General features: G+C 58.0%; 43 protein-coding genes and 3 pseudogenes. 30 read left to right on the top strand and 16 right to left on the bottom strand.

Annotated features, from left to right (window positions below):
* Window positions 1–486 (top strand): DUF2950 family protein (locus tag AAAB35_RS12395; RefSeq protein WP_340668585.1); only part of this gene is annotated, 486 nt, incomplete at its 5' end.
* 462 nt (window positions 487–948) lie between these two features.
* On the opposite strand, the gene AAAB35_RS12400 is transcribed toward AAAB35_RS12395, so the two are convergent.
* The 5 genes from AAAB35_RS12400 to AAAB35_RS12420 all read right to left on the bottom strand — a co-directional run bounded on the left by AAAB35_RS12400 (window position 949) and on the right by AAAB35_RS12420 (window position 5,479).
* A complete protein-coding gene (locus AAAB35_RS12400) occupies window positions 949–1,338 on the bottom strand; it encodes a GSU2403 family nucleotidyltransferase fold protein (protein WP_340668634.1) in 390 nt (129 codons plus the stop codon).
* Window positions 1,335–1,532: a GSU2403 family nucleotidyltransferase fold protein gene (locus AAAB35_RS12405; protein ID WP_340668586.1), complete on the bottom strand. Its 198-nt coding sequence runs from the start codon at window positions 1,530–1,532 to the stop codon at window positions 1,335–1,337. Before AAAB35_RS12405 ends, AAAB35_RS12400 begins: the two co-directional genes overlap by 4 nt.
* 696 nt (window positions 1,533–2,228) lie before the next feature.
* Window positions 2,229–3,464 (bottom strand): adenylate/guanylate cyclase domain-containing protein, encoded by a 1,236-nt coding sequence (locus AAAB35_RS12410; protein ID WP_340668635.1) that lies wholly within the window; start codon window positions 3,462–3,464, stop codon window positions 2,229–2,231.
* A 153-nt stretch (window positions 3,465–3,617) separates the two neighbouring features.
* The gene (locus AAAB35_RS12415; RefSeq protein WP_340668587.1) at window positions 3,618–4,838 is read right to left on the bottom strand and encodes a glycosyltransferase family 4 protein; all 1,221 of its coding nucleotides are present in this window, start codon (window positions 4,836–4,838) and stop codon (window positions 3,618–3,620) included.
* 71 nt (window positions 4,839–4,909) lie between these two features.
* The gene (locus AAAB35_RS12420; protein WP_340668636.1) at window positions 4,910–5,479 is read right to left on the bottom strand and encodes a MarR family transcriptional regulator; all 570 of its coding nucleotides are present in this window, start codon (window positions 5,477–5,479) and stop codon (window positions 4,910–4,912) included.
* 198 nt (window positions 5,480–5,677) lie between these two features.
* Between AAAB35_RS12420 and AAAB35_RS12425 the strand changes: the two genes are divergently transcribed.
* The 13 genes from AAAB35_RS12425 to AAAB35_RS12485 all read left to right on the top strand — a co-directional run bounded on the left by AAAB35_RS12425 (window position 5,678) and on the right by AAAB35_RS12485 (window position 23,299).
* Window positions 5,678–7,447 carry a type I secretion system permease/ATPase gene (locus AAAB35_RS12425; protein ID WP_340668588.1) on the top strand — a complete coding sequence of 590 codons (1,770 nt, stop codon included), beginning with the start codon at window positions 5,678–5,680 and terminating at the stop codon, window positions 7,445–7,447.
* On the top strand, window positions 7,444–8,862 hold the full coding sequence (locus AAAB35_RS12430) for an HlyD family type I secretion periplasmic adaptor subunit (RefSeq protein ID WP_340668589.1): 1,419 nt from the start codon (window positions 7,444–7,446) through the stop codon (window positions 8,860–8,862). Before AAAB35_RS12425 ends, AAAB35_RS12430 begins: the two co-directional genes overlap by 4 nt.
* A gap of 302 nt (window positions 8,863–9,164) precedes the next feature.
* The gene (locus AAAB35_RS12435) at window positions 9,165–9,824 is read left to right on the top strand and encodes a calcium-binding protein (protein ID WP_340668590.1); all 660 of its coding nucleotides are present in this window, start codon (window positions 9,165–9,167) and stop codon (window positions 9,822–9,824) included.
* Between the two features lie 72 nt (window positions 9,825–9,896).
* Complete coding sequence (locus AAAB35_RS12440) at window positions 9,897–12,158, top strand: glycosyltransferase family 2 protein (protein ID WP_340668591.1); 2,262 nt, start codon at window positions 9,897–9,899, stop codon at window positions 12,156–12,158.
* A 71-nt stretch (window positions 12,159–12,229) separates the two neighbouring features.
* Window positions 12,230–13,000, top strand: coding sequence for a class I SAM-dependent methyltransferase (locus tag AAAB35_RS12445; protein ID WP_340668637.1), 771 nt, complete (start codon window positions 12,230–12,232; stop codon window positions 12,998–13,000).
* Complete coding sequence (locus AAAB35_RS12450; protein WP_340668592.1) at window positions 12,997–14,253, top strand: glycosyltransferase family 4 protein; 1,257 nt, start codon at window positions 12,997–12,999, stop codon at window positions 14,251–14,253. Before AAAB35_RS12445 ends, AAAB35_RS12450 begins: the two co-directional genes overlap by 4 nt.
* Before the next feature lie 10 nt (window positions 14,254–14,263).
* Complete coding sequence (locus AAAB35_RS12455) at window positions 14,264–15,040, top strand: hypothetical protein (protein WP_340668593.1); 777 nt, start codon at window positions 14,264–14,266, stop codon at window positions 15,038–15,040.
* Between the two features lie 19 nt (window positions 15,041–15,059).
* Complete coding sequence (locus AAAB35_RS12460; protein ID WP_340668594.1) at window positions 15,060–17,300, top strand: hypothetical protein; 2,241 nt, start codon at window positions 15,060–15,062, stop codon at window positions 17,298–17,300.
* Window positions 17,297–18,625: a glycosyltransferase family 4 protein gene (locus AAAB35_RS12465; RefSeq protein WP_340668595.1), complete on the top strand. Its 1,329-nt coding sequence runs from the start codon at window positions 17,297–17,299 to the stop codon at window positions 18,623–18,625. Before AAAB35_RS12460 ends, AAAB35_RS12465 begins: the two co-directional genes overlap by 4 nt.
* Before the next feature lie 45 nt (window positions 18,626–18,670).
* A complete protein-coding gene (locus AAAB35_RS12470; protein ID WP_340668596.1) occupies window positions 18,671–19,858 on the top strand; it encodes a polysaccharide pyruvyl transferase family protein in 1,188 nt (395 codons plus the stop codon).
* On the top strand, window positions 19,858–21,075 hold the full coding sequence (locus AAAB35_RS12475) for a hypothetical protein (RefSeq protein ID WP_340668597.1): 1,218 nt from the start codon (window positions 19,858–19,860) through the stop codon (window positions 21,073–21,075). The genes AAAB35_RS12470 and AAAB35_RS12475 overlap by 1 nt, the downstream gene beginning before the upstream one ends.
* A 56-nt stretch (window positions 21,076–21,131) precedes the next feature.
* Window positions 21,132–22,151 (top strand): UDP-glucose 4-epimerase GalE, encoded by a 1,020-nt coding sequence (gene galE, locus AAAB35_RS12480; RefSeq protein ID WP_340668598.1) that lies wholly within the window; start codon window positions 21,132–21,134, stop codon window positions 22,149–22,151.
* Between the two features lie 140 nt (window positions 22,152–22,291).
* Window positions 22,292–23,299 carry a LacI family DNA-binding transcriptional regulator gene (locus AAAB35_RS12485; RefSeq protein WP_340668599.1) on the top strand — a complete coding sequence of 336 codons (1,008 nt, stop codon included), beginning with the start codon at window positions 22,292–22,294 and terminating at the stop codon, window positions 23,297–23,299.
* 31 nt (window positions 23,300–23,330) lie between these two features.
* On the opposite strand, the gene AAAB35_RS12490 is transcribed toward AAAB35_RS12485, so the two are convergent.
* Genes AAAB35_RS12490 through AAAB35_RS12510 form a run of 5 tightly spaced genes read right to left on the bottom strand, consistent with a single transcriptional unit; the run spans window position 23,331 to window position 27,145 of the window.
* On the bottom strand, window positions 23,331–24,128 hold the full coding sequence (locus AAAB35_RS12490) for a transporter substrate-binding domain-containing protein (protein ID WP_340668600.1): 798 nt from the start codon (window positions 24,126–24,128) through the stop codon (window positions 23,331–23,333).
* Window positions 24,125–25,075: a N(4)-(beta-N-acetylglucosaminyl)-L-asparaginase gene (locus AAAB35_RS12495; RefSeq protein WP_340668601.1), complete on the bottom strand. Its 951-nt coding sequence runs from the start codon at window positions 25,073–25,075 to the stop codon at window positions 24,125–24,127. Before AAAB35_RS12495 ends, AAAB35_RS12490 begins: the two co-directional genes overlap by 4 nt.
* Window positions 25,076–25,078: 3 nt before the next feature.
* Window positions 25,079–25,813, bottom strand: coding sequence for an amino acid ABC transporter ATP-binding protein (locus AAAB35_RS12500; protein WP_340668602.1), 735 nt, complete (start codon window positions 25,811–25,813; stop codon window positions 25,079–25,081).
* 1 nt (window position 25,814) lies between these two features.
* Entirely contained in the window at window positions 25,815–26,486 is a 672-nt protein-coding gene (locus AAAB35_RS12505) for an amino acid ABC transporter permease (protein ID WP_340668603.1), read from the bottom strand.
* The gene (locus AAAB35_RS12510; protein ID WP_340668604.1) at window positions 26,486–27,145 is read right to left on the bottom strand and encodes an amino acid ABC transporter permease; all 660 of its coding nucleotides are present in this window, start codon (window positions 27,143–27,145) and stop codon (window positions 26,486–26,488) included. Before AAAB35_RS12510 ends, AAAB35_RS12505 begins: the two co-directional genes overlap by 1 nt.
* A gap of 326 nt (window positions 27,146–27,471) precedes the next feature.
* Here AAAB35_RS12510 and efeU point away from each other — a divergent pair, with 326 nt between their 5' ends.
* From efeU to AAAB35_RS12575, 13 genes and pseudogenes are all read left to right on the top strand, one after another.
* Entirely contained in the window at window positions 27,472–28,314 is an 843-nt protein-coding gene (efeU, locus tag AAAB35_RS12515; protein ID WP_340668605.1) for an iron uptake transporter permease EfeU, read from the top strand.
* A 14-nt stretch (window positions 28,315–28,328) separates the two neighbouring features.
* On the top strand, window positions 28,329–29,519 hold the full coding sequence (gene efeO, locus AAAB35_RS12520) for an iron uptake system protein EfeO (protein WP_340668606.1): 1,191 nt from the start codon (window positions 28,329–28,331) through the stop codon (window positions 29,517–29,519).
* A gap of 7 nt (window positions 29,520–29,526) precedes the next feature.
* Complete coding sequence (gene efeB / locus AAAB35_RS12525) at window positions 29,527–30,834, top strand: iron uptake transporter deferrochelatase/peroxidase subunit (protein WP_340668607.1); 1,308 nt, start codon at window positions 29,527–29,529, stop codon at window positions 30,832–30,834.
* Between the two features lie 11 nt (window positions 30,835–30,845).
* Complete coding sequence (gene efeO, locus AAAB35_RS12530) at window positions 30,846–31,673, top strand: iron uptake system protein EfeO (RefSeq protein ID WP_340668608.1); 828 nt, start codon at window positions 30,846–30,848, stop codon at window positions 31,671–31,673.
* A 179-nt stretch (window positions 31,674–31,852) separates the two neighbouring features.
* Entirely contained in the window at window positions 31,853–32,425 is a 573-nt protein-coding gene (locus tag AAAB35_RS12535; RefSeq protein WP_340668609.1) for a GbsR/MarR family transcriptional regulator, read from the top strand.
* 4 nt (window positions 32,426–32,429) lie between these two features.
* Complete coding sequence (gene cydD, locus AAAB35_RS12540) at window positions 32,430–34,202, top strand: thiol reductant ABC exporter subunit CydD (RefSeq protein WP_340668610.1); 1,773 nt, start codon at window positions 32,430–32,432, stop codon at window positions 34,200–34,202.
* Window positions 34,199–35,890, top strand: coding sequence for a thiol reductant ABC exporter subunit CydC (cydC, locus tag AAAB35_RS12545; protein ID WP_340668611.1), 1,692 nt, complete (start codon window positions 34,199–34,201; stop codon window positions 35,888–35,890). The genes cydD and cydC overlap by 4 nt, the downstream gene beginning before the upstream one ends.
* A gap of 79 nt (window positions 35,891–35,969) precedes the next feature.
* Window positions 35,970–37,547: a cytochrome ubiquinol oxidase subunit I gene (locus AAAB35_RS12550; protein ID WP_340668612.1), complete on the top strand. Its 1,578-nt coding sequence runs from the start codon at window positions 35,970–35,972 to the stop codon at window positions 37,545–37,547.
* Window positions 37,548–37,553: 6 nt separating this feature from the next.
* Complete coding sequence (cydB, locus tag AAAB35_RS12555) at window positions 37,554–38,708, top strand: cytochrome d ubiquinol oxidase subunit II (protein ID WP_340668613.1); 1,155 nt, start codon at window positions 37,554–37,556, stop codon at window positions 38,706–38,708.
* A gap of 16 nt (window positions 38,709–38,724) precedes the next feature.
* Window positions 38,725–38,847 (top strand): cytochrome bd-I oxidase subunit CydX, encoded by a 123-nt coding sequence (cydX, locus tag AAAB35_RS12560; protein ID WP_340668614.1) that lies wholly within the window; start codon window positions 38,725–38,727, stop codon window positions 38,845–38,847.
* Between the two features lie 272 nt (window positions 38,848–39,119).
* The gene (gene repA, locus AAAB35_RS12565; RefSeq protein ID WP_340668615.1) at window positions 39,120–40,319 is read left to right on the top strand and encodes a plasmid partitioning protein RepA; all 1,200 of its coding nucleotides are present in this window, start codon (window positions 39,120–39,122) and stop codon (window positions 40,317–40,319) included.
* 83 nt (window positions 40,320–40,402) lie between these two features.
* The gene (gene repB / locus AAAB35_RS12570; protein ID WP_340668616.1) at window positions 40,403–41,365 is read left to right on the top strand and encodes a plasmid partitioning protein RepB; all 963 of its coding nucleotides are present in this window, start codon (window positions 40,403–40,405) and stop codon (window positions 41,363–41,365) included.
* Between the two features lie 967 nt (window positions 41,366–42,332).
* A pseudogene (locus tag AAAB35_RS12575) lies at window positions 42,333–42,898 on the top strand (IS5/IS1182 family transposase); the annotation flags it as partial.
* A gap of 101 nt (window positions 42,899–42,999) precedes the next feature.
* On the opposite strand, the gene AAAB35_RS12580 reads toward AAAB35_RS12575, so the two are convergent.
* The 3 genes from AAAB35_RS12580 to AAAB35_RS12590 all read right to left on the bottom strand — a co-directional run bounded on the left by AAAB35_RS12580 (window position 43,000) and on the right by AAAB35_RS12590 (window position 48,143).
* The gene (locus AAAB35_RS12580) at window positions 43,000–43,185 is read right to left on the bottom strand and encodes a hypothetical protein (RefSeq protein WP_340668638.1); all 186 of its coding nucleotides are present in this window, start codon (window positions 43,183–43,185) and stop codon (window positions 43,000–43,002) included.
* Between the two features lie 488 nt (window positions 43,186–43,673).
* Complete coding sequence (locus AAAB35_RS12585; RefSeq protein ID WP_340668617.1) at window positions 43,674–46,268, bottom strand: glycosyltransferase family 39 protein; 2,595 nt, start codon at window positions 46,266–46,268, stop codon at window positions 43,674–43,676.
* 402 nt (window positions 46,269–46,670) lie between these two features.
* Window positions 46,671–48,143, bottom strand: a complete 1,473-nt coding sequence (locus AAAB35_RS12590; RefSeq protein ID WP_340668618.1) for a DDE-type integrase/transposase/recombinase — start codon at window positions 48,141–48,143, stop codon at window positions 46,671–46,673.
* Between the two features lie 471 nt (window positions 48,144–48,614).
* On the opposite strand from AAAB35_RS12590, the pseudogene AAAB35_RS12595 reads away from it, so the two are divergent.
* Window positions 48,615–48,974, top strand: a pseudogene (locus AAAB35_RS12595) (DDE-type integrase/transposase/recombinase); the annotation flags it as partial.
* A gap of 55 nt (window positions 48,975–49,029) precedes the next feature.
* On the opposite strand, the gene AAAB35_RS12600 reads toward AAAB35_RS12595, so the two are convergent.
* Together AAAB35_RS12600 and AAAB35_RS12605 are read right to left on the bottom strand one after the other, a co-directional pair.
* Window positions 49,030–51,582: an arylsulfatase gene (locus AAAB35_RS12600; protein WP_340668619.1), complete on the bottom strand. Its 2,553-nt coding sequence runs from the start codon at window positions 51,580–51,582 to the stop codon at window positions 49,030–49,032.
* 308 nt (window positions 51,583–51,890) lie between these two features.
* Window positions 51,891–52,103: pseudogene (locus AAAB35_RS12605) on the bottom strand (response regulator); the annotation flags it as partial.
* Window positions 52,104–52,470: 367 nt separating this feature from the next.
* Here AAAB35_RS12605 and AAAB35_RS12610 point away from each other — a divergent pair.
* A complete protein-coding gene (locus tag AAAB35_RS12610; protein ID WP_340668620.1) occupies window positions 52,471–53,262 on the top strand; it encodes a zincin-like metallopeptidase domain-containing protein in 792 nt (263 codons plus the stop codon).
* A 976-nt stretch (window positions 53,263–54,238) separates the two neighbouring features.
* On the opposite strand, the gene AAAB35_RS12615 is transcribed toward AAAB35_RS12610, so the two are convergent.
* A complete protein-coding gene (locus AAAB35_RS12615; protein WP_340668621.1) occupies window positions 54,239–55,996 on the bottom strand; it encodes an adenylate/guanylate cyclase domain-containing protein in 1,758 nt (585 codons plus the stop codon).
* A gap of 490 nt (window positions 55,997–56,486) precedes the next feature.
* Here AAAB35_RS12615 and AAAB35_RS12620 point away from each other — a divergent pair, with 490 nt between their 5' ends.
* Complete coding sequence (locus AAAB35_RS12620; RefSeq protein ID WP_340668623.1) at window positions 56,487–57,119, top strand: tyrosine-type recombinase/integrase; 633 nt, start codon at window positions 56,487–56,489, stop codon at window positions 57,117–57,119.
* Window positions 57,120–57,671: the final 552 nt, after the last annotated feature.

The following is a 57,671-nucleotide window of genomic DNA, read 5'->3' on the forward strand; positions in this document are numbered from 1 at the left end:
GCAACGATCCAGACCATGCATGACTACGCCAACGCCCAGCACGAATATGCGCAGGAGGACAGGGATGGTGATGGTGTCTATGAGTTTGCTCAGAAATTGATCAGCAGGGAAGGCGCAAGGGACGGCCTTTACTGGGCGCCGGGAGCAGACGGAGAGGAGAGCCCAGCTGCCGCATTGATCGAGAGCGCCGCTTTCGGAAAGGCCAAGAAAGGCAGCGGCTATTATGGATATCGCTATCGGATCCTTACCGGACAGGGGGCAAATGTCGTCGGCGGAAAGCAGAGCTATATCGTCAACGGCAACATGACCGGCGGCTTCGCTCTCATCGCCTGGCCGGTGGAATATGGGGTAACGGGTGTACAGACGTTTATCATCAATGACGTCAGTCCTGTTTACCAGCGGGATTTTGGGAGGAACACCGAAGAGCGCGTGTCCGCGATCAAGGAATTCAACCCGGACGACAACTGGACGGTGGTCGAAGAGTAGATTTGGCGCACTTTCGAGGCCTCCTGAGCCCATGATATGTGATGCTCAGCAGCAAATTTCATCACAGGCTGATCGTCGGCTTGTCGGTCTTCTCTCTCGCATCCGGCCCGCAAGCCAGCTTACTGCCGCTCGGTTTCCAACTGCGGACGTTAACCCGTGTCGCCGATTAACTGTTACATGCTTTACCCTTGTTGGTCCGACAACCCATACTCGCCATCAAATACGGCAACGTAGGAATGCCATATGCTTAAGATAGTCCTCGCGGTACCCTGCTCTCAACACAGTTACCAGCACTGTCGCGGGAGTTCACTCGTGAAACCTTGCCGGCAGAACCCTCGAGTGGCGCGCAATTGAGGCTGTCATCTGGGGTATGCCGACAGTGAATGCCGAACTCATGTTCCAAGCAATGAAGGAAGCTAGCGCAGACTTCAATCAGATCGTCTGCTTCCGGCCCGAGGTCGATCACCAATTTGGTGTGAGATTGGGCTCGCCGGTTTCGTTTGATGCATTGAGCTCTGCGGTAAGCTGCCGTAATGACAAGGGTAGGGCCCGCAGATCGTCGCAATCGTAGCGAAGATGCGGCAGGCGGGCGCCGATGAGTTCGGCCACGACCCGGGCTTGCTTTGCGTCACGCGACTGTATGACAGCGTCGCGATCGCAATGGCGAGACAGCCACAATTTGTGAAGTGCGAAGGCTCGCGGGTCCGGGCAGGAAAAGCTGAGCGGATAGCCGCGTTGCTCGATCATTACGGCCGAAACCTTCGGACTGTTGACAAGCCATGCGAGACCTTCGATTTCAACGGCGCGCAGGCCACCATCCTGAGCACTGTTCTTCGGCGTCGGCCTGATCAGATCGACAAGAAAGCCATCGCGGTTGGCGGCCGGTAACTGTTCTTGGCCAGCGGTTCGAAGGAATGAGCGACTTTTTTCAGGATACCGATCAACCCCTTTTGTGAGGCGTTCTTGCCGATCAGTCGCAGGCTGAATCGGGAATCCATCAGGAGGTCCACGTCTTGCGTCGAGAGAAGACCACTACTGATATGCACACCGGCAAGGCGCTCATAGACAAACAGGGCATTGGGTTCCCACGACTGTGATTGCGGTACCTAATCAATCCGCTCTTGTACAACGCCCGGATGATGCGTGCTGTCAGCTGTGGCACGCGGCCTATCGACAGTGCTCGGTTGACAGGGGCGAGTTCATCGAGACGCTGTGCAAGACGGGCCACGCGTTCCTTCGATTGTTGGCGACCAGCGTGGAACTGCCTGTACGCAGTTTCGGTTTCCACCGAACGCGGGCCGAGTGATTTCCAGATTCCACCCGTTTTCTTGTAGAGATATTCCTTGTCGTTCGTGCTTGTCTTCCACGACATGGAACCGGAAAAGCGCTGCTCATATTCCCTGAGCCTCGTTCCATAGGTTTCGTAATCCTGTTCAGTATCGACAAGCTGACGAATGATCTGAGTTTAATTCTCTGAAATCGTTCACATTATCCCGTGGTGTCGAATAAATCTTCGTAATGGGGATAATATATCAACTGTGGTGCAGAGTTAGAAAGAGGAATTCAAAGGGATTATCCCTATTCAAATACCGCAGTCGCGCCGCAGGGTTAATCGGGTGGCTGCAACTCCCCCATAAGGCGGTCTGAAGGGCGCGGACATATTCTAGGTCGTGGCGACTATGCGATGAATGTATTGACCGCCAGTGCGCTGTGGGTCAGTGGCAACAGTCGATGCCATCGACTCACACCGAAGCCATGGCCTTCTGGATGATGACCGGATCGATCGTGAACAGTTCCTGCGCCCGCCCGACTCCGCGCAAGGCAAACTTGCCGACGCAGACGAGTTTTGAGCGAAACGGGTCCGGCAGCGTCGCGGCGTAACGCTCTGAAATCAGGATTTCCTGGTCAACGGACCGGCACATCGAGGCGATGCGGCTGACTTCGTTCACCGCCGGCCCGACCACCGTAAAATCAAGACGGGTATCGCTGCCAATATTGCCAAAAAACACCTCGCCAATATGCAGGCCAAGGTAAACATTGGTCGCGGGTTGGCCGGCTTCAATGCGTTGCCGGTTGAGGACGACCAGTCTCTTGCGCAGCACGGCCTGGGCGCGCAAGGCCGCGGTTGCAGCGTCTGCCGAATCGCCGTCGGTGAAGATCGCGAGCGTTCCGTCGCCAATCAATTTGAGCACGTCACCGCCCATCTCCTGGATCGACGATATGACGGCCTCGGCATAGTCGTTCAGCATCGGGATGATGGCATCAGGGGCAGCAGCGTCGGATATGCGCGTATAGTCCCTCAGATCCGAATACCAAAGGACCGCCTCAATACGGTCGGCAGCGCCGCGATTGATCCGGCCTGCAAGGACACGCTTTGCGGCATCGTGCCCGAGATAGACCTCCGCCAGGGTCCTGACGATACGAGTCAGTGAGGCACACTTCATGGCGAGCGCAAGACCGTTCACCAATCGCCGAAGAGCGGCAATATCAGCCTCACTGAAGCCCTCGGGATGATCGCAGGTCCATGATGAAAAAAAACCGTCCATTTCGCCGATGCTGCCTTGCCTGGAAAAATGGATGACCATTGCAAGATAGTCAGTGCATCCTTCATCCTTCATGGTTGCGAGCTGGCGAAACGCCAGCGTTTCGTCAGTTGTCAGCCTTTGCCGCATCTCGACTTCGCCGACCTGCAGCAGATGATAGAATGTCGATGCCTGCCAATTCTCGGCGCTTTCACCAACTTGCGACGAGCCATATTCGATGATCGCGCGTTCGAGCTCGCCCTCGCGGCGCCACAGGAACACCCGTCCCTCATAGATTGGATGCAGTGTATCGACAAATGCGTTTCCACGCTCGAGCCTGATACCAGCCGCAACGCACCGTTCGCAGAAACCATTCATGAGATCGGTTTCCGATGCTCCGCAAATGCCCTGGGCGTTGAGCCAGGACTCGATTTCAACGATTTCGGCTTCGGTCACAGTTTTCACATCCATTTTTGCGATCAAGAAGAGGTAACATGCCCGGCGCGTTTGACAAAGGATTCCAAGCCACGGAGAGAATCGGCGCCAACAAAATACCAGCGGTCTGGGCGACATTTAAGATCACAGTGCCGCAATCACAAGCGTCAGGCGTCAGCCGGCCTTCAAGACGGCATTGATGAGGGCTTTTTGTCGCCCAATACAATCGATCAAACGGAAGTTGCGCTCGATCGTGCGGCGCGCGGCAACGCGCAAGGGGAGAAATCTTTGCGGTTCCTTGAGGACGTCGAGTATCGTTTCGGCAAGGGCGTCTGTATCGTAAAAAGGAACGAGAAGCCCGTTCTGTCCGGAGCGAATGACCTCCTGAACCGGCGCGGTATCGGAGCCGATGATCAGGGCGCCGCAAGACATCGCTTCGATGACCGACCAGGAGAGGACGAAGGGATATGTCAGGTAAATGTGTGCCGTCGACACCTGATAGAGCTTGCGCAACAGGTCATGTGAGATGGCGCCGGGAAACACGATCCGCTCTGCCGGAATATCGTGGTCCGCCAGCAACTTATCCTTCCAGGAACCGCCTCCGGGCGGGGGATTGCCGTAGCTGACGCCGTCTGCGCCGACAAAGACGAAAATAGCCTCGGGGTGGCTGCGAATAACCTTCGCCGCCGCAGCCAGCGCCTGCGGAAATCCTCTGTACGGCTCGAGGTCGCGGGCGACGAATGTGATGATGGGCGGATCGCCGGGTTTAAGCAGCCGTCCGTCCGGAAACTTGAGGCTCGCGCTGCGGTCGGGGCGGAAACGCTGGGTATCGACGCCTTCATGACAGACGGCGATTCGCCGTTGCGCCTGAGCCGGGTAGAGGCTTTTTTGCCAGCGCGTCGGGCTCATGCCGCCGTCGATCGCTTCAAGGGTGAGAAGCTGAGCTGTATTGCGCAGGCGCAACCGCTTTCGGGTGTCGATGTCGGGGATGTCATCGGGGGCAAATCCGACATCGGCTCCTTCAGCCCGGTAGAAGAATTCGCAATAGCCGATGGCGGGCACCTGCGGCAGGATGTCCTTGACGAACATCATGCTGCCCCATCCGATATGGCCAATGATAATGTCCGGTCTTTCGCCATGACGAACCATTGCATCGAACGTCTCCGCAACGCGGTGTCCGATGCGCACATGGTGGTCCGGGATCCCCAGGTGGCGCGCCATCTGGCCGTCGGCCCGGGGACCGGGCTCGACGCGATGGCGAATGACGCGCACCGATGGAATACGCCGATCGACCGTTTCGCTGATCAGGCTGACGTCGTGCCCCGTTTCGGCAAGGTGGGAGGCCAGTGCCGCAAACTGCCCGAAGCCACGCCTGTGAACAAATGCTACATGCATGACGTCAGCAACGGTCCGAAGAGGGAACGCGACGGTCGCCCGAAGCTTCGCGGGTGTTGCGCAAATGCAAATCAGATTCCGTAGCGCGCGGCATTGCCCCAAACCAGTTCGAGCCGATGCAAGGTCTGGAAGGCGATTTCCAGGTTGCGAAGGTCTTCTGCGTTCCGCGCGAGCATTCGGTTGTAGGCGCCACCTGCATTGCGCAGATCAGCACACAATTGCTCACCTTTTTCCGTCAGTCTGATACGCGCAGATCGTTTGTCACGCTGCGACGCGACCCTGTCGATATATCCTCCGTCAGCAAGCTGCTTCAGGTAATACGAGATGTTGGAACCGACATAATGACCGCGATCCAGCAGTTCTCCAACCGACAGCTCGACGTCCCCGATCGCCAAAAGAACCATAGCCTGGGCCGGGCCCACGTCCTCGATTCCAAGCCTCGTCATTTCATTGCGCAGAACGCCGGCAAAGCGACGATTGACGCGTTCTATCATGCGCGCCAGTTCGAAGTGCGTCACGACAACCGTATGATTCGCCGGAGTCGCCTTCTTGATATCTGCTGTTACTTCAGGGAAATCGGCGGTTTTGAAGCCGTCGATAGATGTTTCGACTTCCACTCCTTCGTGCAGAAGTTTTTGTATCATCCTTCTCTCCTAGTCTATTTTACTTCAAAATTTGAAGTAAGTTACAAGTATATTCTCGGTTCTCCTTCGTTGATTTCCCCACCAAAAGAACTTTTTTCTGTCACATTCTGTGCAGTAATACTCTATAAGTCTATTTCATTAGACCGAGGCCCCAGGGCTAACCAAGGGCTGTGTCATTTCCAAGGCAGATCACAGATGACAGATACTCGTCAAATCAATCCAAATGGCAAGAGCCATGCTGGTAAAAAAGCGCTGTCGGCGGCACTCGCAGAGCCAAAAGCGCTGGTTTTACGGGCACGTAGGATATTCATGGCGGGCTTGCTCTATGCCGCTCTGCTCAGTGCCTGCATCAGCATTTTGCAACTTACAGTACCCTTGTACATGTTGCAGGTGCATGACAGGGTTCTAAACAGTCAGAGTAAGGACACGCTTGTCATGCTCACCATTCTGGCGGTGGGCGGACTTATTGTGTTCGGCGTGCTTGAGTTCATTCGCGCCATGTCGTTTCAGGCAATGGGAAGTGCGCTGGTGCGCCGGCTGAACCTTCCGGTTCTGTCTGCTGCCGTCGAGGCGTCGATCGATCAGGGCCTGCCGAAGGCGACGCAGTCGCTGCGCGATCTTACCGAACTGCGCAGTTTTTTGACCTCTTCGGCCGTAAGTGCCCCGCTTGATGCGGCCTGGTCGCCAATTTTCCTCGCGGCACTTTTTCTAATGCACCCGATCTACGGCATTATCGGCGTTATCGCCGTGATCGTTCTGGTCTGCTGTGGCGTGATCACCGACCTGATGACACGCAACCTGGTGAAAGATGCAAATCAGGCCAATATCGAGGCGGTTTCGAAGATAGGCGCCACGCTTCGTCATGCCGAGGTCATTGAGGCGATGGGCATGTTGCCCGCGCTTGCGCGCCGCTGGCGTGCGCTGCAGATGAATGCGATCGGCCTTCTCGATCTCGGTGGCAGCCGCAGCCGCGCCATGGCGACGATTGCCCGCACATTGCGCTTCATGGTCCAGATCGCGGTCCTTGCCGCAGGCACGCTTTTGGCAATGGACCGCCAGATCACGCCGGGCGCCATGATTGCGGCGAGCATTCTCGTCGGCCGATTGCTGCTGCCCTTCGATCATGTCGTCGATAACTGGCGTCTGTGGGTACAGGCGATCGGCAACTGGCAGCGCATCCAGTCATTGCTTTCGCAGAATCTGGCGGTGCGGCAGACAATGCCGACACCCCGCCCCCATGGCGATCTTGTCGTCGACAAGCTTGTCTATGCGGCGCCGGGGGTTGACGTGCCGATCATCAAGGGCATTTCATTTTCCCTGTCGCCAGGCGAGGTGCTTGGCATCGTCGGGCCATCGGCGGCCGGCAAATCGACCCTGGCCCGCCTGCTCATCGGCATTGTTCGCCCGACGGCAGGCGGCGTGTTCCTCGACGGCAACAATGTTTATCTATGGGAGCGCGGGTCATTCGGCGAGATTGCCGGCTATCTGCCCCAATCGGTCGCTCTGCTAGAGGGCACGATTCGCGACAACATCGCGCGAATGACTGACAGCGAGCCGCAACGCGTGCTTGAAGCCGCACGCCTTGCCGATGTCCATGAAATGATCGGACGCCTGCCGCTTGGTTACGATACGCCGGTTGGCGATGGCCGCCTGACGCTTTCGGGCGGGCAGAGGCAGCGCATCGGCCTGGCCCGCTGCCTCTACAACAATCCGAGGCTGATCGTCCTCGACGAGCCGAACGCCAATCTCGATTCGGTTGGCGAACGAGCGTTGATGCGAGCCATCGAGCAGGCGCGCGACGACGGCGCCATCGTCATCATGATCGCCCATCGCCCAACGATCATGCAGGTGGCTGACAAGCTCCTTGTCCTGGAGAACGGCCGGATCACCCAGTTTGGGCCACGTACGGACGTGGTCGCCTCGATTACGCCGGTCAATTCGAAAATGGGGGCTGCCGGAGCATGAGTGACAAGACCACGAAAAACTTGCCGGTTCGCGCAAACGCGACCCTCCCCTCGCAATCGGCAGGCGGCCTGCCCGCATCACATCGGCCGATTGCCCGCCCAGTCTGGTATACCGAGCTTGAGCACGATTCCGACCATCCGCCGCTGCGCCGGCTGATCATTGCTGGCGTTTTGACCATTACCATCGCATTCGGCGGCTTTTTCGGCTGGGCCTATTCAGCCGAACTTGGCAGTGCGGCTGTGGCTATCGGCAGCGTGATCGTTGATTCGAAGCGAAAGACGGTTAGCCATCTCGAGGGCGGCATCCTCGATCGTGTTCTCGTTCAGGAGGGCGATGAGGTGACGGTGGGCCAGCCGCTAATCAAGCTCGACGACACCCGTGCCCGTTCGGACCTCCAATCCCTGCAGAGCCGCCGCGTCGGCCTCATTGCCAAACTTGCGCGTCTGCGCGCCGAGCAGGCAGGCCAAGGCGAAATCACGTTCCCGGCCAACTTCGGCGAGGTGGGCGATATCTCCGCCGACAGCGCCATGAAAGCCGAGCAGGTCTTCTTCGCCAAACGTCAGACCCAAAAAGAAAGCAAGATCGACATTCAGAAGAAGACGATCGAGCAGTATACGGAACAGGCAAAGGCGCTCGATGTGCAGACCAGGGCGACCGACCGTCAGATCGAACTCATCGATGAACAGCGCAAGGCGATTGCCAGCCTCGTCGCCAAGGGCTTTGCCCAGCGCTCAAAGCTTATCGAAATCGACACGCGTTTGAGCGAGCTTGCCGGTGACCGCGGCGAATATGCCGGCGACAAGGCCAAGGCGGAACAGGCCAAGGCCGGCGCCGAATTTGCCCTGACCGGCATCGAAAGTGACATGCAGGCGGAGATCGCCGGTGAAATCACCACAAGCCAGGTCGAACTTGCCGATGTCGAAGAGCGGATCGTGGCAGCAAAGGATGTGATGCGCCGGGTGGAGATCAAATCACCCCAGGCCGGTATCGTCGCCAACATCCGGCTGCGCACGCCCGGAGGCGTTGTCGCGGCCGGTGAACCGCTCCTTGATATTGTACCGGAAAACGAGCCGCTCGTTGTCGAGATGAAGATCGGACCGCGCGACATCGACAGTGTGTCAGTGGGCTCGCCCGCCCAGGTGCGCCTCACCGCCTATAATCAGCGTGCGCAAGCGCCCCTTGATGGCAAAATCACATATCTTGCCGCCGACCAGCTGGTCGATGAGAAGACCGACGCGGCCTATTTTGTCGCACGCGCCGAGATTACACCGCAATCGCTGGCGGCCAATCCGCAGGTCAAGCTTTACCCCGGCATGCCGGCCGAGGTGGTCATTGTGCACAAGTCGCGCAAGGCAATCGAATATATCACGTCACCGATCGCCGACAGCTTTAACAGGGCCTTCCGCGAGGATTAGAGGCAAAAAAGGGGCAGAAATGCCCCTGATCCATTATGTTTGCAGAATACTTCAAATTTAGAAATAAAATAGTTCCAAATAATATACATATCCAAAGTAGTATTGTGTCAAAGATAAATTACTTTCACGAATTATTACATGTCATAATACGTTCGTGTAATAATTTGTTACTATGTATTGCCACATTTATATTCCAAGACTAGGTTGCATTTCGATTTGGTGCAGTGCACAATCGTCAGAGCATAAACGTCGGAACAGTTCCGGCATTTAGTAAACTCAAAGCAGGACAGAAGGAGAAGCAGATGGCCACTTTAGAAGGCGGCGCCTACGACGACGTTTTGTTTGGCTCGCGTTTCGATGACTTCATCCGCGCCCATGGCGGTGATGATGTTGTCTTTGGCGGAAATGGTCATGACACGATTTTTGGTGATGAAGGGGACGATCTCCTGTTCGGCGAGAAGGGCGATGATGCTCTGTTTGGCGGCGAGGGAACCGACGTCCTCTTCGGTGGCAATGGTGATGACGTTCTGAGCGGCCAGGCCGGGGATGACGTTCTCTTCGGCGACAAGGGCGACGATGTCCTCCAGGGTGGAGAAGGCAACGATACGCTTTTCGGTGGTGCAGGAAGCGACGTCCTGCTGGGCGGTGCCGGCAATGACTTCATTGCAGGCGGTGCTGGCGATGACGTCCTTATCGGTGGTGCAGGCAATGACGTGTTCCAGTTCACCGGCGGCGGCGGCAACGATGTCGTGCTCGATTTTACCCCTGGGGAAGACATCCTCCAGATCTCCAGTGGTATCAACGGCCAGGACATCCATTCCGCAGAAGACCTCGCCTCGCGTGTTACCCAGGTTGGCAACAATGTGGTCGTCGACCTTGGCCACGGCGATTCCGTTACTCTGGTCAACACCAGCTCGGACGATGTCCAGGCTCATCCGGACAACTATTTCACCGTCCATTGATCGTGAAATCGAATTGCGCGCTCCGCTCCATGCGGGGCGCGTTCCTTCCGATATGAATGAAAGGGCCGCGTATTGAACCTCGATTATTCGACGGACATTGAAGGCGATACTGAGAGTATTTATGTCTCCCGGCTCTGCGCGGACATTGCTGTCCTGATCTGGGACCTGCCTGGCGCGATGCGGGCATCGACCAAATGCGTGCTAGAATCAAAAGAACAGCCCGTTCCTCTGGTCAGCCTCAACATTCCTCTTGAAACGGGAGGCCAACGCGTTCTTTGGGCGATGCGCACCAAGGACGAGCCGATTGGCCTGACGCTTTCTGCCGGCGCGCTTGGACCGACGGAACAAACGATGCTCTATCCGGCGGCGGAGCTTGCGCATATCGACGTGGATCGCGCCGTCAACAATCTGTCGGCAGCCGGACACATCAAGCTTCTTACCAATCTCCTGAGCACCTGGCGCAGCATGTTCCGTCTGTCGCAGAACCAGGTTTTCGCCGGCGTCGTGCGTGAGATCGCCCTTGCCCTGACGCCGGAGCCGCGCAAGATACGCGTCTGCGCGCAGCCGCTCGATGGCCAGCATCTGCTTGAAACTGCGATTGATCCGGAACTCGGCGAAGTAACGTCGATCTACGCGATAGGCTCAAATTCCGTCTCAGCCCTGCCCTCGAAGTTCGTGATTGGCAGCCGTGTGCGCAAAGGCTGGCAATCGTGCCACTTGCTCGTCGAGTCGACCAAGCCCCTGCCGCAATCCTTTCATATCATTCTCACCGGCAAGAATGGCCTCGCCATTCGCGAACTGACGGATCGAGCGGCGGCACCGGACGAGTTTCAGAAGTGGTGGAGCAAGCACCAGACCCATCCCGAGCTTCGGGAATTCCTCGTCCGCCAGCTCGCGCAGATTCCGACGACCGGTATTGCAACGGCGATCGACATGCAGATGCGCGCGCCATTGACAGCGCGGCAGATAGCAAAGTCGATGACGCATCCCGCTGCGGAGATCGATCTTGCGCTTGCCCTCAATGGCGGACTGCTTGTCGGCGGCTGGACACACGATCCGTCATCCATGCTCGCAGGCATCGAACATCTGACCGAGGAAGGGCGGATTTTGCCGCTCAAGCCGAATTTCTACAAGTTCCCCGGCAAGACTGAGCAACGAGAAGACGGCTTCGGTGCGGACGTTACCGGCTTTGTTGCATGGCTGCCGCAAACCTCATCTCAAGGACCCGTGCTTCAGCCACGCTTCCAGATGCGCCTGACCTCCGGCGCAACGGCGCCGCTTATTCCGCCGTTGCAGCCTTTCGAACCCGCAGCGCAGCGCAACCGGATACTGCGTGCCGTGCCGCCGCAGCATGCGCGCAGCGAGGTCTTCGAGAATATCCTCGCACCTGCCCTGACAGAGGTCGAACGCAAGCTCGGCAAAACGGTGCGCATCGCGGAGACAAAGGCATTTGGCGTCATGCCTGCCGCGCCGCTCGTTTCGATCGTCGTACCTCTTTATCGCAATCTCGATTTCCTGCGGTTCCAGCTTTCGGCCATGGCGACGGATCCGTGGCTCGTTGAAAATGCCGAGCTGATCTATGTGCTCGATTCGCCCGAGATTCAGGATGACACCGAACATCTCCTGGGCGGCTTGCATCTGCTGCATGGTCTGCCGATGAAGCTCGCCATGATGAATCGCAATGGTGGTTACGCACGTGCCTGCAACGCTGGCGTCAGCCTTGCAAGCGGTACCGTGCTGGTCATGCTCAATTCCGATGTCGTGCCAAGTCAGTCCGGCTGGCTCGAGCCACTGGTGCAGCCCCTGCTTGAGCAAAAGAAGCTCGGCGCGATCGGCCCGAAGCTGCTCTTTGAAGATGGCTCTCTCCAGCATGCCGGGCTCTATTTTGCCCGTGATCGACGCAATGTCTGGCTCAATCACCATTTCTACAAGGGCATGCCCGGCGATTATGCCCCGGCGCAAATCGCGCGAAACGTACCGGGTGTCACAGGCGCCTGTCTCGTCACCCGCAAGGATATCTACGACCTCGTCGGCGGGTTCACCGAGGACTACGTGATCGGCGATTACGAAGACAGTGATCTTTGCATGAAGATTCGCCAGATCGGCTTCCAGGTTGGCTATCAGCCGGCCGTCTCGCTCTACCATTTCGAGCGGCGTTCGATCCGTCGCAGCCCCGATTACATGCGCGGATTGGCAAGCCAATACAATTCCTGGCTGCACACCGAACGCTGGAACGATGATATCACCGAACTGATGACGACTTACGCTGGCGAGGAAACGGACGATACCGTGACCGATTTCGTCAGCGAGAAGTCGAAAAGGAGTGCAGCTTGAACGAGGTAATCGCACTGAAGCAGGCGCGGGCCGAGCGTCACCTCCCCTTCAATGAAGATCATGTTCGCTGGTTGACGGATGCGGTGCTGCGCAACCGGTTTTTGCCGCGGCCGGATCCCGACAGCATTTTTGTTGGCGATGGCGATTTTCAGGCCGTTGGCGCCGAATTCCTTGGCCACTTTATTCGCATGGGCGGATTGCAGCCCAACAGCCGCGTGCTTGACATCGGCTGCGGGATCGGCCGCATGGCGGTACCACTGACGCAATATCTCGACGACGAGCATGGCAGCTATTGCGGCATGGACCCCGTTGCCGGCGGCATCAACTGGTGCCAGCGCATGGTCAGCCCCGCCTACCCCAACTTCGCGTTCCGCCAGGTGGATATTGCCCATTCGCTCTATAATCCGAAGGGTGAGATCAATGGTCTTGAACTGAAGCTGCCCTATGACAGCCGCCTGTTCGATTTCATTATCATGACCTCGGTCGTCACGCACCTGCCGGACGAGGAGGTCACAGCCTACCTTCGCGAAGTCGAACGGGTACTGGCGCCAGGCGGGCGTGTCTTCATGACCGCCTTCGTGGTTGACCAGTCGGCACAGGACAACACCGCGAAAAAGCGCGATGCACGCCTCGGATTTCAGCGCTACGACGAAGGTCCCTGCTGGTTCGTACCAGAGATGCCGCCGCTTGCGGCAGTCGGATTCGACGACGGTTTCCTCGACCGCGCATTGACGCGCGCCGGACTTACCGTCGTTACGAAATCGCTCGGCCATTGGCGCGGCGCGCCCGCTGATCACTATCAGGACGTCTTTATTGCCGAATATGTGGAGGACAGCCGATGACGCGTGTTCTCGTTGCCGCGCATAACCATCCCGCCCTTCACCCGGGCGGGACAGAAATTTTTGCGCACGATCTTTTCCGCGCCTATCAGAAAGCGGGATGCGAGGCGCTGTTCCTTGGCGCGACCAATCAGATCCATCGTCAGGAGCGACCGGGAACGAGCTTTCAAAGCATCGGCTCGAATGGCGACGAGATTCTGCTGTGGTCCGGGCATTTCGATCGGTTCTTCATGAGCCAGATCGATCTTTACGGCGTCGTGCCGGACATTGTCGAACTCTTGCAGGATTTCCGGCCTGACGTCGTGCACCTGCATCACCTGCTTTTGCTTGGCGCCGAATTCCCCCATATCGTTCGCCGCACCTTGCCGGACTGCCGGATTATCATGACCCTGCACGACTATTATCCGATTTGCCATCATGACGGGCTGATGGTGCGCACGAAAGACAAGGAGCTGTGCTACGGCGCGAGCCCTGACCGTTGTCATGCCTGTTTCAAGGATATTTCGCTCGATAAATTCGTGCTGCGCGAGCGCCACTTGAAGTCCCTCCTGAGTGTCGTTGACGGTTACGTGGCCCCGAGCGCATTCCTGAAGCAGCGTTATGTCGAGTGGGGGCTGCCGGAAGAGGCGATCAGCCTCATTCCAAACGGCCAGCCGGAGCGCCCCGCCCCGGCGCAAAGTGAAAGCTCCGCACGCCGCAAGCCGGTGTTTGGCTATTTCGGCAACCTCAATCCGTGGAAGGGCGGCACCGTGCTGCTCGAAGCGGCCAAGCAGTTAATCGCGGAGGGACTCGATTTCGAGGTGCGCGTTCACGGCGCAGCGCCCTTCCAGAGCGAAAGCTTCGTTGAGTCGATCGACAAGCTGTTTGCTGAAACTGCGCCGGTCGTGCAGCGCCGCGGCGCCTACCGCCGTGAAGACATAGCCGGTCTGATCCGCTCCGTCGATTGCATGGTCATGCCATCGATCTGGTGGGAGAATGCGCCGCTCGTCATCCAGGAAGCCCAGGGCCAGAACTGCCCTGTCATTACCAGCAACATTGGCGGCATGGCTGAAATGGTTGAGGACGGCGTAAACGGTCTGACGGTAGCGCCGAATGATCCGACGGCGCTGGCCACTGCCATGCGAAGGATCGCGGAGGATAAAGATCTGCGCGAAATTCTCAGCCACGGGGCCCGTCACCCAGAACCCATAGACACGACTGCACTGCGCTATCTCGCATTGATCGAGACACTGCGTCCTGCGCGTGTCGCAGCCTAGAGGAACGCACATGTCGATTGTGACAAAAGTGGCGCCGCAGGCTCCAGCTCCGGCGCAAGCTGTGCCGAACGCCATACCCGAACAGGATAATAGCCAGCAGGGCATCAAGGGCCGCGTTGATGCAATCGACAACAGCCGCCTCTTCGGCTGGGCCTTCGATCCGGCAACGCCCGCCAACCGCCTAACCATCCGCGTGCTCCTCGAAGGCAAGCCGATTGCCGAGGCTGTTGCCGACCGCGACCGGCCCGACCTGAAGCGAAATGGCATTGGCGATGGTCTGCATGCTTTCGATGTGATGCTGCCGGAATTTGCCGTAAGGCGCGCAGCAGAACTTAGCGTCGTCGCCATTACGACGGCCGGCAAACAGCACCCGCTGCGCGTGCCGCGCCCGGACGAGCAGGCCGCCGAGGCCCTGATTGCAGCGCCCATGGCGCGCATCCTCGACAAACTCGACGTGCTGATGGCATCACAGCGCCAGCTCCAGGTCAATCAACGGTCGATCCAGCGCCATGCAACCACGGTGATCGACGGGACGGGCAACGGCCCGACCGTTGATCTCGTCGATATCAGCAGTTCCATCGAGGCGCTGCGCGGCGACATAAACCAACGCCTGACGGAACTCGATGTTCACCTCATGCGCCTCGACGGCGTGGTGGCGGGCCTCGAAACACGCATCGGCGCGTTGCACAAGCGTTCGGGCGGCGAGGCCAAACCATTGCTTCTGCTGCTGTTCGTGCTTGTGGGCATCGCCGCTGGCGCCGGCATTTCGATGTTCGCCTTTTCTTGAGATCATGGAGTAGCAACACGTGCTTCCCGACGAAAAAGAACTTACGCCGGCGTCCCGATCCGGCAAGGCACCTGAACGTCACCCGATGGTGATGGAAGGTGAGATGGTGGTCGGATGCCCAATTGACGACACGCTTATTCTCGTTCTCGGCATCGGTGGCCTGACTTCCGAACAGGTCACAGTATTCCTGAACGGCGATCCGGCGATGAGCCTGAAGGTGCCGCTTGTCAGCTGGCACCTGAAAGACCCCTCGCCTGCCGGCACGCACGGCTTCGTTGCCATCGTGCCAACCAATATCCTGCGCCGCCGATCGCTGAAAACCGTGCTCTTCCAGCACAAGGCACAGGCAACGCGCTATGCCTTTGCGGGCCGCGCCGCCGCCATTGGCGATCTTGTTGCCATGGTGACCGATCTAGCCGGCGCGGATCTGCCCGTTGTCATCGACGGGCTGGTGGAAGGCCTCATTTCCGGCCCGATCGGACGCAAGAAGCTGTCGGCAATCACGGCCCTTCTTCAAGCGGGGGCGCGCTCGGACGGCTGCGTCGAACTCATCGGCGGCAGCGACGAGGGCGAAATCTTCGTCCAGGGCTGGGCGCAGGACCTCACTCCATCGGTGACGCGCCTCCTGATCAGCGGCAAGACGCCTTCGATCGCCGAGTGCGCGATCAGCGTCTTTGCCCGTCCCGATCTTCAGGACCAGGCATCCGGTTTCGCCGGCCTCCTGCTCGCCAGTGAAGTGGTCGAGCCCAACGACATCGAGCGGCTGCTGTTTCGTGGACGCCGCGGCTGGCGGTTCACCGAAGTCTATGACCGGCGGGTGATCGCCGGATCCCGCGAAACGCCGGGCCACGTGCGGGCAATCCTGCCGCGCGTCCGCAGCTCGACGGAAATCCTCCTTCGGATGCGATCGGCCGCCAACCGGTTTGATGGCGCCGAGACGGTTTCGACCTTGCCGTTCCCGGTACGCATGGGCATCGACAATGTCTACCGCGTCGAAGGCAGCGGCCTGTTGGTTGCCGGCTGGCTGCTTGATCCCGATAGTCACGTCGAAGCGGTCAAATTGCGGCGCCATCGCGGTGAGGCGCAGCTCGACGGCAACTGGACGCGCGTCGACCGGCCCGACGTTACCCGCGGCTTCGACAACCAGCCGCCGTTCAATGCCGGGCTCAACCCCAACCGGCACGCCCACGGATTTGTCGCCTTCGCCCCGGAACTCGAGGGAGACAGCACCGCGCCGTTCTACCTCGAGCTCACGCTGAGCGATACGCGAAGGGCCTTCATGCCGCTGACGCCGACCCGCATCACTTCGCGCGATGCTGTGGTCAGGCAGATCCGGGCAATCGATCCCAATGCCTGGGCTCTGCGCCATATTGTCGATCAGCAGCTCGTGCCGCTCTTGCGCGTCGTCAGCCGCCCGGCGCCTGAAATATTCGGGGTCGTGGATGTCGGCGCCTTCGATACGGCCGAAGGTCCCGCGATCGTGATCGGCGTCGATGAGCGGGTGGAGGAAATCGCCCCGCTCCTGACGCTGCTCGCGCTCGATCCGGAAACGCGCCGGGCGCCCATCGTCATTGCCGCGGCGGCAGAGTTGATCGACCGGATCGGCGTACACGTTCGAAGGCTGGCCAACTTCTATGGCCTGCGCCTCAGGCTTGTGTCAGCCAGCGGTTCAGAAGACCTTTATGATGCGCTTGAAGTCGGTGCACGCGCGGTATCGACCGAGACGGTCGTGTTTCTCGCCGCCTCCCTCTTGCCGCGCAACAATGGTTGGTTCCAAAAACTGCTTGGCGCCTATCAGGACCGCGAGGCCTGCGTGCTTTCGCCAACTCTGGCCTATGAGGATGACTCGATCCGCTGGGCCGGCACCTGGGTGGCGGGCTCGCAGTCCGATCGGGCCCTGATCAGCCGCTATGCCGGCTACCCTATTGACGCTGTCACGGGCATGGGCACGACGGAAGTCGCTACCGCCACCTTCGAATGCTGCGTCCTACCAAGGGACGCCCTCTTTTCGGTCGGTGGTTTCACGCGCGGCTATCTCGGCACTCATGAAAAGGGCCTTGATCTCGGCCTCAAACTGAAACAGTCGGGTCTCAAATCCTATTGGCTGCCCTCGGCGCAGATGCTGGGCACAGACGACATTTCTGTTTCAGACAAGGCTTCGACGATCGCCCTGATCGAACGCATTGACCGCCAGGTGTTCGATTCGCGCTGGGCTAAGATTCTAACGAAAGATGGCATTCCATCGGAGGTCAATAAATGACTGAGCAACTTCGGGTACTCGTGGTCTCTCACGCCCACCCGAGCATTTCTCTGGGCGGCGCAGAGATCGCCTCCTATAATCTTCACAAAGGCCTGAACACGCTGCCGGGTGTCCAGTCCGTGTATCTGGCGCGGGCCGGTCATCCGATTCCCCGCCACGGAACGACCGCGCTGATGAGCCTGCGGCGCAGCAGCGACGAAATTCTTTTTCACGCGGACGAATACGACCACTTCTACCTTTCCAACAACAATACGGATGAGATACGCCGCGATCTCTTGCGTTTCGTCGGCGACCTCAACCCGCACGTCGTGCACTTCCACCATGTCCTCGGCCTTGGTCTGGAGGCGCTTTACGCAATCCGCGAGGCACTGCCCGATACGGCCATTCTTGTAACGTTCCACGAATTCCTGTCGATCTGCCACAATCACGGCCAGATGGTGAAGGCAGGTTCGGCCAAGCTCTGCAACGAGGCCTCACCGATCGATTGTCACGGCTGCTTCCCAGATATTCCGCCGGCACGCTTCCTCAAACGCGAGCGGTTCGTTCGCGGCATGCTCGAACTTGCCGATGCGTTTGTCTCGCCGAGCATGTTCCTTGCCCGCAAATATGCCGAATGGGGACTTGATCCAGAAAAGCTGAGCGTGATCGAAAACGGTATCTTCATCGACGGCGTGACGCCGCCACGCGAGCTGACGGGGCCCAAGCCACGCCGTGGCCGCTTCGCTTATTTCGGTCAGATGACCCCCTTCAAGGGCGTCGACGTCCTGATCGATGCCGTTTCGCGCGTTCCGGAAGACGTTTGGGGCGAAGATTCGCGCCTGATGATCTTTGGCGGCAATCTCGAAAAGCAGCCGCGCGATTTCCAGGATCGCATGGAGAAACTTATCGAGGACGCTGGAACGCGCGTGCGCTTTTATGGCGCCTACCAGAATTCAGAGATGCCGCGCCTGATGCAGTCGGTCGACTGGGTGGTCATGCCCTCAGTGTGGTGGGAGAACTCCCCGATCGTCATTCAGGAGGCGCTGCACCACCGTCGGCCGATAATCTGCTCCAATATCGGCGGCATGGCCGAGAAGGTTCGCGACGGCGAGGATGGGCTGCATTTCCGCGTTCGCAGCGCTGAGGATCTTGCGGACCGCTTCACCGAGGTTCTGAGCGATCAGACGATCTGGAATCGCCTGCATCACAGTATCCGGCAACCGACCAACCATATCGAGTGTGCCGAGGCGCACCTTGCACTCTACGAACGACTACTGAAATCGACACGCAACCAACCGATTAATATCACGACCAATGCGGACATCGTTCTCTCGCAAGCGAGTTGACGCTGAAACACCGTTAAGTCCGAAAGCCAAACGGAGGTAATTTCTATGGCACGCGTACTCGTAATGATCCCCTCAGGCGAAGTGTACGATCACGACAGTGTTCGCTGGTACAACTACAAGGATGTTCAGCGCAGCATCAATCATTACCACAACATTGGTGATGCTTTCGTATTCGACTCGTCGCTGAAGCTGATGAATTACGACAAGCTCGGTGTTCTTCCCATCGCTGAACCGAAGATGGAAGACATTGATCGGCTTCGCGAGGAGTATGACTACGTCTTCCTGCGTGGCTCCAACTACGTTCACCAGTCGATGGGCTGGAGCCAGACCATTCCGGTCCTCAAGCGTCTCGGCCTTCCGGTCATCGCTTTCGGCATCGGTGCGCAGGCTCCAGTCAAGGGCAAGCTCGAGCTATCCGAGGAAACCAAAACCGTCCTCCACATGATGGCTGATTCCACCGCGTCGATCGGTGTGCGTGGCGCCTACTCCGCGCAGGTGCTCTGGGACATCGGTATCCGCAACGTCAGGATCGTCGGCTGCCCGACGGCGTTCCGCCGCAACGATCCGGAAATGCGCATCAAGTTGCCGGCTCTCGACGACGTCCAGAACATCGGCATCACGATGCGCCGCGAAGTCTCCCCGACCTACGCGCAGGACATCAAGCGCTACCTGACGTTCCATCGTGACCTTGTCAAGGAACTCGCCGGTCGCTTCGATGCCGTTTTGATGTCACAGGGCGAAGTGGAAGAAAAGAAGCTCGTCTTCGGCACGGAAGAGCAGAAAGAGGAAGCGATCGCGGCGCTGAAAGCCAACAAGTGGGTTTCTGATTGGTTCCTCGATGATACTGTCGAGAAGCTCTATCGCGAGCGCATGTTCTATTCCGACGTAGTCGCCGATTATGAAGATCTGGTCCAGTCGAAGGACCTCGTCCTCGGCTACCGCCTGCACGGCAATCTGATGGCCTTGTCGAACGGCACGCCGTCGATCTACTTCACCTATGACAGCCGTACGGTGGAGTTTGCCGAGACCTATCAGATTCCGAGCTTCGACGTCTTCAGCAACAAGGAATTCAAGCTTGAAGACTATTGGGATCAGTCGCTCTTCGACAAGTACAACCGTGCCTGGTACCAGACCTATGGTGAAATGCACCGGTTCCTCACGGAAAATGGTGTCGACCACAAGATGACCGACACCAGCAAGCGCGTCAAAGAACCTGTCCGCAAGGTTGCATAATGCGCAATTGCTTCGCCATGGCTGCCGCCGCACTCGTGCTGGCGGTGGCTGGGCCTGCTCTTGGGCAGGAAACGGCGGGCGCCACGCTCGCCGTCTCCGGCCCGGAGGAAATGGTGTTCGATTGGGCAAAGCAGGCTTGCGTCAAATCGCATGTGCCTGATGCGCCGGCGCGCGCATTTCGCGATGCCGACGGTAACGTCCATCTGATCGCCAGCCATAACGACAATCGCCGCTTCAGCGGCCCCGATCTCAATAATTTGCGGCCTGAATGCACCGTCATCTATCAGGCCGAAAAATCGAACGTTCTTGATCAGTACGATGACATGGGCTGGATCAGTGGCCTTTGGACGGGCGACGGCAAGACCGTCTATGCGCTCGCTCATATGGAACTGCGCGGCAATCGCGCGCCTGGCCTGTGCAGCAACAAATCCTATAGTTCGTGCCTGTTGAATACGGTAACCGCACTGGTTTCGCGTGATGGCGGCAAGACCTTCGCACCGGAAAAAGGTTCTGGTGCCACCGCTATGGTGGCCAATCTGCCCTATCCGTTCCCCAATGATCGAAAGGCGCGTGTTGGCTATGCCAATCCCACGAACATCATCAAACGCGACGGCTGGTACTACGCCATGGTCTTCGCCGATGGATATCGCGACCAGAAGCGCGGCAACTGCGTCTTGCGCACGCGGGATCTTAGCGCCCCATCCTCCTGGCGCGCCTTTGACGGCAAGGACTTCGCGGTTGAGTTCATCGACCCCTTTCGCCAGCAGACAGCAGACGCAAAGGACCACGTCTGCGCGCCGGTATCGACGTCGAGGATTGGACGCATGATCGGCTCGATATCTGAATACAAGGGAACTGATGCGGTGATCGCCGTATTCGGCGACCGCCGCACGGAAGATGGCAAGACCGCCTCCGGCATCTATGCATCGACGTCTCGCGATCTGGTGCATTGGTCCGAGCCAACTCTCGTTTTCGAGGCACCGCTGCTATGGGAGGATAATTGCGGCGCCGAAGGCAGGGTGTTCTACCCTGCCCTGCTCGATCCGGAAGCGAAGGCACCGTCTTTCCAGGATACTGGGGACAAGGCCTATCTCTATTTCACGCGGTACCGGCTCACGGGGTGCAAGGTTACTTGGGACAGGGACCTTGTTCGCGTTCCGGTCGCGATTTCAATGGGAGGAACAGTGAAGGGACAGGGAGGAGGTACGGCGCAGTAATCGATTGGCAAGACTTGTCTATCCGAAACGTTTCTCAACCCTCCAGGAGTACTCCCATGACTGTTCTCGTTACCGGTGGCGCAGGCTATATCGGCAGCCACATGACGCTGGCCCTCAAAGATGCCGGCCGTTCGGTTGTCGTTCTCGACGATTTGAGCTGCGGCTTCCCGTGGCTGGTGCCAAGCGACGTACCGCTGGTGCGTGGTGATATCGGCGATCAGGGGCTGGTAAGAGATGTCATCCGCAAATACGCAATTACTGCGATCCTGCACTTTGCCGGTTCGATCGTCGTTCCCGATTCCGTGCGCGATCCGCTGTCCTACTATCGCAACAACACGGTTCAGTCCCGCTCTCTGATCGAGACGGCAATTGCTGAAGGAGTGAAGAACTTCATCTTTTCTTCGACGGCCGCGGTATACGGTGAGCCAGAGCGGACCCCGATTAGTGAAGACATGCCTCACCAGCCGATCTCGCCTTATGGCACTTCCAAGCTGATGACCGAATGGATGTTGCGCGATGCGGCGGTTGCCCATCCTGATTTCAACTATGTCGCGCTGCGCTATTTCAACGTTGCCGGTGCAGACCCGCAATTGCGTTCAGGCCAATCGTTCCCCCGCGCCACGCATCTCATCAAGATTGCAAGTCAGGCAGCGACGGGCGAACGCTCGCACATGGAAGTTTACGGAACCGATTATCCGACACCGGATGGAACCTGCATCCGCGACTATATCCATGTCAGCGACCTGGCGCAGGCGCATCTTTGTGCCCTGAACTATCTCGAGGCTGGCGGGCGCAGCACGGCGGCAAACTGCGGTTATGGTTACGGCTACTCGGTCCTTGAAATCATTGACGCGGTAAAACGCGTTTCCGGCGTGGATTTCACGGTGAAAGTCGCACCACGCCGTGCTGGCGATCCCGCGGTCCTAGTTGCTGGCAACGAGCGTGTGCGCAGTCTCTGCGGCTTCGTCCCGAAACGCGACGATCTTGATTTGATCGTAGGGGATGCGCTCGCGTGGGAGCGGCAATTGCAGGTCCTGAAAGCCGAACAGGAAGAAAAGACACTCATCGCGGTCTGAACATCCAGGACGGCGGACGATCACGCTTTTATCATTGAACGTGAGGTGACGAAGCGGCTAAGCATGGGGTGGTCCACGCCACCCCAAGCGCCCATGCTACGGGTTGAAGACCTGGACCAAATGGAAAGGTTTGGGGTTTCATGATCGAGCCGCGCAAGGGAACCGGACAGCCGACGATTGCCGATGTTGCCGAACTTGCGGGCGTATCGCGTGCGATCGCGTCGCGCGCATTGTCAAGCGAGCCACGGCCAGTCTCGGCCGACAAGCGCGAGCGCGTACTGCAGGCGGCGCGCAAGCTGGGCTATAAGCCTAATCTCTTGGCGCGCAGTCTCACGACCAAGACCGTCAATCTCGTTGCGGTGGTGGTCAATCATATCCACGACCTTTCGGACCTTGATCTTTTCGATCATCTGATCAGCGAGATCCAGTCGATCGGCAAGCAGGTAATCTTCGTTCGTGTCGGTTCATCACAAGGGATCGAGGAGTTCCTGCGCAATGGCATCGCCTACCACGTCGATGCTGCGCTGGTGTTCTCGGACTTCGCCGATGCGGCGAGTGTCCGCAAGATGTTTCGCAATGACAGCGTGCTGATGTTGAACGGCATGCGCGACGATGCAGCGCCAGCCATCATCCCTGATGAACTGGCCGGGATCGCAACTGCGGTTGCCGATGCCGCCGAGAAAGGTGTCCGCACCGCTCTCCTTGTAACGGGCCGCGCAGCGTCGGCAGTGGAGCAGGCGCGCGTCGGCCACTACAGATCGGAACTTCAGCGCAGCGGCATCGCGCTGATTGGCGAGTTGCGCGGCGACTATTCCTATGAGAGCGGGCGCCGCATCGCAGCATCACCGGAATGGAAAAGCGCCGACGCCGTCTTCTGCACCTCCGATGCGATGGCCATGGGCGTGCTTGACGTCCACAGAGAAGCAATTTTGAAGATCGGACCGAAGGCGTTCCTGCTTTATGGCTTCGACGATGTGACGCTGGCCGAATATGAAGCCTATCCGATTTCTTCCATAGGCTACGACAAAACCGCTTATATCAAGGAAATCCTGCGGTTCTTGACCAATACCAAGGCGTTTCGGTCGGGCGGCACATTGGTCCAAATTCCGACCTATTTCGTTTCGCGCGAGAGCTCCCGATCGAAATGAGACGGGCCGGCAAGCCGGCCCGTCCTTGTCCTTACCAAAGCGGGTTCAGCGTCGGCGGGTTAGCCTTTTCGCCCCACCATTTCTTGTAATTGGCCTCATAGGCGCCCGACTGGATATAATCTGAAACAAACATATCAAGCCAGCGCACCAATTCCGGATCGCCCTTCGCCACGGCAATGCCGATCGGGTCGTTGGAGTAAAGGCCAGGAAGCGTGACGAGGTTATCGTTCTTGGTGGCGAGATAATCAAGGAGCGAGGAATCCTCGATTGCCGCATCCGCGCGCTTCTGCTGCAGCAAGAGAACCCCATCGGGCGAGAAGTTGTCGGTATAGACGAGCTGAGCGTCAGGAACGCTCTTCTTCAGAAAGCTTTCGCCCGTTGTTCCGCGCCCGACGACGACTGACTTGCCAGCGAGATCCTGGAGCTTGGCAATACCTGAGTCCTTCTGGACGATGACGCGAAGGCCGGCGCGGTTATAAGGAATGGAGAAGTTCACCGTCTTGGCCCGCTCAAGCGTTGCGGACGTGTTTGCGACGACGATGTCAAGCTGGCCGGACACGAGCATCGAGATCCTGGCATCACCCGAGACATCAGTGAATTCGACCGGCACGCCGAGCTTTTCGGCAAGCTGTGTTGCGACATCGACATCGTAGCCAACCGGATTGTTCTTGTCGTCACGAAAGCCGATCGGCTCACCGCCGAGCGAAACTCCGATACGCACCGCACCGCGCTCGCGTATCTCCTCGATCTTGCCGGCATGGGCGGCGCCGGTGAAGGCCATGGCAACGGTCAGGGCCAGTGCCGCGATTCTTGCAATCATGATTTTCATGCATTTCCCCTTTGTGTTGTGGGCCGCGGATCGTATTGCCTCGCAATCCGCAGCTCGGGTTTGGACATTTGCGGCTCCCAGAACCAATATTTGATTTCTTCAGGGCAGCGGAAACTGGCGACTTCGTGATTGCCGGATGCATCGATTGCATGAACGACAACGCCGGCAAGAAAGCCGGTGTTCAGGTCGGCGAGATCATCGATCGCCATGTCGACCGCCTTTCGCAGCGTATGACCGAAGCGCAGGGCAAGGACGATGCTGCGCGCAGTTCCGCAGCGGATCGTCATTTCGCCCGTATGGGTGCAGGCGGCAGCCCCATAGCGGCTGTCAGCGTAAAAGCCGGCGCCGGGGATGGGCGAATCGCCAAGCCGGCCCGGATACTTCCACGCCCAGCCGGATGTCGAGGTGGCGGCATGGATACCTGCCGTCATATCCTTTGACAGAAACACGGTCGTGTCGCGGACCCGTTCCGGATCGGTGATGGCGCGGCTGAGCGGTGCGAGCGCAATATCAGGAAATGCCGCCTGTTGTTCCGGGGTCAGCTCCTCTTTCAGCCGCTCCCACCAGACGCGCTTGCTGTCATCGCAAAGGACATCGTCGAGCGGAAAACCGATCTCGGATGCAAAGCGCCGCGCGCCGTCTCCGGTCAACATCACGTGCGGCAAACGCCGCATCACCTCGCGGGCGAGCGCGGCGACCGGTAACGTGTCGGGTACCGCACCGACGGCGCCGACCTCGCGCGTCGTCCCGTCCATTACGCCGGCGTCGAGTTCCATCTTGCCAAGCATGTTCGGCCAGCCGCCATAGCCGACGCTACGCACTTTGACCTCGCGTTCTACTTCAGTAATACCGGCCACCATTGCGTCGATGCCGTGGGCACTCTGCTTGAGGAGTTCGACGGATTTTTCAAAACCGGGCCAGGCCTCGGAGTTTGCGATGAGTATCATTGTCTAGTCTTTGCGCATTTTGGAGAGGAACTGGGCGATACGCGGCCTTGCCATGCCGCCATCGGCGGCAAAAAACTCGTCCGTCGGCAGATCGACGATGAGGCGGCCCTTGTCGAGAAAAACGATGCGCGAGGAAATCGTCCGCGCGAATTCGATTTCGTGGGTGACGAACACCATGGTCGTACCGGTGCGAGCAAGTTGCCCGAGGATATTGAGCACTTCGGCTGTCATCTCGGGATCGAGCGCGCTGGTGATCTCGTCAAGCAAAAGGTAGCGGGGCTTCATGGCAAGCGCACGGCAGATGCCAACCCGCTGCCGCTGTCCGCCGGAAAGTTGCGCCGGATAGGCGTCAGCGCGGGCATCAAGTCCGACCAGGTCGAGCAAGGCGCGGGCCTCGGCTTGCGCCTTGGCGCGGGGAACCTTCAGGACCTTTGTCGGCGCAAGCGTAATGTTGTCGAGCGCTGTCATGTGCGGATAGAGATTGAAAAGCTGGAACACCGTTGCAGAACGCTTGCGGGCCTCGGCAAGCTGCTTCGGAATCGAGACATCGAAGTCGTCGATGGTTATGCGGCCGCCGTCGAGCCGTTCGAGGCCGTTCATGCAACGGATCAGCGTTGACTTTCCCGAGCCGCTGGAGCCCAGAATGGAGACGACTTCGCCGACGCTGACGTCAATATCGATACCGTCGAGCACCACAGCGGAACCGAAGGATTTCTTGACGCCGCGAGCGCTGATCATCTCACAGACCTTTCCATGCCGTGTGGGCGCGCAGACGCCGTTCCAATCGCGCACCTAAAAGCGCGATCAGCTTGGCGGTCACGTAATAGAGCCCGCCGACAACGGTCCACACGACGAAGGGCTTCAATGTGCGCAGATTAAGGATGTTACCGATCTTGGTCAGGTCGACGACACCGATGACGGAGATCAATGAGGTGACCTGGAGCTGGTTGACGAGGAGTCCTGTCAACGGCCCGATGGCGAATGCCATTGCTTGCGGTGCAACAACGTGGCGCAAGATCTGCCAGCGCGACAGACCGAAAACCCGCGCCGATTCAATCTGATCGCGTCCGATGGACTCGATTCCTGCGACAGCGATGACATAGATGAATGCGGCCGTATTGCCCGAGAGCGTGATGATTGCCGCCTCGACTGGCGTCACATTGATCCTGGCCAGGGCAGGCAGACCGAAGAAGATAAGGAACAACTGCACCAGAACCGGGGAGTTCTTGAGAAGCTCGGCGAAGAAACTGACCAGCGGGGTGAGCACTGGCACGCGGTAGAAACGGATCACGGCCCACATCGTGCCGATCAGGAGGCCGATAAGTGTAGTTACAGCAAACAGCGCCAGCGAGACCCCGAGCCCATGAGCCAGCAAAACGAGGTCGTAGGAGGTGAAACTTGTATAGCGCATCAGGCAACGTCCGGCATGCGGTCGCGGTTAAGACGGCGATGCAGCGCCCCGATCGCCAGCGATATCAGATAGGTCAGGCTGGCATAGACGATCAGGAGGACAGCATAGACCTCGAACGGGCGAAACGTATCCGATGCCACGATCTTGGCAGAACCGGTCAATTCGTTGAGGGTGATCGTTGAAAGGATCGACGAGGTCAGGACAAGATTGATGAAGACCGATCCGAGCGGACGCACGGATGTACGCAGCGCGATCGGCATGACGATCTTGCGAAAGATGACCTGCTTGGAAAGTCCGCTGACCTCAGCGGCCTCAAGGATGCCGGTGTCGATGGCAAGGATGCCCGAGCGAATGACATCCGAACTGAAAGCGCCGCCCGCGATCGACAGGGCGATGACCCCAGTCGTGAAGGCATCGATATAGATGCCTATTTCGGGCAAACCATAGAAAAAGAAGAATAGCTGGACGATGAAGGGTATGTTGCGAAACAGATCCACATAGATAAAGGCGGCTCGGGATAAAATTGGCGAGGATGAGGTGCGCAGGGCGGCGACGAGGAGGCCGAGTACCAGGCTGCCAAGCAAAGCCATTGCGCAAGCTTGCGCGGTCAAAAGCGCACCCTTGATGAGAAATGGCACGTGCGGCGCCAATATCGTCATGTCAAATTTCAAACAGCTATCCCAAAGCGAGTGAAACCGGTTTCACATTTGCCGAACGCACCAAATGTGTCAAGCGGGCTTGTGGCAGCCCGCTTAGAAATAAGGCAAGAATGTGACGATCTTCCACGGCAGGCCATTGAATGGGTGTCTGTTATAGTGGATAATTACACTCAACATACGGAAATAATTGAGAAATTTGGTCCAGATTTAGATTAGAATCCTTCTAATATATTGTTATTGCTTCGTTTTTCTCGAAAGTTTATGAGTCGCCCGGCGTATTATACCGTATCATCTGACCGGTAAAGTCTGCGCCGGGGTGCGAATTCATGCTGGTTCCTTTTCTGATAATGCTGCGCGAGGGTATCGAAGCAGCCCTTATTGTTGGTATCGTTGCGAGCTATCTCAAACAAACCGGTCGCGGCGCCTGGATGCCTGCCGTGTGGGTTGGCATTCTCCTTGCCATCGCATTGTCACTGTTTGTTGGCGCAGCACTGCAACTGGTTAGCGCTCAGTTTCCGCAAAAGGCGCAGGAATTTTTCGAGGCGATTGTCGGCCTGATCGCAGTCATCGTGCTTTCCTCCATGGTCTTCTGGATGCGCAAGGCCGCGCGTTCGATCAAATCGGAATTGCATACACATATCGACGAGGCGCTGTCCCATTCGAGCGGACAGGCAACGGCGCTTGTCGCCATGGTCTTCTTCGCCGTGGCACGCGAAGGATTGGAGTCGGTCTTTTTCCTGCTGGCGATTTTCCAGCAGAGCACATCAAGCGATGCACCCGTCGGCGCCGTCCTTGGCATACTGGTTTCGATTGCGCTCGGTTACGGCATCTACGCCGGCGGCGTGCGCATGAACTTTCGGCGGTTCTTCTTCTGGACGGGTCTGTTCATTCTCGTTGTTGCCGCAGGTATTCTGGCGGGCACGCTACGGCATTTCCACGAGGCGGGCGTCTGGAACAGCCTCCAGACGGTCGTTATCGATCTTAGCGGCGTCCTGCCTGTCGGCAGTCCGCTCGGCACGCTTCTGTCCGGCATGTTCGGCTATCAGGACATGCCAACGCTCGGCGAAGTGATCGTCTATTTCTCCTATCTTGCAATCAGCCTCTTCATGTTTGTGCGGCCAAGCGTAACGGGTGCCGTGAGCGCGCAAGCAACCAAACCCTCGAACTGATCGGACGATCCTTCATGTCGCATTCAGCCGGCTCTGCCTCCCCTCGTCCCGCATCACAAAGACTGATGCATTTGGCCGTCGTCGGGGCAGCTGCGCTTGTCGTTGCCGGTGGTGTTGCGTTTTACTATGCGTCAAAGGGTGCAAGGCAAGGGGTCGCAGGTGATGCGATCACGGTGACGATCAAGGACGGTGTATGCGACCCGAACACGATCACCGTCGCCGCCGGACCTGCGACGTTTACGATCGTGAACAAATCGGATCGCGCTCTCGAGTGGGAAATTCTTGACGGCGTCATGGTCATTGAGGAGCGCGAGAATATCGCCCCGGGGATCAGCCAGACACTTCAGGCCAAGCTCAAGCCCGGCGACTATGAAATCACCTGCGGGCTCCTCAATAGTCCGCGCGGCACCTTGCATGTAACGCCGTCGGCCGCCTCCGATGCGGAGGCCGCCCGTCCCGCCCTTCGCGCCTATCTTGGGCCGCTTGCGGAGTTCCAGGTGTTCCTGGTGACCCAGGCCAACAGCCTCGTCAAGGTGACCCAGGCACTTGATGGCGCCATCAGGGCAGGCGACCTTGAGAAAGCCAGGCAGGCGTATCAAAGCGCCCGCACGCCCTACAAACAGATCGAGCCCATGGCGGACCAATTCGCCGATCTGCACAACACGATCGATCCTGTTGCCGATTTCCTTGAAAGGCGCGAGCAGGATCCGGCCTTCACCGGATTCCACCGTATTGAATACGGTCTTTACACCGACAAGAGGACGGCAGGGCTGGAACCTTATTCAGCCAAATTGCTTGCCGACGTTACCGCGCTCAAGGATCGTATCCGCGGCATGCGCATCTTGCCGGAACAGATCGCAAGGGGCGCCCAGCGGCTCGTTGCTTCTATGGCTGCGACGAAAGTGGCTGTCGGTGTTGATCACTATGCGCAGACCGATCTTGCTGATTTTGATGCCAACATCGCGGGTGTTTCGCGAATGATGACCCTCCTGAAGCCAGTGGCTATGACTGCAGCGCCTCAGGTGGTTGCCGATATCGAGGCGCGTTTGACCGACATTGACAACGCGTTGAAGAGCCTGCGCGGGCCAGACAAATTTCCTGCCTATGACAGTGTCAACGGGGACAGCCGCAAGGCCCTCTCGCAGAAGATGCAGGCGCTGGCGGACGCAATCGGCAAGTTCAATGCCGCAGTGGGTTTGGAGTAGGATTACGATGACAGCGAACGACAAGGGACCGGTTACCAATCGCCGCAATATTCTGTTTGGTGTCGGTGCGGCAGGCGGCGTCTTGGCGGCGGGCCTCGGCAAGGCGATGTCGGCCGAGAGGCGCAACGAGCAGGTAACAGACGCGCCGGTGAGCGACAATACACGCCAGCGTCAGCCTTTCTACGGCACCCATCAGGCCGGGATCATCACCCCGCGCCCGGCGGCAGGCATGATCGCGGCTTTTGACGTTTTGGCAACCGCGCCCGAAGATGTCGAACGTCTGTTCCGAACCCTTTCCCAGCGCATCGCATTCCTGATGCAGGGCGGCGAACCGCCTGTTTTCGACGACAAGCTACCGCCATCGGATTCGGGTATTCTTGGCCCCCTTGTCCCGCCCGACAATTTGACGATGACTGTTTCGCTCGGTTCCTCGTTTTTTGAAAGGCGCGATTGGCTGGCACCGCACAAGCCGGCACGGCTATCGCGCATGAAGGCGTTTCGCAACGACGCGCTCGATGCCGATCTTTGCCATGGCGATCTGGCATTGCAGATATCGTCTAATACGCCTGATACCAACATTCATGCGCTGCGCGACATCATCAAGACGATGCCCGATCTTCTGGTGCTTCGCTGGAAGCAGGAAGGATCGGTTCCGGTGTTGCCGCCAAAGCCTGATGGAAGCCACGAGAGTGCGCGCAACTTTCTTGGATTTCGCGATGGCTCGGCCAATCCTGACGCCAACAATACCGCCTTAATGGACCGCATCGTGTGGGTGACGGAAAACAGCGACGAACCCGCATGGGCGCGCGCCGGCACATATCAGGTGGTGAGGATCATCCGCAATTTTGTCGAACGCTGGGACAGGACGCCGCTCGGTGAGCAGGAGCGCATCATTGGGCGCAACAAGGCGACCGGCGCCCCGTTTTCAGGTGCGACAGAGCATGATGTGCCGGATTATTCGAAGGATCCGGAAGGAACGGTTACGCCGCTTGATGCCCATATCAGGCTGGCAAACATGCGCACTCATGCTTCCGAGGCCAATCTCATCCTGCGCCGCCCATTCAACTATTCCAATGGCGTCAGCAAATCCGGGCAACTTGAACAGGGCCTTCTGTTCATCTGTTACCAGGCTGACCTCGAAAAGGGCTTCATCACCGTCCAGCACCAGCTCGATGGCGAACCGCTCGAAGAATATATCAAGCCGATCGGCGGCGGCTTCTTCTTCACACTACCTGGCCCTCTCGATGACAGTGACTTTCTGGGCCGGACACTACTTGAAGCAGCGGGTCACGCCGTGACGCGCGTCAGATCTTAAGGGGATAATCGATGCAACTCAAACTTAGAATGTCTGCCAGCCTGTTCGCCCTGTCCATTGCAGTCCTTCCCGGCGCTGCCCTTGCCGAGGTATCGCCGCTTGATCTCGTTCAGCCCATCGCTGACTACAAGATCTATGTTTCGGAAAATTCCGAGAAGCTGGTTACCGACACCAAGGCATTCACGGACGCTGTCAAGGCCGGCGATGTCGAAAAGGCAAAGTCGCTCTTTGGTTCCACCCGCATGAGCTATGAAGCAATCGAGCCGATCGCCGAGCTTTTCAGCGACCTTGACGGCTCCATCGACTCACGCGCAGACGATCACGAAATGGCGGAAAAAGACCCGGAATTCACCGGCTTCCACCGCATCGAATATGGTCTTTTCGAAAAGAACAGCGCCGAGGGCCTGGCACCAGTTGCCGACAAGCTGATGGTGGACGTCACCGAGCTGAACAAACGGATCGCCGACCTCACTTTGCCGCCAGAAAAGGTTGTTGGTGGCGCGGCCGTTTTGATGGAAGAAGTCGCCGCGACCAAGATTTCGGGCGAGGAAGATCGCTACAGCCACACGGATCTTTGGGATTTCAAGGCCAACTTTGATGGCTCACGCAAGATCTTCGACCTTGTGCGTCCCCTGATCGAAAAGGACGAAGCGGCCTTTGTGACCAAGGTTTCGGCGAATTTCGACGCTGTCGACACGACGCTGGCAAAGTACAGGACCACCGATGGCTATCAGCTTTACGACAAGCTTAGCGAAGACGACCGCAAGCTGCTCGCCGCCGCCGTCAATACGCTTGCCGAGGATCTTTCGACACTGCGCGGCAAGCTCGGCCTCAACTAGAAAAGCCTTCGGGATAACGTCGGTCAAACGGCCCGGTTTTCGCGACCGGGCCGTTTTGTTTGTTGGAGCCCGGCCTGCGGCATTTCGGACCGGGCGGCGGGCCCAGCTTGACGGCGGGAGTTTCCTTGCTACTGTCATTTCAGTAATTTCTGAAATAACAGATATAACGGAAGCTTCTGATGAACCTGCCGCCGCTCATACAATCCTTCGTTCTGCATTTTGGCGAAATGGGAAGCCGTTGGGGTATCAATCGTACCGTCGGCCAGATCTATGCGCTGCTTTATGTTTCGCCCGAACCCCTCAACGCCGACCAGATCGTTGATGCCCTTGGCATATCGCGCTCGAACGTTTCCATGAGCCTGCGCGAATTGCAGACCTGGAACCTGGTCCTTCTCAAGCATCTGCCCGCCGATCGCCGCGATTTCTTCACAACGCCCGATGACGTCTGGCAGATCCTGCGCACGCTTGCCGAGGAACGCAAAAAACGGGAAGTCGATCCCACTTTGTCGGTCTTGCGCGAAATTCTGATGCAGCAACCAGCCAGCGATGCCGAACGGCACGCCCAGGAGCGCATGAGCGAGATGCACGGTCTGATCGAGCGGCTTACGACCTGGTATGATGACGTCAAAAAGCTCGAAACCGACAGGCTGGCTACACTGTTGACGCTGGGCGCCAAAGTCACGAAACTGCTTGAGGCGAAGGACAAGATCGTTTCGCTCGGCAGATCAAAGCGCACTACTGAGAAGGGTTGACGGCATGGGACCCACAGCAGATGCATTGCTGGCGCTTCGCTCTGAAGTGAGCCCGGACGGGCATTGCGTGGACCTTGAACCTGCCGCAAATGGCAAGCCGGTTGTTGAAGGCTTGGCTGATGACAACGAAGGATCGGGCGCTTTGAGAAATGCTTGCCTGCTTCAGGTCGTCGCGGCGCTGCTGTTTATCCCCCAGGCCGGGCTTCTAGCCGTGGCGGTCGGCAATATCGTTGCCGGTGCCAACTGGCGGGGCGTTGTGTGGCTCGCTCTTGGGCTCGTCGTTATCGGCGCTCTGCGGGCCGGGCTTGATGCAGCAGGCATGCGCCTTGCCTTCCTCAAGGCCCGCAAGGCTTTGTCGGAACTTCGGGAAAGGGCAATCACCGCGCTTGCGCAGCGCTCACCCTTGGACGTCACCCGCCCTGCCTCGGGACTTGCAGCAAGCGTAATCACCGAACAGGCTGAGGCGATCCTGCCCTATCTGGCTCGTTTCAGGCCGACGCGGCTCAAGGCAACCCTCATTCCGCTGGCCATCCTCGCATCTATCTTTCCATTTTCCTGGCTGGCCGCATTCGTGCTGCTTCTCGCGGCGCCATTGATACCTCTTTTCATGGCTCTCATTGGCTGGGGCGCCAAGGCGGCGAGCGAAAAGCAACTCATCGAAATGGGCAGCATGAATGGCTTCCTTCTCGACCGGCTGCGCGGAATGACAACCATTCGCGCCTTCGATGCCGTCGATATGACGGCCAGGCGGTTGCGTGCCGATGCGCAATCCCTGCAACTGCGAACAATGGCCGTGCTGCGGATTGCGTTTCTGTCATCGGCCGTGCTTGAACTCTTTGCCGCCCTCGGCGTTGCCATGGTCGCGGTCTATATCGGTTTTCACTATCTGGGTCAGCTTCCCTTCGGTGCCTGGGGTGGCCGCCTTGGCCTCAGCGAGGGCCTGTTCATCCTCCTTCTTGCACCAGCTTTCTTTGAACCGCTGCGCGAGCTTTCCGCCGTATGGCACGACAGGGCAGCTGGCGAGGCCGCACTCGCGGCACTTCAACAACTTGCCGATAATGGCGTCGCCCTCCTTGGCACGAACGATGTCGCCGGTTCGCTGGTTGACGAGAGCAAGGGTGTTTCAGTCAAGGTCGAAGCATTGTCGTTTTCCCATGCGGGAAACGACGCTGAGGTGCTGCATAATATCGACCTTGAGGCAAAGCCGGGCGAGCGCGTGGCGATCCTGGGCCCAAGCGGATCGGGCAAATCCACTCTCCTGGCATTGGTCGCAGGCCTTTCTCCCCATGCACGCGGCCGGATCACTGTTGCGGATCACGTCCTTTCGGAATCGACAGCTCAACAACTGCGCGCGCGGATGATCTGGATCGGTCAAAAGCCGCATATATTTGCCGGCTCACTATTTGACAACATTTCCCTTGGACGCCCCGAAGTCAAGACGAACCGAACACGCGCGGCGCTTGCGCTCGCATCGCTCGAGCACGTGGCCGAAGCCCATGGCAACCGTCAGATAGGCGAAGGCGGCTCGGGTCTTTCGGGTGGCGAGATCCTGCGCCTGGCGCTTGCGCGGGCCGCCGCCGGCACTCACAAGGACCTTGTCCTTGCCGATGAACCGACAACGCATCTCGACACAGCCACGGCTCAAGAGATCACCGAAGGTCTATTTGAAATCGCCCGTGGAAAAACCCTTATCGTTGCGACGCACGACCCGGTGCTGGCTGCGCGGATGGATCGCATCGTCGTGCTGTCACCACGAAGCGCCCGGGAGGCAGCATGATGGGCATATTGCGCGCATTCCGGCCGATCGTCGCAATATTCTATACCGAGCGCCGTTTTATGCTCATTGCCGGTGCGTTGCTTGCAGCGGTTACCGTTCTTGCCGGGATCGCGCTTCTCGGGCTCTCTGGCTGGTTCATTACGGCAACGGCGGTCGCAGGCCTCTCCTCCATGACCGCTCTTGCCTTCGATGTATTCGCGCCGGCCGCTTCGATCCGGTTTCTCGCGCTGCTGCGTACCGCTTCCCGCTATGGCGAGCGTCTTGCCACCCATGACGCGACGCTTGGTGTCCTCGCTGGTCTGCGCGAGCAATTGTTCCGCAGCTGGTCGCGTCCGCAATCGGCAAGGCTCCTGATTCAACGGCCCTCACGGCTGCTGTTTCGCCTCACGGCCGATATCGACGCGCTCGATTCGCTTTACCTGCGCGTACTTGTTCCGGCCGGCGTCGCGATCGTAACGGCATTTGCCGTGACGGTCACACTCGGCCTCATGCATCCCCTGCTTGGACTTGTGGCAGGATTCTGGCTCGTTGCCGCGGGGCTTGGCATACCGCTTCTCGCTGCCCGGTTCGCCAGCGCACCATCTCGGCGCCGTGCCCATGCTCTGGAGGCCCTCCGCTCACGCACGATCGATCTGGTGGCAGGCCAGACAGACCTTGTCATGACCGGTCGCCTCGCCGCGCAAAAGCTTGCCGTTGCGTCCGCTGAGCGTCGAGCGGCGGCGGCCGACGACCAGTTGAATTGGGTCGAGGTCTTCGCCAGCGCCGGATTTGGCTTCGCATCGGCGATCCTGCTTGGCGGCACGATGCTTGCCCTGGCGGCGCTGAGCGATGGCGGCGCGATCAGCGGGCCGGTCGCAGCACTCGGCGTTCTGGTCGCCCTCGCCGCACTGGAACCGTTTGCAGCATTGCGCCGCGGCGCAGTCGAGCTTGGTCGGACGGTTCTTGCTGCCCGGCGCATTGCACCAGGCCTTGCTGTAACCTGCCCTGCCCTGCCAGGGGCAGTCCCCCGGGATGGGCTGGCCCTGCGCCTCGCCCACGTCAGCGTCACTCACGACGGCGCCCCCCTCCCCTGTCTTCGCGACCTCAGCATGAACGTAGAGCATGGTGAACGTGTTGCCTTGATTGGACCAAGCGGGGCCGGCAAGTCGACCCTGCTTGCGCTGATCGCACAGGAACTCACGCCCGTCAGTGGCCAGATTGAAACCTTGAGGGCGGCCCTCCTGACGCAGAAAACCGAGCTTTTTCAGGACACGCTGCGCGATAACCTTCGGCTCGCCGCTCCCAAGGCTGATGACAATGAACTCGGCCACGCCCTAAGACAGGCCGGATTGGACACGCTTGTCGCCTCGCTCCCATTAGGCCTCGGTACCAGGCTCGGTGAAGGCGGGCTCGGTCTTTCGGGCGGCCAGGCGCGGCGGCTTGCCCTTGCGCGGCTGTTTTTACGCAACTCGCCCCTGTGGCTGCTCGATGAACCTACCGAGGGGCTCGATGGCACCACTGCGCGCGATGTACTGCAACGTCTTGGCGCCAGCCTGCAAGGCCATGCGGTCGTTATCGCGACGCATATCCGGCGCGAGGCAGAATTGGCTGACAGGATCATCATTCTTGACCACGGGCGCATCGTTGCAGTGCTGCGCCGCGGCGAGAAGGAATTTGCTACTGCTCTTTCCGCGCTGCGGCCGGACTGAGGGCTCGAACTTTCATGCGGCAGCACGCCAATGTGCGGACCGTTCAACAGGGGAGTCGGGATAGGCCCGGCTAGAAGCAATGGAACTCGATATCGTGGCGCTTTCGCGCCTGCAATTTGCGATAACGGCGCTGTATCACTTTCTTTTCGTCCCACTGACGCTTGGGCTTTCCATACTCCTGGCGATCATGGAAACGGTCTACGTGATGACCGGCCGGGTCATATGGCGTCAGATGACAAAATTCTGGGGCATACTGTTCGGCATCAACTTCGCCATCGGCGTCGCGACGGGGATCGTCATGGAGTTCCAGTTCGGTATGAACTGGAGCTATTACAGCCACTATGTCGGCGATATATTCGGCGCACCCCTCGCCATCGAGGGGCTCATGGCCTTTTTCCTCGAGGCGACGTTTGTCGGTCTGTTCTTTTTCGGATGGAACAAGCTCTCGAAGGTTGGGCACCTGGTCGCGACCTGGGCCGTTGCCGCCGGCTCCAACTTTTCCGCGCTATGGATTCTCATAGCCAATGGCTGGATGCAAAATCCGGTGGGCGCTACCTTCAATCCCCAGACAATGCGCATGGAAGTATCTGATTTTTATGAAGTATTGTTCAACCCCGTTGCCCAGGCCAAGTTCGTTCATACCGTATCAGCGGGTTACGTAACGGCGTCCATCTTTGTTCTTGGCGTATCGGCCTGGTACGCCCTTAAGGGGCGTCACATCGCGCTTGCCAAGCGATCGATGACGGTCGCTGCCTCGTTCGGTCTTGCCTCAGCGCTGTCGGTCGTCGTGCTTGGCGACGAGAGCGGCTACCTGACGACAGAGCACCAGAAGATGAAGCTCGCGTCGATTGAAGCCATGTGGGAAACCGAACCCGCGCCGGCCGCCTTCACCATCTTCGGTTTTCCGGATCAGGAGTCGCGTGAAACGCACTTTGCCGTGCGCATTCCCTGGGTCATGGGATTAATCGGGACACGGTCGCTGACGACCCCCATCCCAGGCATAGAGGAACTGGTCGAACATGCCCGCGAAAGGATCAAGGAAGGTCTCGTTGCCTATGACGCCCTTCAACGCATAAGGGAGGTTGGCAGCACCACGGCGATACCCTCGGAAGTCCGGGATGCCTTCGAAGCAAACGGCGCTGATCTCGGTTATGCATTGCTCCTCAAGCGATATGTCGACGATCCACGGCAGGCGACACCCGAACAGATCGACAAGGCGGCCTGGGATACCGTTCCCAACGTGCCACGAATGTTCTGGTCGTTCCGCATCATGGTGGGACTGGGCATATTCTTCATCATCCTGACGGCAACCTTCTTCATCTTGTCGGTGCGCCGCAAGATCGACGCCTATCCTTGGCTGCTACGTGTTGCCGTGTTTGCAATCCCCCTGCCCTGGATCGCTGCGGAGCTCGGCTGGATTGTTGCTGAATCCGGTCGTCAACCCTGGATTATCGAAGGTGTGCTTCCGACCGCAGCAGCAGTCTCCAGCCTCGGCGCGTCGACGGTACTCCTCACCATTTGCGGCTTCGTGCTGATCTATACGGTCCTCATCTTTATCGAGATGGGGCTGATGCTGCGCGCCATTCGCAAGGGACCGGAACCAGATACCGAGCCTGAAGCTGAACTCATTTCCCCGCACATCGTGCCAGCGGAGTAGACGACCATGATATTGCACCAAATCATCGACTATGAGCTCCTGCGTCTTATCTGGTGGGTATTGCTCGGCGTTCTTCTCATCGGCTTTGCCGTTACCGACGGTTTCGATCTCGGGATCGGCACGCTTTTGCCCTTTGTCGCCAGGACGGAAACCGAACGACGCATCGCCATAAATGTCATCGGCCCGACCTGGGAAGGCAACCAGGTCTGGCTCATTCTTGCCGGCGGCGCGATTTTCGCGGCCTGGCCGCCGCTTTATGCGGTGTCTTTCTCGGGCTTTTATCTCGCAATGTTTGCAATCCTCGCTGCGTTGATCCTCAGACCCGTTGCCTTCAAATACCGTTCAAAGCATGACAGCGACAGGTGGCGCAGCGGTTGGGACGCTGCCCTCTTCATCGGAGGGTTCGTTCCGTCCCTAATCTTCGGCGTTGCGGTTGGCAATGTCCTGCAGGGCGTTCCATTCCGCTTCAACAACGAGCTTCGGATCTTTTATGAGGGAACGTTCTTTGGCCTTCTCAATCCATTCGCCTTGCTGTGCGGGGTGCTTTCGGTTGTGATGCTGATCATGCACGGCAGCGCCTATCTGATGTTGAAGACCGATGGCGCGATTGCCCAGCGCGCCCGCAGTTATGGCTCGCTTGCGGCATTGGGCACGCTCGCGCTCTTTGCCCTTTCTGGGATCATTCTCTGGCTCGCGATTGACGGGTATGTAATCACAAGCGTCATCGATCCTCATGGTGCCTCGAACCCGCTTATGAAAACCGTCGCTGAGGAGCCGTCGGCTTGGTTTGCAAACTATGGTTCCTATCCCGTGCTCCTCCTTGCGCCGATAATCGGATTGGTGGGCGCGGCACTGGCGTTCTATGGTTTCAGGGCCCGGGCCGAAGTCGCCACCCTCCTTTTGAGCGCCTTGTCCATATTTGGAATGATATCCAGTGTCGGTGTGTCGATGTTCCCGTTCATTCTCCCCTCCTCGCTCGATCCGAGATCGAGCCTTACGGTGTGGGATGCATCATCGAGCCATCTTACGCTGTTCATCATGCTCGTCGTGACTGCGATCTTCATCCCGTTGATCGTCGCCTACACGACCTGGGTCTACAAAGTGCTGTGGGGCAAGGTGGACGCCAATTCTGTCGATGACAAAAGCGGACACGCATACTGACCGAAAGGGTTGAATCATGTGGTATTTTGCCTGGCTTCTCGGATTGCCCTTTGCGGCAGCCTTCGCCGTATTGAATGCAATGTGGTATGAACTGGTCGAGGACGACAACACAAGGTTGGACGCCGCGCAGAGGGAATGACGGTTGTCTCCCTTTGTGCCCGCAGGTCATTTACTGCGGTAAAACGGATTGATTTTCTTTATCAGATCAACGGTCTGGAGCCGTTGAGCATCTGGCGTTTGGGGTCAAACAATCGATCCTCATCAATGGTGCGTCGCCGGCTCTGCCACCGGGGCGAGGTGCCGTTAGCCTTTTATTAACCCAAAAAATCTTGCCGGATCGGACGAATCGGAGCTTAATGGCACTTCGCAAAGCATTTCCTTTGAAAAAGCGCTATTAGAGGTTTTGATTCCATGAATGTCGCAATGCCTCTGCCCAGGTTCGAGTTCGATGATAAGATCCTCGATCAGGGCGCGGAGATCTCCCGTCGGCTGAACCAGCTTCGGATGGAAAAATTCCCGCCGGATGCGAAGAAGTCGTTGCGCTTGTTCTCGATGGCGGAAGTCGCACACTACCTCGGTGTTACCCAAAACAATCTGAAGCGCCTTCATCTCGAGGGTAAAGGTCCGGTGCCGGCGCAGGCAGCGTCCGGCCGCCGCTCCTATACGGCTGATCAGATGATGGATCTGCGCTACTATCTCGACCGCAACGGCCGCACGGAAGTGAAAAAATATGTGCCCCACCGCAAGCCCGGCGACAAGTTGCAGGTCATTGCCGTTGTCAATTTCAAGGGCGGCTCGGGTAAGACGACGACCGCCGCCCACCTTGCGCAGTACCTCGCGTTGACCGGGCATCGCGTGCTTGCCATCGATCTCGATCCGCAGGCGTCGTTGTCGGCCCTGCACGGGTTCCAGCCGGAACTTGATCGTAATCTCTCGCTCTACGAGACGATACGCTATGATGACGAGCGCAAGTCGGTTTCGGACGTTATTCTTTCAACCAACTTTCCGGGCCTCGATATCATTCCGGCAAATCTGGAACTACAGGAATATGAATATGACACGCCGCTTGCAATGCAGGATCGCGCCTCGATGGAGGGCCGGCAGTTCTTCACCCGCATCGGCAAGGCACTTGAAGAGGTGGACGGTCGCTATGACGTTGTCATTGTCGATTGTCCGCCGCAGCTCGGCTATTTGACGCTGACGGCCATGTCGGCGGCAACATCGGTGCTCATTACCGTGCACCCGCAGATGCTCGACCTCATGTCGATGTCACAGTTCCTGTTGATGCTGGGCGGTATACTTAAGACGGTAAAACAGGCCGGAGCAAAAGTGCAACTCGATTGGTTCCGCTATCTGATTACACGCTACGAGCCAACCGACATTCCCCAGGCGCAAATGGTCGGCTTCATGCAATCGATGCTGGCCGAGGAGATCCTGTCAAACCCGATGCTGAAATCGACGGCAATTTCCGATGCCGGGCTGACCAAGCAGACCCTTTATGAAGTCGAAAAGAACAGCTTTACGCGATCAACCTACGAACGCGCGATCGAATCGCTAGACGCGGTCAATTCGGAAATTGCCACACTCATTCATCGGGCGTGGGGCCGCTGATCATGCCAGATGGCTTTACCGCAGTAAAAACCGCGTTATTTGCTCGAAAGATCAACAGCTTAACATATAACGGGGATGGATAGATGGCCCGTAAGGACATTTTTAGCAGCGTCATGAACCCCGCACCGCTCAAGACGGAGGACAACGACGCCGTGAACTACGTCGTCGGCGGTGCCTCGCGGTCGATCAAGAGTTCCTTCGAAGAGCTTGCAAAGGCAAGCGTCGTCGAACTTGATCCGGATCTCATCGATGGTTCGTTCATTGCCGATCGTATCGAGGAAGACGATGAGGCGTTTCAGGAGCTTTTGACCGCAGTCCGGGAGAGGGGGCAGGATTCGCCTGTTCTCGTTCGGCCGCATCCTTCAGCTGCCGGGCGCTACCAGGTGGTATTCGGCCATCGCCGTGTCAGGGTGGCAAAACAGCTGGATCGACAGGTCCGAGCCGTGGTCAGAGCGCTGGATGATCAGGACCACGTCATTGCCCAAGGCCAGGAAAATGCTGCCCGCTCGAATTTATCGTTTATCGAGCGGGCGCTATTTGCCAAACGTCTCGGCGACTTCGGCTACGACCAGTCCGTGGTGAAGTCTGCGCTGGCGCTCGATGCAACGACGTTCTCGAAGATGCAGTCCGTCGCCCATCACATCCCAGAAGACATCATTCTGGCAATCGGCCCAGCCAGGGCAACCGGCCGGGATCGCTGGTGGCAGTTGTCGAAATTGTTGGAGATACCAGGCAATCAGGAGGAGGCGAGGGCGCTTGTCGCATCCGGCGATTTTGCTAACCAAACGGGCGATGCGCGCTTTGCGCGGCTTCTTGATTTTCTGAGCAAGGCAAAGCGCGCGCCAAAAACTTTTACACCGCGCACAAAGGCCTGGGCGTCCGAGGACAAGTCGCTGCGTGCCAACATCACGGATAGTGGAAAGGCGTTTACGCTTGCTCTGAAAGCCAAGAACGCATCGCGCTTTGGCGCTTACATAGAAGGCAGGCTCGAGGAGCTCTATCGTGCCTTTCAGGAGGCAGAATCAGCGAATAAGTACACTGATTGAACGACGTAGAAAAAGGTCGGTCGAACATTACCCTCTTGAAAGCGCGGTGATCGGGGCATAGACAGTTGTGCATGTGACAGTTCGTTCGAGGTCTCCGCGGGCCGGGACACCCTTCGACAGCGGGGTGTATGCGTGGAACATATTTCAACGCACGTTCCCCTACATGAATTGCCATCCGCTTGTTCGTCTGGTGTACATGCTGTCGAAAGTGATGGATTGCTGGCGGCTCAGCTCCTCATGATGAGGCGATACGCGATCAAGCATCGGTTCAATCGCGCCCACGCCATCATGGAGATGCAGGATGGCGCTAGCAGCGCTGGTGACTACTATCCATATCAATTTTATTGCGGGTGGCGGCAAAGTGAGGCGAGGGGAGAACCCGGACGCTTGCGCCGCACCATAGCAATAAGATCGGCGAGATACCGGGTTGAGCGGCTGGGGATACTCGCTGGGGCATAGGAGAGTTCGCTCTCTCGGCGGCCTGTTAGCTGATGGTTCCCGGCATGGGGACCCGCAAGGCGCACGCCCCGTACATTATATATCACAACCTCGCATGGCAGTTTGCCGCGTCAACTCCATCAACCATGCGTCATTCTCCCGAGCTTCAGCGATAGGGGCACGGCCGGCAGGGAATAAGAAAGGTCGAATAGGGAACGCCCTGTAAAAACGGTCGTTTGAAAATGCCGACAACAGGCCAAACGAGCATCTCTAACAGGCAACGAACGCCCGAAATGCAAGGAAAACAAGCGTTCAGACAACGGGGAAATGCACGCACTTGGCGTTGGCCTTGGCCGGTACTAGCTTGCATGGCCGCGTCGGCTTGAATTGAATATATATAGTCCGATAAGCCGAAGCTAAGTGCTAGTAAAGTGCGGCATGACGAAAAATATTAACGTAAACAGTAGGTTAATGCCCCATGCATGTGCGACTACCAAATTCGAGGAGTGGTGAGGCGGTAAGCGGGACGCGCTTGCTTCAACAAAAGCCAAAGGACAAGAACAAGCTCTACTCGCTGCACGCCCCCGAGGTCGTGTGCATCGCCAAGGGCAAGGCCCGCCAGCCGTGTGAATTCGGTTGCAAGGTAGGGATCGCCGCGACGAACCGCGAGGGGCTGGTGTTGGCCACCAAGGCGTTCGAGGACAATCCCTATGACGGTCACACCTCTCAGGCACGGTCGATCAGGCCGTCGCCTTGGGTGGTGTCGATCCGGATCGCATCTACGTCGACAAAGTTTATCGCGGTCATGATTACACCGGACCGGCGGCGGTGATGATTGCCGGAAGCCGGCGCGGGCTGACGCCGACCATGTGACGGGAATTGAAACGACGATCGGCCATCGAGCCCATCATCGGCCACATGAAGACCGATGGGCGGCTGGACCGGAACTTCCTTCTCGGACATGTTGGTGACATCATCAACGCCCTGCTCGTGGCCGTGGGCCACAATCTGCGCCTTACCTTGGCCACTCTCGCCCTTTGGCGTGCCATTATTCTGACCATGGTCATCACAATGACGGCAAAACCGAATACTTCTCGCCAACTTCCCAGGCCGAGATTATCAAATGGTTTAACCGTTGTTCAGGGTCGACTATCTATGTCGCGACGTCAGCTTCCCCTCTTCGGTCTTTGTGGGCCTTATGCTGGTCCCGAGCGGATGCAACTGACCGCACGCGCAGGTGCGGCCGAAGCGGCCCATGCATCGGCTCCGCCGCGCTCGGGCGCGAAGCGCCGATAGAACCATGTCTTCATGACCTGAGTGAGCATAAGATAGCCTGCGGTCATGCCCCCAAGCGCCAGAATCATCGACACCGGTGGCGGCATGAACCGAACCAGGGTCCGATCGGCGTGTAGGGCAGCGCCACGCCCATCGCCACCGCCGCGAGCGTCGTTGCCGTCAGTATCGGGAACATATAAATCTCACCGGAGACTATCTGTGGGAAACTGCGCCCTTGCTTGACGCCGAAGGATTTCGCCCAATTCAGTTCACGCTCTGATCCGCCTACCGATATCTGTGCCCCTTTAATGTTCAGGGGCCGATATCCTCCAAACAACATACTACTTAGGGAACCGGGGTGGCGTCGGGAACATCATAGACGTTTTCGGAAAATGGCAACGTTAGGGCGGTGATCTAGGAACGCACGGATTATGTCCGCACATGACTCCTCAGTAGGCTCAATTCTGCCTTGTGCATCGAATTGAGACCAACCCGAATTGATGGTATTGTGATCCTTTAGGCGGATCGCGCCATGTCGGCAAAGGCTTCTTCGGCGTCATCCTACCTTCCGGCCCGAACCTCCAGCTTTGAACGGTCAGGGGCGCAAATCGTATCCAACTCTATAGAAATAGCTTCCCGCAGCTATTCCGTGTTTCGTTATTTTTCTCTCCTGTATATCGGTCAACCGAGAAAAATGGGCGTTGAGGGAGTCCTTCTCAAGATCGCGCCGTTTCAGCGCATAAAGAACAGCCGTCCTGCCTCTCATGTCTTCCGGCCTGTACCAGTAATTGTACATAAGGCTGTCCTGTCCCAGCGCTGCGCCGCCAACCGAGCTCGTGCTGGCGTGCTGGCGCGCGCGATTGTAGAAAGCAAGCTCGCTGGCGGCAAAGTACTTGCCGATTGTTATCAGAAGGACGGGCTTTCCTGTTTCCTCCTCGACGGCCACTTGGATTTGTCCGGCGTCGCGGCCAAACTCCTGCCAGGCAACGGGTAGGGTGCGGATATTGCCGACGTAACCGACGGTCGGCAATCCCAAAACCAGATAGTGAAAACCGAGTCCGTAGAAGACCAATACGCCCATAACGTTCGGAACCCACCACCGCCGTAACGTGCCTCCAATATGTGACCCTGTGATGAGGGCGTTCGAAATCACGGGCAACAGCGCCAGCCACGTCGGCCCCGACCAATTCAGTTTGACGTTGTGAAACAGGCTGAACGCGACGAAGACGGACAGCGGAACAAGCGTGTAAATGGCGACAAACCTTGCCTGGCGCGAATCCCCCAAGTCCGACTTGTCGGGAAAGCTGTGACGGACGATGCCGACAAGAGCAGACACAGCGGCAATAAGCCCCAACGGTGTTAGGAGGACAAGCGCATCCGCGACGAGGGTTGGCAACGAGAACTCGAAGTTGTCCTCAAGTCGGCGAGACGATTGAAACAGGAAGGACACCCAGTCGTGGGTCGCGTTCCAAAAGATCACGGGTGAAAAGAGGACGCAAGCAACAATAGCGGCCAGATAGGGCTCGGGCCGCAACAGCCAACGCCGGGATTTGGGATCAAGGAGCACAAATGTCAGCGTGGCAAGGCCGAGTAGGACGATGGTGTATTTGGATAGCAAACCGAAGCCGATCATCAGTCCGGCCCCAAGCCACGCTCTGCGCCGATTCCCCAACAGTGCCCGCTCCAGAAAATATAGTGATCCTGCCCAAGCAGCCGTGAGTGGTGCATCCGGCATCATTATGAAGCCGTTTGAAAAGAAATACGGTAACGCCGCAACGAGCACGACGCTGACGAATGCCGCTGATTTTCCAACGAGATTGCGCGAGAATTGGAATATGAATGCCGCGCCCGCTATCCAGCTTGCATAGGCACCGATACGGACCCCGAGCTCCGTGTTCCCAAAGACTTCCGTTCCCAGCCATATAAGCCACGCAACCATCGGCGGGTGGTCGAGATAACCGATGTCGAGGTGCTGCGCATAATTCCAATAGTAGGCTTCTTCAGGGAGTAGGTCGACAAGACCAAGATAGACCATGCGCAGGAGAAGGACATATCCAAGAACACCGATCGCCGCTATGCGCCACCGGATATCAAGGGGCACGCGGGGGCTGACTGACGGAAAGACGAAGAATGCGTTGCCGAGATAATTCACGACCGTGGCGGCACCGACACCCAGAACTATGGCAAACTGTGGCGGCCACCCAAAAAGGTCGACGGCACCGGCCAGAACACCCCCGCGCAAGGCAAAGGCCAGCAGGCAGACGGTGATAAAGCGAAGAATGCGAATCCCGTCAGATTGACGAACATTGGCTGAGCGCGTGGCGAACGCCCATCGAGAATTCAATGTATAGTTGAAGACGGTCGCGACAGCGAAACTAACTGCATGGGCAGTCACCAGCGCAATCCCCAGGCCGAACAGGATCTGAAAGATAAGCAGATCGACCGCGAGGCCCATAAGTCCCACTCCGGCGAATCGAGTTGCATTGCCAAGCGACACTGCTCCACCCGCAAGTACCATCAGGCGGCGTGCAAAACTCAACATTTGCGTCCAACCGATCTTTGACGTCCCGCGGACACGATCATGAAACACGATCGGCACCTCCGAGACGCGGAGTCGGCCGCCGCCTTCGGCAATTATTTCCAAACCGATCTTGAAGCCGGACGCTTCGGGGTCAATTGCCAAGAGCCGCTCCTTGCGCACCGCAAAGAAACCGGACATGGGATCCCGAAGTTCGCTGAGCGGCCAGGCGAGCGCGCCCCCGAGGCGGGAAAGAAGTCGACGTGTCTTTGGCCAATCCGGTGTTGCGCCACCCGCCACATAGCGGCTGCCAACCACCATATCGCTCTTGTCGTCAACGATGGCGCGGACAAGGTCAGGGATTCGCTCGGGCGGATGGCTGAGGTCAGCGTCCATTACTACGACGATGGAGCCAGCCGCATATGCCGCCGCTGTCAGTACATCGCCCGCCAGACCCCGACGCCCCGCACCAGTGATAAGTCTGACCGGAGCCCTCGCCTCCCACTTTCTGACCAGGTCGATCGTGCCGTCGGTAGAACCACCGTCAGCTATCAGAATTTCGAATCCGCAATCCGTCGAGGGAAGCGCGAGCAGTGACTTCAGCAGGAGATCGATGTTGTCCACCTCATCAAGGGTTGGAACAATGATCGATACAAGTTGCATCCCTGCCATGCCGTGCGAACTCCTTGGATCCGACCGAATTGAGATCGCAACCAAACTGCGCCCTGCAAGCTCTCACAGGTCGATGCCGGCACCAGTGCCCAAATTTCCTGACAGCTAGCTGAACGCGAATTCCAAGCACCGGGAAAACGAGGCTCACTGAGCGAACAGGCGCAGGTCCATGCTTTGTGAGCGCCAGAGGTGAAAAGTCCGTTCGCCGCTCCTGGGATCAAGGTGCTTTCGAACGATCAAGACGGCAAGAGTTCTCGGGACGGCGGTATGGCGGTAATGCAGGCACAGCTGATGTCGATTTACACTTGAAACTGAGACTCCGGGAGTTTTTGCTAAACTTCGACACTTCAATTGAGACTTTTTCAATCAGGAGTCTCAATTGAAGTGTAAGTTTTTGGCAGGTCAGGCGAACGCGGCTTCCTTTTCCAAAGCAGGCTTCCAGGATTCGATATGTTCGTCAGTGATACGCTCTGTGCCTTCCTGAATTGCTTCAATTGCGAGTTCATTCAGTATTCCAAATACACGAGCTGTGATGCCATCGCCGAGGCGCGAAAGATGACGGAGGCTTTGGCTGGATATAACAGATGGAAGTTTGAGAGGCAGGCTGCGTAGGATCGCAGTTACGAATTCTTGAAACTCTTCGTCAGCCTTCCATCTTGGAAGCACAAATTGATCCAAACGCCGTGCTAGTTGTGTGTCACCCGCGATCGCATCGCGCGCTTCGGACACTCCAAGACAAACGAGGGAAGCTTTGATCTCGTTGCTCAAATATCTCAAGAGTTGGAGGATTACACGCTGTTTAGGGCGCAACAGTGAGCCATGTATGCGCTGATGATATTTACCAGCAATTTCCAGGGCGATCCATTTTTCCAGTTCGCGCATCGTAAAAATCGCCCTGTCTTCAGAATCGTACTCGCCTCTTATCTTTACATTGCCGAATGTAGTACCCGGCAGCAGGTGCACCGCCCCCATCATTGTCCCAATCAGCCGCTCTATGTGTCCCCCAAAGCGGGGTGTTGCTGGCGGCCTGACCTGGAGTTTCATTCCATATTCCTTGCATGCGCTAAAAAGTGCCCGTGACCTAAATTCAGCCCCATTGTCGCAATGAAGGACCTCGGGTATTCCGGCGACGGGCCAGGGAACCTCAATCCCCCGCTCGTTGAGCCAAGCTGTCTTGTCGTAAATTGCATGTAGCAGGCAGAGTCCAACTGACACACTTGAGGGTGCCTCCAATGACAAATGGAAACCTGCGACCATTCTCGTGCAAACATCGATGGCAATTGTGAGCACGGGTCGTCCGATGGGTTCACGGTATCGCTCGTCAACAACGATGACGTCCACGACGGTGTGATCAATCTGCCATAAGGCATTCGGTTTGCTGACTGAGAGCTGGCCAGGGCTCGGGGTTGAAGCGGCTTCAATCTCGCTTTGCCCGCGTTTGCGGGCTACTGTAATTGGGGTCAGGTTGGAAACGCGCCGTTGCACTGTATTCCGGTGAGGAACGGGTAGGCCTTCGGTCAGGCAGACTACTCGAATTCGGCTCAAAAGAGCGGCGATGCTCGGCTTTTCCTTTTTGAGCCAGAATCTTTCCACTTGTTCTGCGATAATACGTTCAGTTTTCGAGTCCAGTCGAACAGCCCCTTCTTGTGTGCCGCGCTTCTTTGCCCCGAGGCTTGATGTGCGTTGCGTCTTTCGGAAACGCGCCACAAGGCGGAACAACGTCGATCGTGGAATTCCGAACTCTGCATGTGCCGTACTGACGACCTCAGCAGTGACTTTTCCACCAGCACCGCGAAGCAGGTCACGGAGAAATTCCTCTCGACCGTCATTGTTCGCTTGTTGATTTAGGTCAGGGTCGGTAGGGGACGAATTCATGCGCCGACATTACGGTCGATCGACCGGTCCATCAATCCCGTTTTGAATATAACAAATACCCTCTGCAGTCTCACTTAAAGTGTCAAAAAATGCACTTCGATCTCACACAAACTATCGAGAACATTCAGTGCTTGGGTCTCAGTTTCAAGTGTAAATCGACACCAGGGCGAATAGTGTCGTCGAAGGTTCTGAGCGATGCCTTGCCCTGTCACAGCCCCAATGCCGGCACTGATCTCCCTTGCGTCACCGCCAGGAGCGGAAAGCTGAATGGTATCGTCCAGGCGAGCGAATAGCCAAACTGGCACCAACTTGGCTGTAGAACGGCGCAGCCGATGGCAACCTCGGTCTGCTGAGTGACGAAACAACGTGCACGCAGACGCGGTGTGATCGGCGCTGTTGCAAAAACATGATTGTTACGCCATCTGGCTCGGATGTATATGCAGCCGGCTTTTAATGAGCGATTTCAATTGGTTCCTGCGCAGGGCACTTGCCGGCTTGAAGGATTGGGACAAGCCGCTGACCATCAACACCGATAAAGCGCCAACCTATGGCACTGCGATTGCCGATCTCAAGAAGGAGGGAAAGTGCCCGCAGGCGACCGTGCATCGACAGGTGAAATATCTCAACATGTTGTCTAAGCCGATCACGGTAAACTCAAGAGGCTGATCAAGCCGACACTCGGGTCAAGTCGATGAAGACAGCCTATGCCACGCTCAAAGGCTTCAGATGAATGCCCTGCGCAAAGGTCAGGCCGCGCTGTGGCAATACGAGGGCGGTGTCATGGGAGAAGCGCGTCTCATCAACAGGCGATTCGGCCTCTACACGATCTGAAGCAGAAATCACCAGCCACTTCTGCAACCGACGGCGGTCTTAGCAATAAGGCCGACTATTGCGGCCCAGGCTGCACGTGATGAATCGGCCTTCCGTCTACGGCGATAGCTTCCGCATTCTCAAGTTTCTTGACGTCGTCCTCCGAAAGCGTAGGCCTGTCCACCTTGAGCGTCAGCTTGTTGAGCTTGGCGGTCAGGGCGAATGCCGGCAAGTAGTCTGCGTCATTCACGCCGGTCAACGTGTCAGAACCGATGTCGAAACTCTCATCCCACTGCAGGATCATGGGCAGTGTACGCTGCATTGCCTTGGTGTCCACGACTTTCCCGTCCACTTTGAGCGTACCGGTGCCGGATTGGCCGAGGCCGGTCATGTTGTTGAACGCAAGCGTTCCAACCCCGAGGCCGTCGTATTTGAAGTCGAACTCGACCACATGCTTGCCGGGTGCGAGCGCATCCGGGCCCTCCCACTTGATGCGTTTCAGGTCTATCAGATTCCACAGGAAGACGGGCTTGCCCTTGAGCAGATAAAAGCCATAGCCGGCGAAGCGTCCGCCCGAGGTGAGGATCATGCCCTCCGCACCACCTTCGGGCACCTCAATATCGGCGGTGATAGTGTAGGAACTGTTGAGGATGGAAGGTGAATCGCCCTGCGGCAGACCGACCATCGGGTGGGTGTAGGTGAACTCGGTGCGACCCGCGGTGATGTTCGGGCGTGGCGCTACCAGGCGGCCCGCCACTGACGCGTCCATCGGGAAGACCTGATACTTTTTGGCTTCGGCGACGAACAGCTTCTTCATCTGCTTGACCTTGTCCGGATTTTGGCTGGCGATGTCGTTGGACTGGCTGAAGTCTTTATTCAGGTCGTAGAGCTCGAGCACCTGATTGTTGAGCGGGTCCGGATTGGCGGCGCCGAAGGCCTCCCACGGGGCGCGGTTCACCTTGGTGCTGAGCAGCCAGCCGTCATTGTACAGCGCCCACTGGCCAAACATCTCGAAATACTGGGTCTTGTGCCGTGAGGAAGCATTGGCGTTTTTCTTGTCGAACGTGTAGGCAAAACTCGTGCCCTCGATCGGCGCTTGCTTGATGCCGTCCACAGTTTCGGGGGCGGGAATGCCGGTAACTTCGAGAATGGTGGGCACCACATCGATGACGTGCATGAACTGATCACGCAGGCCACCTTTATCCTTGATGTGCGCAGGCCACGAGACCGCCATGTTCTGCCCGACCCCGCCGAGTTTGGAGGCATTCTGCTTGAACCACGTGAACGGCGTATCGAAAGCCCAGGACCAGCCCGCTGACATGTGGTTATAGGTCTGCTCGGTGCCCCAGGCGTCGTACCACTTCATCTGCTCCTTGACTGGCATCTCGTTGATGCCGTTGAAGAACGCAACTTCGTTGGGCGTACCGAGAGGACCGCCCTCGGCGCTCGTGCCATTGTCGCCGTTGATATAGATGATGAGCGTGTTGTCGAGCTTGCCCATGTCCGCGATGGTTTGGATAACGCGCCCGATCTCGTGGTCGCTGTAGGCGGCGTAGGCGGCAAAGATCTCCGCCTGTTTGATGAAGAGCTTCTTTTCTTCTGGTTTCAGATCATCCCAGTTTTTTAGGACATTCGCAGGCCAAGGCTCCAGCTGGGTATCCTGCGGGATCACGCCGAGCTTTTTCTGGTTCTCGAAGATCTGATCGCGAAGCTTGTTGTACCCACCGTCGAACAGATGCATCGCACTGATCTTTTCCACCCATTCCTTGGTCGGGTGATGTGGCGCGTGCGTGGCACCAGGCGCGTACTTCATGAAGAAGGGCTTATCAGGCACCGTCTGATTGAGGCGATTGAGGTAATCAATGGCATCATCGGCCATTCCGGTCACCAGGTTCCAACCCGGCTTTCCCTCGAAGGGATAGATCTGGGTGGTGTTGCGGAACAGGTTCGGTTGCCATTGGTTCGCATCGCCACCCACAAACCCGTAAAAATACTCGAAGCCCATGCCGGTCGGCCATTGGTCGAATGGCCCGGCCTGGCTGGCTTCAAAGGCTGGGGTGTTGTGATCCTTGCCGAACCAGGAGGTGGCGTAACCGTTATCGAGCAGAATTCGCCCGATGGTGGCCTTGTCCTTGCTGATAATGCTATTGTAGCCGGGGAACCCCGTTGATTGCTCGGAGATCACGCCGAACCCGGCCGAGTGATGGTTCCGTCCCGTGATGAGAGCGGCCCGTGTCGGCGAGCACAATGCAGTGGAATGAAAATTGTTGAAGCGCAGTCCGTCATTTGCAATACGATCCATCGTGGGCGTCGGGATCACGCCGCCGAAGGTGCTCGGCACGCCAAACCCGGCATCATCAGTGATGATGAGCAATACGTTGGGCGCATCCTTCGGCGGCACGATGCGCGGCGCCCACCAGGCTTTCGACTTCAAGGCATCATCCTTGATCACACCGCCAAATTTCGGATCGGGGGTCGGCAGCTGTTTGCCATCGATTGTGGTCGTGGCGCCCGCTGAGCCGGGTGTGCCGGTGGTTTGAACGTCTGCGGCACGCGCTACGCCAGTCAATGAAATTGCGGTGGCTAAACCAAGCGCACACGCAATATGTCCAGACAGTCTGGAATACATGATTGATCTCCCCGTTGAGCCCGGTTCCGCGACGCTCAGTAGCTTGGCGGCCAACTGCACATCTGGACGGCCGCTTTTCTTGCGATTGCGATTGCTGGCAGTTGGCCGCCTGCGCGCCACCACGTCGGCCAGTTAATCTACATCAATCGGCGGTTGGACTTTAGGTAGGCTACTGTAACTTACGGCGTATCTGATCACTCTGGTGACGAACGGAAGCCCGAAGTCTGTATGCCGGGGCACACGGCGTTGGTGCAGCGATCAAGAATTCAACGCGCCTCAGCTTTGAGGTGGTTACTATGCCTGCGACGCTCCAGCTGCCTCTGGAAATCCAGGCCGCTAACGCCAGGCAAGCGGACATCGAGTAAAATACAGCCGGGGCGATTGAAATTCGCCGTTTCCAAGAATGCCGTCGCGCTGTCGAATGCCTCTGCGTCGAACTTCATCGAGCGGAACAGATCTGTCAGCGCGTCTCGCATCGACAGGTCATCATCGACGATGAAGACCACAGGTCCGGTTGCCAGCGCGCATCACGCGTTTCCTGGGATTGGCCATGTTCGTCGGGATGACAGCAACTATATTGGGTGCCGTTGACCTACCGTGCCCAGTACTAAACACCATCAGACGCTACGGCGTCGTGAAGGCTCTCTCTAAATATCCACGACCATGCACAGCGAAGTTTGTGGATGGTCTTTCGTTCACTGCAGGACCCCCACTGTCCGCTGTTTCTTTTCCTATCACTTCGTTCGGAAATCCCGATATTGAAGGGCGGATTGTCGGAAAAATGGGCAAGGTGCGGCAACATCTTTCTACCGTCCATACTCCGGTTCCCGTACATTGGTCATACGCACCGGATTTGCCGTGTCATGATTGTTTGGTAGAGATTTCCTCATGAATCCAACAGATATTCGCGAAGGCGCAGACAGGGCGTTTTACCACCCCCGTTTGGACTTCATTCAATTGCCGCCGTTTTCCGCCTTCGTTTCGGCCGAGGCCCACGCGACGACCCTCGGCCACGAATGCATTCACTGGACAATGCACAGCAAGCGGCTTGATCGCGACCTCGGCGGCGCAAAGTGGGGTGACGAAGGCTACGCCCGCGAGGAACTCGTTGCCGAACTCGGTAGCGTGTTTCTCGCCGCCGACCTCGGCCTTGCCATCGAACCGCGCGAGGACCACGCTGCCTATACCGCCCACTGGCTGAAGGTTGTGAAGAACGACAAACGCGCCATTGTCTCAATGGCGGCGCACGCCGAAAGAGCCGTCGCCTTCCTTCACGCCCAGCAGCCCGACGTCCCCGCCGCCTGCGACGACGAACCGCTCCGCACGCCGCCTGACCGAACAGGCGGCGTGCGGAGCGCCCCTTCTCTTTTTCTTTCAACGATCAATTATTTCAGGAGTTACGATCATATTGACACTCCCGGAATTTCGAGCCACCCGAACCCACGAAAAAATCTCGCTTCCCGCTTCGGCGTCGATGACGAGCTCGGTACCATGCCCGGCTGTGTTTACGCCGACGAGTGCTATATCGCCATTCTCGGCAGCGGATCGCGTTGCCGCTATTACCTCGTCATCGGCAACCGCGAATGGGTGAGCCGCGACCTCGAAAGGCAGGAAGAGCGGCTTTACGCGCTCTGGTATTTGCTTGAACAGCAGCAGGCAGCCGTGGGGTACGCATCATGAAGACGGCGACAGTCGCTACAGATCTTCCAAATCGCGCTGTTAGTGTTTTGGTAACAGACTTGGCACGATAAGCAGAACGGCGATTGAGTTTGAGGGCAAAGCAGCAGCACCGCGCCAGCCGGTGCAACCGGGAGGAATGGCCTTCCCGGCTGAGGCATACGGCCTATGCCCTCGAAACAGGAGGTAATACAATGTGGCACCTGCCCATTAGTATTACCCTTACGATGAAGAAGACCCGCACCAGCTGGACACTGACAATGCGGGTCTCTTTCATACTGTAGGGAAACGGGGTGCCGGGTAAAACCGGCATCCCACTCCTAACGACAGTATAAGCAATTCTTCGCAAAATTCCAAGTCATCGCCGCGCCTGGCTCTCGAGAGGCGGGCGAGGGGACCGTTCCCATCCCCTCGCAACCCCATCCCCGTTTCAGCGCAATTTTTCCAAATCAGAAATATCCGTCGACAACTATCAGGCTTGCGCCCGCAGTCGCAATCCAAATGCTTTGCAGTACGGAAAGCACATCCCGGTCGCATGCGATCAAGACGACGCTGCCAAAAAGAAAACAATTGATTGCCATCACCAGACAGATAGACGGCAGCATTTCGCCGTAATGCATGCCTCTCGCAAACCGCAGCAAAATATTCCATGCAAACAGGAACCGATAATCGCGTCCCCGATCCAGATCGCACCGCGCATTGCTTGATTTACCGCTTTTCCGTAGCGGTATTTTCAGCCAGGGCAGGCCGATGTCGCCTGTCGAATGTCTCGATTGTGCAATGGCCGCCCGGCGCGGCACGCGCGTCGGCATCGCATCGAAATCCGCACGTCAGGAAACGTAGCCGTCCGGCCAGTCGGCCACCTTCACGCGCAGTCCATCGCGCTTACGAACATAGCACAATTCCGAAAGTCGTCGTGACATGCTGCCAGGAACGCTCCTCACCGGTAGCGATCGGTGCTCAAGGTCAATCCAACCCGTCAATTCAGGCCGGCACGGGCAAGCCCCTCGATCAGGCGCGCCCGATCCTCGGCGCGGACGAAAGAAGATGTTGCTCCGACCGCGTCCCGTGAGATGTCAGGGACTAGCGACTTGAGCCGTCCGAGCAATTCCGTGGCAGCCTCCTGGTTGTCTAGAAGTCCGGCACAGGCCGTGCCAATGACCAGCGGAACCGCGTGGCCGGACCGCAAGCGATGTGCCTCCCGTGCATAAATCAATCCCAGCTCGTAATTCGCGCCCTGGAAGTAAGCCATGGCGTAGTAGAACTGAAAGTCGCCGAGAAAAGCCTCGTGCGGGCTCAGTCTGAGGGCGTAGTCGATGCAAGGAATGGCGTCCGCCGCGCGGCCCCCGTTGGCATGCGCAAGCCCCAACTGGTCGTGTGCAAACGCGGAGTTGGGGTTGATGGCGACAGCCTGGCTGATCGCTGCCGTCGCCAGGACATTGTCACGCGTCGCAAAGGCTATCATCGCCTGCGCAAGGTAAGCCCACGGTTCCTTATCGTCCGCGGCAATGGCTTGTTGGACGATATCCCTAGCAAGGGCGAGGGCGTCTACCATGTCCCCCCACCCCTGGAACGCGCGCCATATCGTTATCCAACCTTTCATGGCGAGCGCCTGGGCATAATCGGGAGCTAGTCCAATTGCCCGATCGAGCAGGGGGAGCATCTTCCGGCTGCTCTCCTCAGACAACTGGGAACACAGGAACACCGCCCGCACGACACATTCCCAGGCATCAAGGCCATGATGCGGCTTCGGGCTTTCGCGGGCATGCTCTGCCGCCAGGAGTTCCGGCCCGATGCGGCCGACGACGCTTGCCGTGATTTCGTCCTGAATGACGAAGATGTCGCCGAGGTCGCCGTCGTACCTCTCGGCCCAGAGATGGGCTTCGGAGGCCGCATCGATGAGCTGCGCGGTCACCCTCACGCGGTGGCCGGACTTGCGCACACTTCCCTCGAGAACATAGCGGATCCCGAGTTCGCGCCCGATGGCGCGCACATCCACGGGCTTTCCTTTATAGGTGAACATCGTGTTGCGGGCGATCACGAAGAAGCCCTTGAGCTTGGATAGCGCGGTGGTGATGTCCTCGGTGAGCCCATCGCTGAAGAAGTCCTGCTCCGGGTCGGCGCTCATGGCGTTGAACGGCAGGACGGCAATGGATGGTCGGTCCGGAAGTGCGGGCCTGCGCGATGCCGTTCGTGCGGTCGTCCCTTCCAGAAGGGGGCGGTACAATCGCACCGGCCGCTCCATGTTCTTGAGCCCGCGTTCGCCGAGGTACTCGTAGTCGCAGTCAAGCTTGCCCTGGAGGTGGTCGTACGCCGTGCCGGAAATGCAAATGCTGCCTGGATCCGCCAAGGTCTGGAGGCGGGCCGCGATGTTGACGCCATCGCCGTAGAGATCCCCATCAACCTCGTGGATCACATCACCGAGATTGACGCCGATCCGGAAGATGATGCGTCGCTCCGTTGAGATATCGGCCTGGTTCTCGGCAACGCCCTTCTGGATGGCGACCGCGCACGCGACGGCATCGACAACCGAGCCGAACTCCACGAGCGCACCGTCGCCCATCAGCTTGACAATACGGCCCTGATGCTCGGCCAGCAGTGGATCTATCACCTCCCGGCGCAGAACCTTCAGGGCCGACAACGTCCCAGCCTCGTCATGTTCGACGAGGCGGGAATAGCCGACGACGTCAGCGGCCAGGATCGCGGCCAGCCGCCGCTCCGCTCTTGCAGTTGCCATGGCTGTCTCTCTCTCAGAGATCCGCCGGATGAAGCCCGGGCGATTGACACGACATGCACCATCCTGCTGCCCGACACCGCGACCGTGCTGGTTCATGATACCACTGAGACGGTCATGTGGCGACGCTTCACGAGAGTGCCGCCTTCAATAGGAATAGGATCCGCGAAGTGGTCACTGCAAAGGTCTGTTGCGGTCCAATGGAAGGACGGCGTCATTCGAAGAAAGGTCCGTTTTCGGGACTTCGAACCCATTGGCGCGCTGAACTTGCCGAAGCGGTTTCTTCCGTCGTTGGCTGTGGGAACAATCGCTCCGTCAGCCTCGTATCCCAACCTCAGGATGGTTCGGAGGGGTCAGCTCGAAACCTTACCCGAGTCATGTTAAGGGTCCGATTTCGCCGCTTTAACCCAAAAAGCTGTCGGTCTGGGTTTACGGGCCTCACTGTTCTCATGAGTCCTTTTGGTGGCCAATGTTGGTCAAAGGATAACGAAAAATGGGTATTGCACAATATGATCCTAACGCACTGGGACGACCGGCTTGGAACGCCGGCCGAAAAGTCGGCGTTAAGAAGCCGCTGAAACAGCGCCAAATTTGGGCGATCCGCTTCTTCCTCGACCGAGAGGGACGCATGAGAGATCGCGCCTTGTTTGACCTCGCGATCGACAGCAAGCTTCGCGGCTGCGATCTAGTGAAATTAAAGATCGGGTGTCTTGTTGCAGGGACGGAAATCCGAAACCGAGCGATGGTCGTTCAACAAAAGACCGGCCGTCCAGTTCAGTTCGAAATCACGGCAGATGTAAGGGCAAGTCTACTTGCATGGCTTGAACGCCGTGGTGGAACAGTGGACGACTATGCCTTTCCGAGTCGGGTCGACCATGCCGATCATCTAAGCACCCGCCAATATGCCAGATTGGTGGATGAATGGGTGACCGCAATAGGGCTGCGACGCGAAGACTACGGCACGCACTCGCTTCGGCGCACCAAGGCCGCTATGATCTACAAGGCGACAGGCAATCTTCGCGCGATTCAAATCCTGTTGGGCCACACCAAGATCGAAAACACGGTCAGGTATCTGGGGGTGGACATTGAGGATGCGCTGGAATTAGCGGAGCATACCGAGATTTGACAGCGTGCGGCCCCGCACACAGTGGGGCCGCACGTCTCGGCGCAAATGTCTCCATCAGTACATTGCGATCGAGCGGCTTCGCGCCCCCTATCGGTCGGTGAAGCGGACCTTACATCTGCCCGAAAGCAGACATTGCCTTGGTTTTGATATGACGGCATCTTTGCGCCCCATAAGCGGCCATTTTGGTATCCATCAAACGCACCGTCCGGTCTTGCGAATGGCTAGGGCTTCTATGTGGCATCCTTGAGTTTCACCGCCATCGTGACGGTGCCGCGCACAACGATGTCGTTGCGCGAACCACGATTGAGATCCGCGCTGCTGGTCAAGTCGGTGATCTCGCAACTCTCGGCCGTGGCTGCAGAATGAGATCACATTGCCCGCCCGCGATGAGTAAATCCCCTTCTGAGCCGCCTTGATCTGCTCGCCGGTTTCCTGACCGGCGTCAACAGGCACAGATAGGGAAACCGTCGTCTGCACGTGACCGTACCAGGGACACGCTGGCCGGCATAGAAGCTAGGCGACGCCCGATAGGGGACATCCTGTGACAGCGCC

It is taken from the genome of Phyllobacterium sp. (genome assembly GCF_037994425.1).
GTDB lineage: Bacteria > Pseudomonadota > Alphaproteobacteria > Rhizobiales > Rhizobiaceae > Phyllobacterium.

Excerpts from the sequence above, each read along its gene's own strand:
- galE (WP_340668598.1), top strand. The coding sequence starts at position 21,132 with ATGACTGTTCTCGTTACCGGTGGCGCAGGCTATATCGGCAGCCACATG.
- AAAB35_RS12495 (WP_340668601.1), bottom strand. The coding sequence starts at position 25,075 with ATGATACTCATCGCAAACTCCGAGGCCTGGCCCGGTTTTGAAAAATCC.
- AAAB35_RS12590 (WP_340668618.1), bottom strand. The coding sequence starts at position 48,143 with ATGAATTCGTCCCCTACCGACCCTGACCTAAATCAACAAGCGAACAAT.
- AAAB35_RS12415 (WP_340668587.1), bottom strand. The coding sequence starts at position 4,838 with ATGCATGTAGCATTTGTTCACAGGCGTGGCTTCGGGCAGTTTGCGGCA.
- AAAB35_RS12465 (WP_340668595.1), top strand. The coding sequence starts at position 17,297 with ATGACTGAGCAACTTCGGGTACTCGTGGTCTCTCACGCCCACCCGAGC.
- repB (WP_340668616.1), top strand. The coding sequence starts at position 40,403 with ATGGCCCGTAAGGACATTTTTAGCAGCGTCATGAACCCCGCACCGCTC.
- AAAB35_RS12580 (WP_340668638.1), bottom strand. The coding sequence starts at position 43,185 with ATGCCGCCACCGGTGTCGATGATTCTGGCGCTTGGGGGCATGACCGCA.
- AAAB35_RS12620 (WP_340668623.1), top strand. The coding sequence starts at position 56,487 with ATGGGTATTGCACAATATGATCCTAACGCACTGGGACGACCGGCTTGG.
- AAAB35_RS12470 (WP_340668596.1), top strand. The coding sequence starts at position 18,671 with ATGGCACGCGTACTCGTAATGATCCCCTCAGGCGAAGTGTACGATCAC.
- AAAB35_RS12500 (WP_340668602.1), bottom strand. The coding sequence starts at position 25,813 with ATGATCAGCGCTCGCGGCGTCAAGAAATCCTTCGGTTCCGCTGTGGTG.
- AAAB35_RS12535 (WP_340668609.1), top strand. The coding sequence starts at position 31,853 with ATGAACCTGCCGCCGCTCATACAATCCTTCGTTCTGCATTTTGGCGAA.
- AAAB35_RS12475 (WP_340668597.1), top strand. The coding sequence starts at position 19,858 with ATGCGCAATTGCTTCGCCATGGCTGCCGCCGCACTCGTGCTGGCGGTG.
- efeO (WP_340668606.1), top strand. The coding sequence starts at position 28,329 with ATGTCGCATTCAGCCGGCTCTGCCTCCCCTCGTCCCGCATCACAAAGA.
- AAAB35_RS12435 (WP_340668590.1), top strand. The coding sequence starts at position 9,165 with ATGGCCACTTTAGAAGGCGGCGCCTACGACGACGTTTTGTTTGGCTCG.
- efeB (WP_340668607.1), top strand. The coding sequence starts at position 29,527 with ATGACAGCGAACGACAAGGGACCGGTTACCAATCGCCGCAATATTCTG.
- AAAB35_RS12455 (WP_340668593.1), top strand. The coding sequence starts at position 14,264 with ATGTCGATTGTGACAAAAGTGGCGCCGCAGGCTCCAGCTCCGGCGCAA.
- AAAB35_RS12425 (WP_340668588.1), top strand. The coding sequence starts at position 5,678 with ATGACAGATACTCGTCAAATCAATCCAAATGGCAAGAGCCATGCTGGT.
- cydX (WP_340668614.1), top strand. The coding sequence starts at position 38,725 with ATGTGGTATTTTGCCTGGCTTCTCGGATTGCCCTTTGCGGCAGCCTTC.
- AAAB35_RS12510 (WP_340668604.1), bottom strand. The coding sequence starts at position 27,145 with ATGACGATATTGGCGCCGCACGTGCCATTTCTCATCAAGGGTGCGCTT.
- AAAB35_RS12550 (WP_340668612.1), top strand. The coding sequence starts at position 35,970 with ATGGAACTCGATATCGTGGCGCTTTCGCGCCTGCAATTTGCGATAACG.
- cydC (WP_340668611.1), top strand. The coding sequence starts at position 34,199 with ATGATGGGCATATTGCGCGCATTCCGGCCGATCGTCGCAATATTCTAT.
- AAAB35_RS12490 (WP_340668600.1), bottom strand. The coding sequence starts at position 24,128 with ATGAAAATCATGATTGCAAGAATCGCGGCACTGGCCCTGACCGTTGCC.
- efeU (WP_340668605.1), top strand. The coding sequence starts at position 27,472 with ATGCTGGTTCCTTTTCTGATAATGCTGCGCGAGGGTATCGAAGCAGCC.
- AAAB35_RS12585 (WP_340668617.1), bottom strand. The coding sequence starts at position 46,268 with ATGGCAGGGATGCAACTTGTATCGATCATTGTTCCAACCCTTGATGAG.
- AAAB35_RS12450 (WP_340668592.1), top strand. The coding sequence starts at position 12,997 with ATGACGCGTGTTCTCGTTGCCGCGCATAACCATCCCGCCCTTCACCCG.
- AAAB35_RS12600 (WP_340668619.1), bottom strand. The coding sequence starts at position 51,582 with ATGTATTCCAGACTGTCTGGACATATTGCGTGTGCGCTTGGTTTAGCC.
- AAAB35_RS12485 (WP_340668599.1), top strand. The coding sequence starts at position 22,292 with ATGATCGAGCCGCGCAAGGGAACCGGACAGCCGACGATTGCCGATGTT.
- AAAB35_RS12615 (WP_340668621.1), bottom strand. The coding sequence starts at position 55,996 with ATGGCAACTGCAAGAGCGGAGCGGCGGCTGGCCGCGATCCTGGCCGCT.
- efeO (WP_340668608.1), top strand. The coding sequence starts at position 30,846 with ATGCAACTCAAACTTAGAATGTCTGCCAGCCTGTTCGCCCTGTCCATT.
- AAAB35_RS12430 (WP_340668589.1), top strand. The coding sequence starts at position 7,444 with ATGAGTGACAAGACCACGAAAAACTTGCCGGTTCGCGCAAACGCGACC.
- AAAB35_RS12610 (WP_340668620.1), top strand. The coding sequence starts at position 52,471 with ATGAATCCAACAGATATTCGCGAAGGCGCAGACAGGGCGTTTTACCAC.
- AAAB35_RS12505 (WP_340668603.1), bottom strand. The coding sequence starts at position 26,486 with ATGCGCTATACAAGTTTCACCTCCTACGACCTCGTTTTGCTGGCTCAT.
- cydD (WP_340668610.1), top strand. The coding sequence starts at position 32,430 with ATGGGACCCACAGCAGATGCATTGCTGGCGCTTCGCTCTGAAGTGAGC.
- cydB (WP_340668613.1), top strand. The coding sequence starts at position 37,554 with ATGATATTGCACCAAATCATCGACTATGAGCTCCTGCGTCTTATCTGG.
- repA (WP_340668615.1), top strand. The coding sequence starts at position 39,120 with ATGAATGTCGCAATGCCTCTGCCCAGGTTCGAGTTCGATGATAAGATC.